The organism is Fortiea sp. LEGE XX443 (assembly GCF_015206815.1).
GTDB lineage: Bacteria > Cyanobacteriota > Cyanobacteriia > Cyanobacteriales > Nostocaceae > Nostoc_B.
This window is the reverse complement of sequence record NZ_JADEXZ010000026.1, coordinates 1-57,671: the sequence shown is the minus strand read 5'-3', so window position 1 is coordinate 57,671 and position 57,671 is coordinate 1. Positions and strand designations below refer to the sequence as shown.

Annotated in this window: 47 protein-coding genes and 3 pseudogenes (1 of these 50 running past the window's edge); 29 read left to right on the top strand and 21 right to left on the bottom strand. The window is 40.8% G+C overall.

Going from position 1 to position 57,671, the window contains the following annotated elements:
* Positions 1-261 carry the end of a metallophosphoesterase gene (locus IQ259_RS12325; RefSeq protein WP_193885039.1) on the top strand. The gene continues 1,311 nt to the left of window position 1, outside the view, so only the last 261 of its 1,572 coding nucleotides appear in the window; the start codon falls outside the window, past its left edge; its stop codon occupies positions 259-261.
* Between the two features lie 40 nt (positions 262-301).
* Here the strand turns inward: IQ259_RS12325 and IQ259_RS12320 are convergent, their stop codons facing one another.
* On the bottom strand, positions 302-922 hold the full coding sequence (locus IQ259_RS12320) for a class I SAM-dependent methyltransferase (RefSeq protein ID WP_193885066.1): 621 nt from the start codon (positions 920-922) through the stop codon (positions 302-304).
* A 209-nt stretch (positions 923-1,131) separates the two neighbouring features.
* Between IQ259_RS12320 and IQ259_RS12315 the strand changes: the two genes are divergently transcribed.
* The 10 genes and pseudogenes from IQ259_RS12315 to IQ259_RS12270 all read left to right on the top strand — a co-directional run bounded on the left by IQ259_RS12315 (position 1,132) and on the right by IQ259_RS12270 (position 9,504).
* Positions 1,132-1,419 carry a Mo-dependent nitrogenase C-terminal domain-containing protein gene (locus IQ259_RS12315; protein ID WP_193885037.1) on the top strand — a complete coding sequence of 96 codons (288 nt, stop codon included), beginning with the start codon at positions 1,132-1,134 and terminating at the stop codon, positions 1,417-1,419.
* A 165-nt stretch (positions 1,420-1,584) separates the two neighbouring features.
* The gene (locus IQ259_RS12310; protein ID WP_193885035.1) at positions 1,585-2,259 is read left to right on the top strand and encodes a response regulator transcription factor; all 675 of its coding nucleotides are present in this window, start codon (positions 1,585-1,587) and stop codon (positions 2,257-2,259) included.
* Positions 2,260-2,449: 190 nt separating this feature from the next.
* Positions 2,450-2,650 (top strand): hypothetical protein, encoded by a 201-nt coding sequence (locus tag IQ259_RS12305; RefSeq protein ID WP_193885065.1) that lies wholly within the window; start codon positions 2,450-2,452, stop codon positions 2,648-2,650.
* Positions 2,651-2,869: 219 nt separating this feature from the next.
* Positions 2,870-4,102: a GNAT family N-acetyltransferase gene (locus tag IQ259_RS12300; RefSeq protein WP_193885033.1), complete on the top strand. Its 1,233-nt coding sequence runs from the start codon at positions 2,870-2,872 to the stop codon at positions 4,100-4,102.
* A 240-nt stretch (positions 4,103-4,342) separates the two neighbouring features.
* Positions 4,343-4,810, top strand: a complete 468-nt coding sequence (gene ruvX / locus IQ259_RS12295) for a Holliday junction resolvase RuvX (protein WP_193885031.1) — start codon at positions 4,343-4,345, stop codon at positions 4,808-4,810.
* Positions 4,811-4,941: 131 nt separating this feature from the next.
* Complete coding sequence (locus IQ259_RS12290) at positions 4,942-5,514, top strand: DUF3727 domain-containing protein (RefSeq protein WP_193885029.1); 573 nt, start codon at positions 4,942-4,944, stop codon at positions 5,512-5,514.
* 470 nt (positions 5,515-5,984) lie between these two features.
* Entirely contained in the window at positions 5,985-6,524 is a 540-nt protein-coding gene (locus IQ259_RS12285) for a YqeG family HAD IIIA-type phosphatase (RefSeq protein ID WP_193885028.1), read from the top strand.
* 425 nt (positions 6,525-6,949) lie between these two features.
* A complete protein-coding gene (gene proB, locus IQ259_RS12280) occupies positions 6,950-8,059 on the top strand; it encodes a glutamate 5-kinase (RefSeq protein WP_193885026.1) in 1,110 nt (369 codons plus the stop codon).
* 158 nt (positions 8,060-8,217) lie between these two features.
* A complete protein-coding gene (locus tag IQ259_RS12275; RefSeq protein WP_193885024.1) occupies positions 8,218-8,421 on the top strand; it encodes a hypothetical protein in 204 nt (67 codons plus the stop codon).
* Between the two features lie 30 nt (positions 8,422-8,451).
* Positions 8,452-9,504, top strand: a pseudogene (locus IQ259_RS12270) (YhcG family protein).
* Positions 9,505-9,598: 94 nt separating this feature from the next.
* On the opposite strand, the gene IQ259_RS12265 reads toward IQ259_RS12270, so the two are convergent.
* Positions 9,599-11,254 carry an ABC transporter ATP-binding protein gene (locus IQ259_RS12265; protein WP_193885022.1) on the bottom strand — a complete coding sequence of 552 codons (1,656 nt, stop codon included), beginning with the start codon at positions 11,252-11,254 and terminating at the stop codon, positions 9,599-9,601.
* A gap of 366 nt (positions 11,255-11,620) precedes the next feature.
* On the opposite strand from IQ259_RS12265, the gene IQ259_RS12260 reads away from it, so the two are divergent.
* On the top strand, positions 11,621-12,946 hold the full coding sequence (locus tag IQ259_RS12260; RefSeq protein WP_193885020.1) for a beta-propeller fold lactonase family protein: 1,326 nt from the start codon (positions 11,621-11,623) through the stop codon (positions 12,944-12,946).
* Positions 12,947-13,025: 79 nt separating this feature from the next.
* Here the strand turns inward: IQ259_RS12260 and IQ259_RS12255 are convergent, their stop codons facing one another.
* The 3 genes and pseudogenes from IQ259_RS12255 to IQ259_RS27760 all read right to left on the bottom strand — a co-directional run.
* On the bottom strand, positions 13,026-13,838 hold the full coding sequence (locus IQ259_RS12255) for a cation diffusion facilitator family transporter (protein ID WP_193885018.1): 813 nt from the start codon (positions 13,836-13,838) through the stop codon (positions 13,026-13,028).
* A 252-nt stretch (positions 13,839-14,090) separates the two neighbouring features.
* A complete protein-coding gene (locus IQ259_RS27155) occupies positions 14,091-14,309 on the bottom strand; it encodes a hypothetical protein (protein WP_228014503.1) in 219 nt (72 codons plus the stop codon).
* 13 nt (positions 14,310-14,322) lie between these two features.
* A pseudogene (locus tag IQ259_RS27760) lies at positions 14,323-14,514 on the bottom strand (DUF3011 domain-containing protein); the annotation flags it as partial.
* A gap of 618 nt (positions 14,515-15,132) precedes the next feature.
* Between IQ259_RS27760 and IQ259_RS12245 the strand changes: the two are divergent.
* The 3 genes from IQ259_RS12245 (at position 15,133) to IQ259_RS12235 (ending at position 17,976) form a co-directional block, all read left to right on the top strand.
* Positions 15,133-16,500: a cysteine desulfurase-like protein gene (locus IQ259_RS12245; RefSeq protein WP_193885014.1), complete on the top strand. Its 1,368-nt coding sequence runs from the start codon at positions 15,133-15,135 to the stop codon at positions 16,498-16,500.
* 107 nt (positions 16,501-16,607) lie between these two features.
* Complete coding sequence (locus IQ259_RS12240) at positions 16,608-17,534, top strand: peptidoglycan-binding protein (RefSeq protein WP_193885012.1); 927 nt, start codon at positions 16,608-16,610, stop codon at positions 17,532-17,534.
* A gap of 88 nt (positions 17,535-17,622) precedes the next feature.
* Positions 17,623-17,976 (top strand): phage holin family protein, encoded by a 354-nt coding sequence (locus tag IQ259_RS12235; RefSeq protein WP_193885005.1) that lies wholly within the window; start codon positions 17,623-17,625, stop codon positions 17,974-17,976.
* Here IQ259_RS12235 and IQ259_RS12230 read toward each other — a convergent pair.
* Complete coding sequence (locus IQ259_RS12230; protein WP_255525348.1) at positions 17,960-18,334, bottom strand: cobalamin biosynthesis protein; 375 nt, start codon at positions 18,332-18,334, stop codon at positions 17,960-17,962. The two genes, IQ259_RS12235 and IQ259_RS12230, sit on opposite strands and share 17 nt — an antisense overlap.
* 1,093 nt (positions 18,335-19,427) lie before the next feature.
* Between IQ259_RS12230 and IQ259_RS12225 the strand changes: the two genes are divergently transcribed.
* From IQ259_RS12225 to IQ259_RS12195, 7 genes are all read left to right on the top strand, one after another.
* Complete coding sequence (locus IQ259_RS12225) at positions 19,428-21,215, top strand: SLC13 family permease (RefSeq protein WP_228014497.1); 1,788 nt, start codon at positions 19,428-19,430, stop codon at positions 21,213-21,215.
* Between the two features lie 135 nt (positions 21,216-21,350).
* Entirely contained in the window at positions 21,351-22,514 is a 1,164-nt protein-coding gene (sat, locus tag IQ259_RS12220) for a sulfate adenylyltransferase (protein ID WP_193885001.1), read from the top strand.
* 303 nt (positions 22,515-22,817) lie between these two features.
* Complete coding sequence (locus IQ259_RS12215) at positions 22,818-23,576, top strand: phosphoadenylyl-sulfate reductase (RefSeq protein WP_193884999.1); 759 nt, start codon at positions 22,818-22,820, stop codon at positions 23,574-23,576.
* A gap of 70 nt (positions 23,577-23,646) precedes the next feature.
* Complete coding sequence (locus IQ259_RS12210; RefSeq protein ID WP_193884997.1) at positions 23,647-23,982, top strand: hypothetical protein; 336 nt, start codon at positions 23,647-23,649, stop codon at positions 23,980-23,982.
* Between the two features lie 70 nt (positions 23,983-24,052).
* Complete coding sequence (locus IQ259_RS12205; RefSeq protein ID WP_193885061.1) at positions 24,053-25,060, top strand: YeiH family protein; 1,008 nt, start codon at positions 24,053-24,055, stop codon at positions 25,058-25,060.
* A 622-nt stretch (positions 25,061-25,682) separates the two neighbouring features.
* Positions 25,683-27,275 carry a heme peroxidase family protein gene (locus IQ259_RS12200; RefSeq protein WP_193884995.1) on the top strand — a complete coding sequence of 531 codons (1,593 nt, stop codon included), beginning with the start codon at positions 25,683-25,685 and terminating at the stop codon, positions 27,273-27,275.
* Between the two features lie 978 nt (positions 27,276-28,253).
* Entirely contained in the window at positions 28,254-29,783 is a 1,530-nt protein-coding gene (locus IQ259_RS12195) for a peroxidase family protein (RefSeq protein WP_370568020.1), read from the top strand.
* A 305-nt stretch (positions 29,784-30,088) separates the two neighbouring features.
* Here IQ259_RS12195 and IQ259_RS12190 read toward each other — a convergent pair whose 3' ends face one another.
* Positions 30,089-30,466 carry a cupin domain-containing protein gene (locus tag IQ259_RS12190; RefSeq protein WP_193884993.1) on the bottom strand — a complete coding sequence of 126 codons (378 nt, stop codon included), beginning with the start codon at positions 30,464-30,466 and terminating at the stop codon, positions 30,089-30,091.
* A gap of 306 nt (positions 30,467-30,772) precedes the next feature.
* On the opposite strand from IQ259_RS12190, the gene IQ259_RS12185 reads away from it, so the two are divergent.
* Entirely contained in the window at positions 30,773-31,243 is a 471-nt protein-coding gene (locus tag IQ259_RS12185; RefSeq protein ID WP_193884991.1) for a DUF302 domain-containing protein, read from the top strand.
* Here the strand turns inward: IQ259_RS12185 and IQ259_RS12180 are convergent.
* Positions 31,240-33,027, bottom strand: a complete 1,788-nt coding sequence (locus tag IQ259_RS12180) for a tetratricopeptide repeat protein (RefSeq protein ID WP_193884989.1) — start codon at positions 33,025-33,027, stop codon at positions 31,240-31,242. The two genes, IQ259_RS12185 and IQ259_RS12180, sit on opposite strands and share 4 nt — an antisense overlap.
* Positions 33,028-33,296: 269 nt before the next feature.
* Between IQ259_RS12180 and IQ259_RS12175 the strand changes: the two genes are divergently transcribed.
* On the top strand, positions 33,297-38,243 hold the full coding sequence (locus tag IQ259_RS12175; protein ID WP_193884987.1) for a CHAT domain-containing protein: 4,947 nt from the start codon (positions 33,297-33,299) through the stop codon (positions 38,241-38,243).
* Between the two features lie 223 nt (positions 38,244-38,466).
* On the top strand, positions 38,467-42,000 hold the full coding sequence (locus IQ259_RS12170) for a CHAT domain-containing protein (RefSeq protein ID WP_193884986.1): 3,534 nt from the start codon (positions 38,467-38,469) through the stop codon (positions 41,998-42,000).
* A 183-nt stretch (positions 42,001-42,183) separates the two neighbouring features.
* Here IQ259_RS12170 and obgE read toward each other — a convergent pair whose 3' ends face one another.
* The 4 genes from obgE to IQ259_RS12150 all read right to left on the bottom strand — a co-directional run bounded on the left by obgE (position 42,184) and on the right by IQ259_RS12150 (position 45,794).
* Positions 42,184-43,212, bottom strand: a complete 1,029-nt coding sequence (obgE, locus tag IQ259_RS12165) for a GTPase ObgE (RefSeq protein ID WP_193884984.1) — start codon at positions 43,210-43,212, stop codon at positions 42,184-42,186.
* Between the two features lie 114 nt (positions 43,213-43,326).
* Positions 43,327-43,998 (bottom strand): Mo-dependent nitrogenase C-terminal domain-containing protein, encoded by a 672-nt coding sequence (locus IQ259_RS12160; RefSeq protein WP_193884982.1) that lies wholly within the window; start codon positions 43,996-43,998, stop codon positions 43,327-43,329.
* A 231-nt stretch (positions 43,999-44,229) separates the two neighbouring features.
* Positions 44,230-44,769: a GAF domain-containing protein gene (locus IQ259_RS12155; protein ID WP_193884981.1), complete on the bottom strand. Its 540-nt coding sequence runs from the start codon at positions 44,767-44,769 to the stop codon at positions 44,230-44,232.
* 341 nt (positions 44,770-45,110) lie between these two features.
* Positions 45,111-45,794, bottom strand: coding sequence for a uracil-DNA glycosylase family protein (locus tag IQ259_RS12150; protein WP_193884980.1), 684 nt, complete (start codon positions 45,792-45,794; stop codon positions 45,111-45,113).
* Positions 45,795-45,941: 147 nt separating this feature from the next.
* Here IQ259_RS12150 and IQ259_RS12145 point away from each other — a divergent pair, with 147 nt between their 5' ends.
* Complete coding sequence (locus IQ259_RS12145; RefSeq protein ID WP_193884979.1) at positions 45,942-46,664, top strand: phosphoribosyltransferase; 723 nt, start codon at positions 45,942-45,944, stop codon at positions 46,662-46,664.
* A gap of 81 nt (positions 46,665-46,745) precedes the next feature.
* On the opposite strand, the gene IQ259_RS12140 is transcribed toward IQ259_RS12145, so the two are convergent.
* A complete protein-coding gene (locus tag IQ259_RS12140) occupies positions 46,746-47,825 on the bottom strand; it encodes a tetratricopeptide repeat protein (protein WP_193884978.1) in 1,080 nt (359 codons plus the stop codon).
* 166 nt (positions 47,826-47,991) lie between these two features.
* Between IQ259_RS12140 and IQ259_RS12135 the strand changes: the two genes are divergently transcribed.
* Positions 47,992-48,660, top strand: coding sequence for a class I SAM-dependent methyltransferase (locus IQ259_RS12135; protein WP_193885058.1), 669 nt, complete (start codon positions 47,992-47,994; stop codon positions 48,658-48,660).
* 34 nt (positions 48,661-48,694) lie between these two features.
* On the opposite strand, the gene IQ259_RS12130 is transcribed toward IQ259_RS12135, so the two are convergent.
* The 3 genes from IQ259_RS12130 to phnD all read right to left on the bottom strand — a co-directional run bounded on the left by IQ259_RS12130 (position 48,695) and on the right by phnD (position 52,104).
* Positions 48,695-48,997, bottom strand: coding sequence for a hypothetical protein (locus IQ259_RS12130; protein WP_193884977.1), 303 nt, complete (start codon positions 48,995-48,997; stop codon positions 48,695-48,697).
* A 342-nt stretch (positions 48,998-49,339) separates the two neighbouring features.
* The gene (locus IQ259_RS12125; protein WP_193884976.1) at positions 49,340-51,199 is read right to left on the bottom strand and encodes a sensor histidine kinase; all 1,860 of its coding nucleotides are present in this window, start codon (positions 51,197-51,199) and stop codon (positions 49,340-49,342) included.
* A gap of 23 nt (positions 51,200-51,222) precedes the next feature.
* Positions 51,223-52,104 (bottom strand): phosphate/phosphite/phosphonate ABC transporter substrate-binding protein, encoded by an 882-nt coding sequence (gene phnD / locus IQ259_RS12120; RefSeq protein ID WP_193884974.1) that lies wholly within the window; start codon positions 52,102-52,104, stop codon positions 51,223-51,225.
* A gap of 515 nt (positions 52,105-52,619) precedes the next feature.
* On the opposite strand from phnD, the gene IQ259_RS12115 reads away from it, so the two are divergent.
* The gene (locus tag IQ259_RS12115; RefSeq protein WP_193884973.1) at positions 52,620-52,994 is read left to right on the top strand and encodes a DUF4870 domain-containing protein; all 375 of its coding nucleotides are present in this window, start codon (positions 52,620-52,622) and stop codon (positions 52,992-52,994) included.
* Between the two features lie 246 nt (positions 52,995-53,240).
* Here the strand turns inward: IQ259_RS12115 and IQ259_RS12110 are convergent, their stop codons facing one another.
* Positions 53,241-54,848: a 2-isopropylmalate synthase gene (locus IQ259_RS12110; RefSeq protein ID WP_193884972.1), complete on the bottom strand. Its 1,608-nt coding sequence runs from the start codon at positions 54,846-54,848 to the stop codon at positions 53,241-53,243.
* An 87-nt stretch (positions 54,849-54,935) separates the two neighbouring features.
* Between IQ259_RS12110 and IQ259_RS12105 the strand changes: the two genes are divergently transcribed.
* A complete protein-coding gene (locus IQ259_RS12105; RefSeq protein WP_193884971.1) occupies positions 54,936-55,610 on the top strand; it encodes a GntR family transcriptional regulator in 675 nt (224 codons plus the stop codon).
* A gap of 410 nt (positions 55,611-56,020) precedes the next feature.
* Here the strand turns inward: IQ259_RS12105 and IQ259_RS12100 are convergent, their stop codons facing one another.
* From IQ259_RS12100 to IQ259_RS12085, 4 genes and pseudogenes are all read right to left on the bottom strand, one after another.
* The gene (locus IQ259_RS12100; RefSeq protein ID WP_193884970.1) at positions 56,021-56,221 is read right to left on the bottom strand and encodes a hypothetical protein; all 201 of its coding nucleotides are present in this window, start codon (positions 56,219-56,221) and stop codon (positions 56,021-56,023) included.
* A 174-nt stretch (positions 56,222-56,395) separates the two neighbouring features.
* Entirely contained in the window at positions 56,396-56,875 is a 480-nt protein-coding gene (locus IQ259_RS12095) for a DUF29 domain-containing protein (protein WP_193884969.1), read from the bottom strand.
* 37 nt (positions 56,876-56,912) lie between these two features.
* Positions 56,913-57,119 carry a hypothetical protein gene (locus IQ259_RS12090; RefSeq protein ID WP_228014496.1) on the bottom strand — a complete coding sequence of 69 codons (207 nt, stop codon included), beginning with the start codon at positions 57,117-57,119 and terminating at the stop codon, positions 56,913-56,915.
* A gap of 356 nt (positions 57,120-57,475) precedes the next feature.
* Positions 57,476-57,671: pseudogene (locus tag IQ259_RS12085) on the bottom strand (IS630 family transposase); the annotation flags it as partial.

Here is a 57,671-nt window from a genome sequence, read left to right as displayed (position 1 = left end):
CGTCCTCGCCGTCAGCGCCAAGAAGGAACGGAATTGATGGAGACTTTCACCGAACTTCCCGACAGTCCGACTCGCAATGTTGCAGATTCTCTGCTATACATCGGCAGGCACGGTTACGGTTATCAAACACGCTTACCTTATTCTTGTGTACGAGTTGATGTCTTGGATGGTCGTCCGCCTAAATTTATTGTCAGACCTTTAGTAGCAGAACGGGTAGAACAAAAGTGGTATAAACAAGAGTTAGAACCATTTATGTTGTGAATGGGGAGTTTGACTATCCAATTAAAAGCCGAAGATGCTGTTAAAGCAAGGTTGGTTTAGTAAAAATTGTGAGCAAGACAGGCCCTAATAAATAATGATGACTTACACACAAAAGACCAGATGAGGAACCTAACATTTCCCGTTGTTTGGGGCTGTAAAACCTGATACCCAGTGGAGAAATTGGTAGTTTTTCAGATTCTGTCTCTTTATTAAAGGTAAAATCGACTAGATAAAAGCATCCCCCAGGAGTAAGCACCCGCGCTACTTCACTCAGCACTTGTTGAGGTTCTAAATAATGTAAAAAGCTGATAGTGCTGAAAACAGCATCAAACTGAGCTTCGCCAAAGGGTAGAGACTCTGCTTTGCCCTCAATATAAATTAAACGTGGATGGTGATGGTTACTCAATCTAGCCACACGCAACATATTTGGCGATAAATCTAAACCTGTACCACGCAGATGAGGAAATTTCGTTGCTAGGCGTTCTAGCAAACGTCCAGTACCACAACCTAAATCTAGTACGTTGACTCGCTCTGGTAAATCAACGTACTCTAATAACCGTTGATGGATAGCTCGATAAAATACGGAAGGAAAAATCCAATCGTAGCTTGATGCCCAGTTGTTAAAGAGGCGCTTTTTGTTAGCGAAAAAGTTATCAGTCATTTGTGTTCCCACTTGCACAGCGGCGATATCTAGCCTAGCGTGCAGTACGGTAAGTGTGGAAACCAAAGGAATGATTCCGAAATCTAGAAACTAGAATTTGTATTTAAATATGTTCCTACAGAGAAAATATTATCTATGACTGTAGCAGCCACGAGCGATCGCTGCATCAAGTCAGAAAAGCAAACCCAAAATTATTTAGGTGAAAAACTATGGCATCCATAACTCTAGTTCATTTACACAAAGACCTCTTACACCCAGTTCGTGAGTGGTTGGAAAGCAGAGAAATTCATAACATCCAATTAGCTCATTTTTTGTGTAGAGTTATACCATCTCAATGTCCTTTTGAACGAGATGTGACTTTGTTTGGTCATAAACTGTTTCACATACCAGCGATGTGTAAACTCAATCCTCTTTACGAGCAATTAGTAAGTCTGCGTTTTCGAGCGCTGTGTTATCTTGCTGATGAATGTGATGAAGATGTAAATGTTTATTGCTAAACTTTGGAAGTCTCTGACAGCAGCTATCGGTAATTACAGACTTATGCTTGTTATCTGCTTCAATCTATACTAAGCTATTTTAGAATTAATTAGATATGTATCTAACGAGTTCTGAGTCTGTGTCAATTACTGCTTTACCTTGCTGAAATCATTAACATCATCAATATGACGCACATCTTACTAGTAGAAGATGAGGTCAAACTGGCGCGATTTATCGAATTGGAACTGAATTACGAAGGTTATCAAGTCAGTGTCGCCTACGATGGATTAACTGCGCTTACGGCTGCACGGGAGTTACATCCAGATTTAGTTATTTTAGATTGGATGCTACCTGGGTTATCAGGTTTAGAAATTTGCCGCCGCCTACGGAGTACTGGTGATAAAGTACCAGTAATATTATTAACTGCTAAAGATGAAGTTAGCGATCGCGTTGCCGGGTTGGATGCTGGTGCTGATGACTATGTAGTTAAACCTTTTAGCGTCGAAGAACTATTAGCCAGAGTCCGCGCCCATCTACGCCGCAATCAGGAAGCAGACGCGGCAGACATATTAGAATTTGAAGACCTCAGCTTAAATCGCCGCACTAGAGAAGTCTATCGAGGCGAGAGATTAATTGAATTAACTGCCAAAGAATTTGATTTACTCGATTATTTACTTTCCCATCCACGACAGGTAATTACACGCGATCGCATTTTAGAAGAAGTTTGGGGTTACGACTTCATGGGCGATTCCAACATTATCGAAGTTTATGTCCGCTACCTGCGCCTAAAACTCGAAATCAATCACGAAAAACGCCTAATTCAAACTGTGCGGGGTGTCGGCTATGTCCTGCGGGAGTGAATGAATTGTGAAGCATGAAGTGACACCCTGACACGCGATCTCAACCTGTCCTCTGTTACCTGTCACCTCTAGCCTCTAACCTCATTGCAAACAACCGTTAAACTTCATTGCAAAATAACAAGGTAATCCAAGCAACATGATAAGTTTTGATGATGTGAAGCAACGGCACTATAAGGAGAACACAGTGGCAATGGAATCACATTTACTAAAGGGCAAAGCTGTACAAAACGAAGATTTTAGCGAATACGTTGCCCATTTACAGATGCACATGACTCTACAAGCTCGCAATCTGATTCCAACCCTGAAGCATACTGTGGAAGACAGTCGGCAGCAACTCTTGCATCAAACCCAAGCCAACTTTGAAAAGTTAATTTCTCGGCAAGGTCTGTAGGTATAGGAATTTTAACTAAAAGTCAAATAAAATAAAAGCAGGTATTGTTGGGTTAACGCCAATAGCGCACTCGTCAAACCTGCTTTTTTGCTTTTTTAAGTATCCAATCACCAAAATCAACCTTTTGAAGCAATAGCAAGCAACGGAAAGCCGTTAAAATTATTGCAGCAGTTCCACCCAAGATCAGTTAGTTAAGGCTAAATGGCGGCTTGAATCAAAATGACTTCATTACTTCCTCGAAATCTCAGCGTTGTCATCCGGCCAGTCCACTATCGGGATCTGGATGGAATTGAGCGATTAACTCAAGAGTCATTCACAGCGATGACTTCCAAGGGGGTTAATTGTGCCATCCGTCAAACGCAATCCCTGCGTCGCTGGTATGGATTACTTAAATTTTTGAGTTGGTTCCCAAATCCGCTACAATATCGTTTCTGCGCCTATGTAGCCGAGCAGGGACGGATGCTTTTGGGGATGATTCAAGTGTCACCGTTTAACCGCACCCGCAGCACCTGGCGCATTGATCGGGTGATGCTAGATCAAGCAGCAGATAAGCAAGGAATTGGCTCACAATTGTTGCGTCATTGCTTTGAGTCGATTGTAGAAGCCCGGACTTGGTTACTAGAAGTAAATATTAATGACATAGAGGGATTGGCACTCTATCGACAAAATGGATTTCAACGTTTAGCAGAAATTACATACTGGGAAATTAAACCCGAATTACTGGCGGAATTGGCGCAAGCAGAGCCAGATTTACCTAATTTGCTACCAGTGAGTAACGCAGATGCTCAGTTACTTTATCAACTCGATACAGCATCTATGCCGCCTTTGGTGCGCCAGGTATTTGACCGTAACACCCGCGATTTTAAAACCAGCTTATTTGGTGCGTTGAGCGATGCAGTCAAGCAGTGGATAACTAAAACTGAAGTCGTAAGTGGCTATGTGTTTGAACCTCAACGCAAAGCCGCAATTGGCTATTTTCAAGTTCAACTTGAGCGCCAAGGAGAATCTCCCCATGTGGCTACGCTGACTGTTCACCCTGCTTATACTTGGCTGTATCCAGAGTTGCTTTCGCAACTAGCACGCATAGCTCAAGACTTCCCTCAACAAGGCTTGCGACTGGCTTCGTTAGACTACCAGCCAGAACGAGAAGAATATTTAGAGCGGATTGGTGCAGAACGCATCGAACATACACTAATTATGTCCCGCTCAGTGTGGCACAAGCTCCGAGAATCAAAATTTGTCTCCCTAGAAGGCATTCAGTGGACTGATGTACTTCAAGGTTTGCAACCAGCACGCAAACCAATACCAGGTGGTATGTCATGGGTAAAAACTGGACAACAGCCATCCTCTGATATACCAGTACCAACGAAATCAGAACCTCTGTCTTTTAATAACTGTAATATTGAAGCACCTGCTCAAAATGACTCAGTAGATTCACAGCAAGAGCAATAGGTTAAAGGCTGAAGTATGAAAAGTAGAATTTCATACTAGCCTGCGGTAAGCCCTTCTCTGCGTTCGCGTAGCGTGTCGTCAGACAGAGGCTACGCCAACGGGTTCAGCAGTTGCTACCCTACGGGAACGCTTTCAGCGAACAAGTCGGGGAACCCGCCCAACGCACTGCTGACGCTCCTACGTCACTACACGCGTCTACATACTTCATACTTCTGAGGAGGCACAAAGCCAAAAGCGATAATGACCACAAAGCAGTATGTTTTAGCACTAGGATTAGATATCGGACGCAAGCGCATTGGTGTAGCAGGATGCGATCGCACTGGTTTAATTGCTACTGGAATTACTACAATTGAGCGCTCATCTTTTGAGCGCGATGTCGAGCAATTCCAAAATATAGTCAATGAGCGTCAGGTAGAAATTCTAGTAATTGGGTTGCCGTATTCGATGGATGGCTCTTTGGGATTCCAGGCTCGTCAGGTGCAAAAATTTGCGACCAGACTAGCTAAGGCTCTCAAACTTCCAATCGAATATGTGGATGAGCGCTTAACTTCTTTTCAAGCAGAGCAGCTGATCATATCAGAAAACCGGTCACCATCTCGCAACAAAGGTTTAATTGACCGCAAGGCAGCGGCTTTAATCTTACAACAATGGCTAGATGCTAGACGAGGTTCCGCAGTTGGGCTGCTGTCGAGCATTGATAGCTTTTGACATGATATTCTGAAAGCAATTACTTAGCAGTTGTGTTTTAGCATGAAACTATTTGCTTGACATCATTGGTCATTCAACAGTAAAGCAATTTTCACAGTTGCGGGTCATAGATAAAGTTTAACTAATCGGCTATGTTTTCCCCTCCATTTTCTGAAGACAACGATCGCGATCGTACAGTTTCTATCACCTTGACTGATGACACAGGGCGAACCCTCGAATGTTATATAGAACATTCGCTCTCTGTAGATGAGCAAGAATACGTCTTACTTCTTCCTGTTGACTCACCCATAGAAGTTTTCGCTTGGGAAGGTGAAGACGAGGAAGAAGAAGCCGTTTTAGTAGAAGATGATGCCATCATTGACGAAATTTTTAGTACTGCCCAAGCTGTATTATCTGAGCAAAACCTCATTCTCAAAAATACCGCTTACGCTTTGACAGTAGCTGGTGAATTACCAGCTGTAGAAGAGTCGGAACTTTTCACATTAGAAATCGAAGACGACGAAGCAGATTTAGAACCAGAGCAATTACAGCTACTTGCCAGCTTCTATCACCAAGACCAAGAGTATGCAATTTATACTCCTCTCGATCCTCTGCTATTTTTTGCCAGGATTACAAAAGATGGTCAACCTGAATTACTCTCTCCAGAGGAATTCCGCCAAGTGCAACCACTCTTAGAAGAACAACTTTTTAACGAAGTGGAATAAAATATTAGAAATTCAAAATTGAAAATAAAAATGTGACATTTTTATATTTTTAATTGCGAATTTTTTCTCACAGAGTTCAGAAGTAAAATAAACATTCAGAAGGACTTTATACGACTGGTGTACTAGTAAAGTTAATGAATAATTGGATTGAAAACCCCCACTAAATTCTATATTTAGTGGTTTTCCATTATTTAAATGTCTAAATGCTCACCAAAAAATGCTGTTTAAGAGGGAGCAATCCCATGCTGAGTAACATTCATAATCAACATTACTTGTATAGCAGTCGTAAATCATTCGTGAAAAAAAAGATCCTCGACTTCTTTAAGAAGTCGGGGATCTGAGCCAGGGCCATTTACACAAATAAACTGGAAATTATCTTCTAAGCATTGACTGTTAGATTTTAATTCGTGAGTATTAAAGAAACGCCTTTTATCCAGAGCGTTTCTCATTGTAATTCTTAAATATTGTCTATGACCTGGAACAATCTATTACAGCCTGACTTGATTTTAGAAGGTTCAGTATTGGAATTGACTAAAGAAATTATTCAACAATATGATCTGAAGGGACTGGTGTTAGATGTAGATGAAACCTTAGTTCCTTTTACAGTGGGCACTACTTCGCCAGAACTCAGACAATGGGTAAAAGAAATCCGCATCAATGTTGATTTGTGGTTGGTGAGTAATAACTTAAGTGAATCCCGAATTGGTAGGATTGCTCGTTCTCTAGACTTACCTTACTACTTGGGTGCAGCCAAGCCCTCACGACGGAAAATTAGAGCCGCACTTCATGCAATGGATTTACCAGCGTCACAAGTTGGAATGGTGGGCGATCGCTTATTTACTGATGTCTTAGCAGGTAATCGTCTGGGAATGTTTACAATTCTCGTAGAACCGATTATCCATCCTGAAGCTGCCCTGCGTTCCCACCCGATCAGAAATTTTGAAGTTTGGTTTTCGGAAATCTTGGGAGCTTCTATTACTCCTAAGCAAACAAAAATTCACAAAAATTAGCAAATCGTCAGGAAAGTAAATCTAAAGAAATAATTAAAAATTAATATGCAACACAAAAAACCTGTAATTATAAGTATTAATAACATGGGGTCAGCCAAAAAAGACCCTAGCAAATAGCAAATAAACATAAACTGGTAGAGCGTCACCTTCACCTATAGAAGGATTGGCGCTTTACTTTTGGCTAAAAAAAGATGAAGGATAAAGTGAAGAGTGCTGAGTTGAAAAACTGCCCACAATTGGGCGTGGCTTGTACCAAGTACATCAGTGCTGAGTAATTTTTTTATTACTCAGCATTCGGTACTGAGTAAGGTGAAAAATTGTTCATTACATACCCCATTATTTGATGGCTGAAGTAATTTCATACTAGCCTGTGGCAAGCCGCTAAAAGCGTCTACATACTTCATACTTCATACTTCAGTTGACCAATGACCAAAACGATTGTTGTCAAAATTGGCACTTCTAGCCTTACCCAAGCAGAAACAGGGCAACTAGCACTTTCTACCATTGCGGCCTTAACAGAAACACTCTGCCATTTAAGGCAGCAAGGTAATCGAGTAATTTTGGTATCTTCTGGTGCTGTGGGGGTGGGGTGTGCGAGATTGGGCTTAACCGAACGCCCTAAAGCGATCGCACTGAAACAGGCAGTAGCCGCAGTTGGTCAAGGCAGGTTAATGCGTATATATGACGATTTATTTACCACCTTGCAACAGCCCATTGCCCAAGTTTTGTTGACTCGCAGCGACTTAGTACAGCGTAGTCGTTACCTCAACGTTTACAACACCTTTAAAGAACTGCTGGGACTAGGGGTAATTCCTGTAGTTAACGAAAATGACACAGTTGCAGTAGATGAACTGAAATTTGGTGATAATGACACCCTTTCGGCATTGGTGGCTAGTTTAGTCGAAGCAGATTGGCTGTTTTTGCTCACCGATGTAGACAGGCTATACTCAGCCGATCCCCGTTCTGTACCCGATGCTCAACCGATTTCCTTGGTGAATAATATTAAAGAATTGGCGCAATTGCAAATTCAAACAGGCGGTCAAGGCTCACAATGGGGTACTGGTGGGATGGTAACAAAAATATCAGCCGCCAGAATTGCGATCGCAGCTGGAGTGCGGACTGTGATTACTCAAGGGCGATATCCTTGGAATCTCGAAAAAATTATCCAAGGGGAACCTTTAGGGACTCACTTTCAACCGCAACCGGAACCCACATCAGCTAGGAAACGCTGGATAGCCTATGGACTTGTACCATCTGGAAAATTATATTTAGATCCAGGAGCGATCGCCGCGATATCGCAAGCCGGGAAATCATTATTAGCAGCGGGTGTCAAAGTCATAGAAGGAGAATTTGACACCCAAGAAGCTGTGCAGCTGTGCGACACTGACGGCAACGAAATCGCCAGAGGGCTAGTAAACTATAGCAGCGATGATCTGCAAAAGATATGCGGCCGTCAATCTCGTGAAATTCCTGAGATTTTAGGCTATGTCGGTGCAGACACCGTAGTGCATCGAGATAATTTAGTGTTGACTTAAAGAGAGATAGACAGATGGTACAGACAATCGCTGCGGAAAAAATAACGCTCTACGATTTGGAGCAAAAGTTTAAATTGCAACCATATAGAAGACGAATTATTTTTCTCTGAAGAGCATCATTTTCACTAAAGGTAGGTATACCACAAGTATTGTCGTATATGCTGACGGCTCCTAATGGCGATCACCCTCATTACAGGTTAGTTACTAATGGTACTGATTTTATATTTTTGAAACTGCTTTACCAGGAAGTACCTTATTATGGGCGATTGCGTCAATTCATTTTAGGGCAAGATCATGATTTAGAAAGAGTGTTGCAAATCTTAAAACGATTAGCCAAGATTGTTGGACAAGAGAGTTGGTAATAATTCAAGAGCATTTATGTGGGTTGGGATATGGCAGATAAGTTATCACCAATGGATGGCTATGATGACTTTTTACGCGAGTTAAAAGAACGTATACGTAGCACCCAAATAAAAGTAACTCTGTCGATTAATCGTGAGTTAGTATTACTTTATTGGTACATCGGGCGCAAAATTATCATCAGACAACAGCAGCAGGGATGGGGTGCAAAAGTTATTGAACGTCTCGCCAGAGATTTAAAAATTGCTTTTCCAGATATGAAAGGATTCTCAGCACGAAATCTTAAATATATGCGAGCTTTTGCTGAGGCTTATCAAGATGAACAATTAGTGCAGCAGCTTGTTGCACTAATTCCTTGGGGGCATAATGTCCGTATTTTAGATGCTGTCAAAGATCCTTCAGCCAAGCTATGGTACATACAAAAAACTCTAGAAAATGGCTGGAGTCGAAATATTTTAACTTTACAAATTGACAATAGACTTTTTGAGCGTCAAGGAAAAGCTGTCAATAACTTCAATGTCATATTACCTTCTCCTCAATCAGAAATTGCTAGAGAAACTTTAAAAGACCCTTATATTTTTGATTTTTTAAGTTTAGGAGAAGCAGCACAAGAACGAGAAATAGAAAAAGAACTTGTTAAACATATTACTCAATTTCTTCTAGAATTAGGTGTAGGATTTGCTTTTGTTGGTCAACAATAGAATTTGAAAGTAGGAGACGAAGATTTTTATATAGACTTGCTTTTTTATCATGTAAAATTACACTGTTTTGTAGTAATTGAACTAAAAACAGGTAAATTTAAACCTGAATATGCAGGAAAAATTAATTTTTATCTTTCTGCTGTAGATGACTTGCTCCAATCTTCTGTAGATAGTCCTTCAATTGGTTTAATTTTATGTGCGAGTAAAGACAATATCATTGCTGAATATGCGCTACGTGATGTCAATAAACCAATTGGTATTGCTGAATGGCAAACTAAACTTACTAAATCATTACCCCAAGAGTTACAAACAAAGTTACCAACTATTGAGCAACTAGAGGCAGAACTAGAGAATTTATCCTTAGAAATAGAGAGTGAAGAATGATTTAATTTGGAATTGTATTGCACATTTTTAAGCAATTATCTGAAATTATTTTACAACACAGTTTTCCCAAAACTTGATCACTTTAATTATTTTCTTAAGCGCGTGCCAAAAGGGGAGCAGCAGCTAGTAGTGTTTTAGTATATGGGTGTTGAGGATGGGCAAAAATTTGTTTTGTCAGTCCGAGTTCGACAATTTTACCGCCATTCATGACAGCAATGCGATCGCACAAAAATCTTGCTAACCACAAATCATGAGTAATAAATAGATAGGTTAATTCAAATTCTGCCTTTAATTGCAACATCAAATCCAACACTTGCGACTGTACGCTGGCATCTAACATACTCACAGGTTCATCGCAAATCAACAGTTTGGGACGAGTAATTAAAGCACGAGCGATCGCTACCCGTTGTTGTTGTCCTCCAGACAAATCTGATGGATAACGTTGATAATAAACTTCTGGCGGCGTTAAACCGACTTTTTGCAACATCCACAATACTTCTTCTTTTGCCTTAGCAGCGTCAGCAAGATTGTGAATTAATAAAGGATCTCCTATACTTTGTCCTACCGTCATCGCCGGATTAAGACAAGCATGGGGGTCTTGAAAAATCATTTGCATCTGTCGTCGGGAAGAGCGAATTTCTTGGCGCGATAACTTAGTTAAATCCTTACCTAAAAATTCCACCTTGCCCGATGTCGGATGAATTAGCTGTAAGATAGTCCGCGATAGTGTGCTTTTACCACAGCCCGATTCACCAACTAAACCGAGAATTTCTCCTTGATAAAGTTCGAGGTTAATACCATCTACTGCTTTGATTGTTTGACTTTCAGCTTTAAACAGTCTTTCAATAAAGTTAGGCTCTATGGTGTAGTGTTGCTTGAGTTCTGTAACACGCAAGATAGGTGATTCGGAAATATTTTTCTCATTGCCTAATCCCCAGTCTTCCGTTACTTCATCCACAGTTTGAATGTGCAAAGCGGCTTGCAGAAGCGATCGCGTATATTCATGTTGAGGGTTGCCAAATACCGATGCAGTCGCCCCCATTTCTACCATCTTGCCCTTGTACATTACGCCGATGCGATCGCAATATTCTGCCACCATTGCCAAATCGTGAGAAATTAGCAGTAGTGCCATATTTTCTTCAGCACATAGACGCGTTAATTCTTGTAAAATTTGTGCTGAAACAGTGACATCTAAACTAGTGGTAGGTTCATCAGCCACAATTAACTTGGGGTTGAGGAGTAAAGCTAAGGCGATCGCTACCCGTTGCCGCATCCCACCGCTAAACTCATGAGGGTACTGATTCCATCGACTTGCAGGGATTTTTACCTTTTCCAAAGTCGCCAAAGCTTTTGCTTTCGCTTCCTTGGCTGATAATTCTGGTGAGTGTGCTTGAAGTGTTTCGATACAGTGTTTACCAATCGTCATCAACGGATCGAGACGCGTCATTGGGTCTTGGAAAATGAGTGCTACCGCCTCCCCTCGAAATTTACGTAACAAAAATACGGGTAAATCAAATACAAATTCTCCCTGAAAAATTACTTGCCCCTGAATCCGGGTAGACGGAGGTAACAACCGCATCACCGCCCTTCCCAAAGTAGATTTACCACAACCAGACTCGCCTACCAGTCCCATCCTTTCGCCAGGTTGCAATGTCAAAGATACATCATCAACTGCCCAACTGAGTTCTTCCTCACCACGCTGAGGATAGGCGACTCGCAAATTTTCTATACAAAATAAAGCTTCATTCATAGTTATCTAGCTTGAATAATTTCAAATTTTAGCTAGTTTATCAAATTCCCTAATGTTCTGAGTCTTTGATGGTTACAGACATAAGCCATAACTCGCTTTCTATAATAGGCAATTCAGCAACGCCAAATTCAGTATGATCCGAAAATAAAAAATTTAGGACTGAGCAATTTGCATAAATTCTCGGATAAACTCCGATATCTCTACAGAAAGCTTTGTCGCAATTGCTTGACATGATATAAAGAAAAATTATGTCTACAAACAAGCCAAATTTAAATCACTTGCAATGCAAGACAAGACATAAATTCTGAAATTTTGTTCATAAAGCTGGCAATTGCGACCAATTCTGTTATTTATCAGGATAGATTCATGGATATTATCTCTAAAACTAGCAAAGCTCATCGTCAGCGTCGCAAAATCTTGCTTGCAATGACTGGTTTGACCGCGGTTCTTTTGACTGGTGGATTAGCAGTTAAAGGTGCTGATGCCCAATGGTATAAGAGTGGTAATGGCCAATCGTATAATCAAACCGGTTTTGTTTACACTCAAAGTAATATTCCCACTCCAAATGGAAACTCTATTCTTGGGTTCAGACGCGATGCTTCTGGTGAGCTAACACCGTTACCCACTCCATCTTTTCCTACGGGAGGCGCAGGTATTCCTAATGCTCCCATCATCGGGGCTGGCCCTTTTGCTCTTACCTCCTTTGCATCCGATCAAGAAGTGATCGTTAACCCGGAACAGACGTTGCTTTTTACTGTCAATTCAGGATCGAACACGATCGCTGTCTTTGACATCCATAAAGATGGTAGTCTTTCTCCTGTGGAAGGGTCTCCATTTCCTAGTGGTGGAGTGCAGCCAGTTAGTCTAGGTCTAGCAGGTGATATTCTGACTGTAGTTAATCAAAACTTATTACCCCAAATCCCAGCCCCAGAAGCCAGCAATTCCCTACCGAACTACACTACTTTCCGCGTGACTCCAAAGGGCAAACTAATTCCTATTCCAAATTCTACCGTTTCAGTTCCCAACGGTTCTCTGCCAACCCAAGCACTCATCTCTCCAAACAAACGTTTGCTATTTGGTGTGGATGGCGGGACTGGCTTACTGCGCTCTTTTCAAATTCTTCCCAACGGTCGCCTGCAACAAAGCCCGACCTCACCACAACCCCTACCTGCACCAGCATTCCCGCCAAATCCACTAGGTCTGACATTAGGACTTCAAGCTCATCCCCAAAAGCCAATCTTATATGTTGGTTTCACTCTCAGCCAGCAATTGGGAGTCTACTCCTACGATCAAGATGGAAATCTGACATTCCTTAAAGCCGTACCTAATTCAGGCCTATTCATCTGCTGGATTGTGATTAACCGGGCTGCAACCCGTCTCTATACAAGTAACCCTGGTGACAACAGTGTGGCTGTCTATGATATTGCACAAGACCCAAGCACGCCAGTAGAAATTCAGAGGGTTGTACTCAAAGGCCCGATTGGTGGTGGTAGCGCTCAACTAACGTTAGATTCTACAGAATCGTTTCTGCATGTTGTCTCTCAACCAATTACGAATCCTCCATCTGGGAATAATGGCATATCTGTACTGAAAGTCAACCAATATGACGGTACTTTAACAGAAGTACCCTCCTCTCCCCAGTTAATACCGTCAGTTAATAACAGCTTTCCTCAAGGAATTGTTGCTAATTAAGATATAGGTTTTTGAAGTTTTAGGGTGAGCGTTTGAGAAATCTATTGCTCACCCCAAAATAGTTATTTTAGAAAGGAAATCACCGAATCAGATCCTCTAAGGATGGAAACAAAATTTTCTCTGCGTGGTTGCGATCGCCACATACTTCTGCTGGTAAACTACACATACAAGCAGCATTGGTAATATCAGTGATTTGACCACGCAAGCATTTAACACTCTGAATTACTAAATAAGCAGCAAAAACAGCTATCAGCGCTGCTACTAATAAACTGATGACTCCATCAGCCCATGTCCAATTTAACCAAATAACTGCGATCGCAGCTAACACTGCACCAACTGAACTGGCTACATCAGCCACAATATGGAGAAAAGCCCCTCTGATATTCAGATCGTGGTGACTACACCCATGTAGATAAAAAGCATTAAAGCTGTTGACTCCTAGGCCAATTAAGGCAGTCGCCAACATTGGTAAACCCAGAATCTCTACATCAGGAGATTGCAACCTCACAAAAGCTTCTTTAACAATCCAGCCAGCAATACAAGCTAGACTGATACCGTTAATTAAGGCTGCCAAAACATCTAATCGATAGCGCCCCAATACATTGTGCTTGGATATGGATTGAGATAGCCAGGATGCAACTAGTGCTAGACCCAAAGCTGCTACATCTGAAAGAATGTGTTCAGCATCTGCTAGTAGGGACAGACTGTGGCTCCAAATTCCTGCACTTAATTCCACACAGAAAAAGACACTGAGTAAAACTAAGGCAGTCCACAAAGCCTGAAATTTTTGCTTTACCTGGCTTGATTGCATCGAATCTGACCTGATATACTTATCTGAATTCAACTCCAATGATAAGTCATCACTCAGATCCTCCCCCACTGAAAGCGCCATTCTTAGATACCTGAATACCTGTACATTCCCTCATTTAATGTACCAGCCTCAAGGTTAACGATTGAGTAAATCAGGTTTAATTATAGGTGAAAACCAGTAAAAACCCGGATAAGAGTGATTATTGTTTTAAAAATGCGTGGCGATCGCCTAAATAAAGCTTTAGGTAATATCAACAGACTTTCTAGGTCGATCACCATACGCAAAAAATTAGCACAGCATTTTACGTAGCTTAACTTTGGTGTTTCTTAGCTCTTACTGGCTAGTACACCACGACATAAATAAACTACCCAGTTTCCTATCTGTAATACCTGTCGTTTCTGTTATATCTGTCATATCTATCGTTTCTGTCATACCTATCGTTTCTGCCATATCTATCGTTTCTGTCATACCTATCATTTCTGCCATATCTATCGTTTCCGTCATATCTGCCATTTCTGTTATCACCAACTGAAAACTCAGCACGACAACCATTTCTCACCCAGATACTATTTCTCCTGTAACCCCAATTTCCTCTACAACTAGCGTTAGACAATTGCCTAACAAACCTGACCCTACCTCTAGTAGGTGTTGAACAAATATTTCTCTGATTATTCTGGCTTGAACAGGTGAGTATTTCCTGAGCAGAAGCGGGAGTAGCAACGCTCAAAATTGTACCAATGCTGACGCTGGCAGCCATGAAGGTAGCTGCAATTATGGGAAAACGCATAACCATATCAAATATTAGACTACTTCAAAAATTTTCAACAAGAACTACATTAATTATAGCGAATTCCATTAATAACGTGGTGTGCAACTTTCTCTCAAACCTAACCCCCAACCCCTTCCCTACAAGGGAAGGGGAGCAAAATTCAAAGCCTCTCTCCCTGTGGGGGAGAGGTTTGGAGAGGGGTTTTCAAAATAAGTCGCACATCGCGTATTAATAGGCAATTTTTAAATCAAATTAAAAGCAAATATTCTTTGCATTCTAAACAGCATAAGCTTTGGCTGGGAAGTATTAACACTATATATATCTAAGAATTAAATATTATTAACTACATTTAACTAGAGATACTTTTCACTGAATTAATAGTTATCTTGAACCTGACAGCAAAGTATATTTTTCTGGCTGAGATATTTTAGCTTTATCGAAGTTAGCAGAGATATTATAAAGGGTATTCAAAAAAAGAGCAGGTGAATTTGATTGAGATTTATGTATAATTAGTTGCCCTGAATCTTTCATTAAAATACCAAATTTAATATTTTGCTGTGGCTTAACGCTTCTGTAGGTAAAACAATATCAACCTAGGAGTCTGCTATGGAACCCCTTGACTTGAAATGGATACGTAGCCAGTTTCCAGCACTAACACAAAAAATCAACGGTCAACCTGCAATTTTCTTGGATGGCCCTGGTGGTACTCAAGTACCGGGGGCTGTACTTGATGCTATGAATGACTATCTGGTGAGGTCAAATGCCAATGCTCATGGGGCTTTTGTCACAAGTGCGCGTACAGATGATACGATTACCTCTGCCCGTGCTGCGATCGCTGATTTTCTGGGATGTGATAGTGATGAGGTGGTGTTTGGTGCGAATATGACCACCCTCACCTTTGCTTTGAGTCGGGCGATTGGTCGAGAACTGCAACCAGGTGATGAAATTATAGTGACGCGACTAGATCATTATGCAAATGTTTCTCCTTGGTATGCCCTGGAAGAACAAGGTGCAACTATCCGCGTTGTCGATGTCAATGTTGATGATTGTACTTTAGACATGGGGGAACTGGAACGGCTCATTAACCCACGAACGCGGTTAGTCGCCGTCTGTTATGCTTCCAATGCTGTAGGTACAATTAATGATATTGCAGCGATCGCCCGTTTGGCTCATAGTGTTGGTGCTTGGGTATTTGTCGATGCAGTCCACTATACACCCCACGCACCTATCAATGTCCACGGTTTGGATTGTGACTTTCTGGCTTGTTCTGCTTACAAATTCTTTGCCCCCCACGTTGGCATTTTGTATGGTAAAAGAGAGCATCTAGAACGTTTAACACCCTATAAGGTAAGACCTGCACCAGATGATGTTCCGTCACGTTGGGAAACAGGTACGCTCAATCATGAGGGTTTAGCCGGGTTAGTAGCGGCAATTAACTATTTAACCAAACTAGGTTGTCATATTTCACCCTCAATTGACAACGAACTAGTTGCAGCCTTAATCGAAGCAGACAAAGAAGGGTTACAAACATTCAGTTGTCCCCGCTTTCTCAAATCATCAGAGCAACCAAGCATCACCTCTGCCTATCACAGCCGTCGTGCGGCTTTAGTTGCAGCCATGTCCGCCATCCAGCAATACGAAAGAGAACTTAGCCATAAGTTAATCTCTGGATTGTTGGTAATTCCTGGATTGAAATGTTATGGCATCACCGAGCCGACTCGCTTTGCTTGGCGAACACCGACAATAGGCGTTAGGGTGGCTGGAAAAACGCCTGAAAGTATTGCGAAAAAATTAGGAGATCGTGGTATTTTTACCTGGCATGGTCATTTTTATGCGATCGGTTTAATCGAGAGGTTAGGTCTAGAAGCGAATGGCGGCTTACTGCGAATTGGATTAGCACACTACAACACCGTCGAAGAAATTCATCAGTTGTTGCATGTGTTACATGAAATAGCAGTACTTCCTGATGATTAATTTTGCGGCGCTGCATTGGTAGCTTTATTGACATTATGCTGTACTAGCTTTTTTCTCGACTCAAGCGGCTGTAATATTAGCAACAGAAGATTCTGGGAGTAAATTCCATGATAAGCGGCCTAACAGCATGTATCTTGAAGTACTTAGATTCACCGCCAGAGTTTCGCTTTTTGAACGCTAATAAGTTGTATTGGTTACTGCTGTTATCTTCCACACCTTTGCTCATTGGTTCCTCAGCTGTTGTCTCAATTGCAGCAACGCCAAAAATTGCTCAAGCAGTGCCAAGTGCTACAATCAATCGTCCGACTTTGAAAGTTGGCTCTCAAGGGGAACGTGTATCAGAGTTGCAAGCATCACTCAAGCTTTTGGGCTTTTACACAGGAGCAGTTGATGGAGTTTATAACGAGAATACAGCTAATGCTGTTTCTCGCTTTAAGCAAGCAGTTGGCTTAAATCCTGACGGGGTGGTTGATGCAGCTACTTGGCAAAAACTGTTCCCCAAAGAATCAGCATCTACACCAAATACGGCTGCATCTTTGGCTCCAACGGCGCTAAATACAGCCAGTACAGTTGTGGGTAAACCGGAACCAAGACCGGCTAATCCCAGAATTGGGACAACCCAAGTACCAACTCTCGCAACTAATTCAAAACCAACTAACAGCAGAACCCCAACAACTCAAACTGCAACTCTTGCACCAAAACCAAGACCGGTTAACCGCAAAACTCCCACAACTCGACCAAAAACCCCTGTACGTTCGCCGTCAACTATCAGTTTTCGTCAAGTTCCTGGTATTCAGTACACCTCTGAAGGATATCCAATTTTGCGCCCAGGGATGAGTGGTACGGATGTAGTCACATTGCAAAAACAACTCCAAAAGTTCGGTTTTTTGAAAAGTAGTGCAGATGGTGATTTTGGCCCAACTACCGAAGCAGCAGTTAAAGCATTGCAAAGGCGCTATGGTTTAGAAGAGGATGGTGTAGCTGGTGGCGCTACCTGGGAAATTCTCTTGCGGCGATCGCCTGGGCAACGATAGGCTAATACGAAGTTATACCTAATCTTAGTAGAGGCGTGTAGATCGCGTCTCTACTCGATTCATGTTATTGAATTACTCCCTGTTGCATATGACACACTTTTTATTAACTTGGTTGGCTACTGCGGTAGCTTTACTCGTTACCTCTAGAATTGTTGATGGTTTCATTGTCAATAACTTTGTTGCGGCTTTAGTGGCCGTGGTAGTTATCGGGTTAGTCAATGCTTTTGTCAGACCAATTTTGCGGCTTTTAGCATTTCCGATTACCTTACTTACTTTTGGTTTATTTACATTCGTGATTAATGCTTTATCTCTTTGGTTAGCCAGTGCTATCACTCCGGGTACTGGTTTTGAGATTAGAGGATTTTTACCCGCTTTATTGGGATCAATTGTCTTATCAATTGTGTCAAGTGTGATTAATTATTTTCTCAGAGTTGTTGATTAGTCGGAAAAATTTCTTCAGCTACAGCTATTGTTACCGTTCCTGGTTGTCCCGATAAGCGGAAAATCTGTTTAGCAACTAATAACTTAGTATCCAGTCCTTGATTTTTAACAGCGGCCAAAATAGCCGCCGCCTCTGCAACACTAGGTGTTCCTGTTGCTTTGGTGATGATTTCCTCCGGGTTGGGGACTGCGACGGTAGAGAGATGTTCTGCTGAAAATGTTTTTAAACGCCAGTTGCGGAGGTAACAAAGTTCTACTAAAGCAGTATCCGAAGCTTTAGTGTTAATGGTAGCAAGACCTGCGATCGCGCTTTCTTCGAGTAAATTTTTTTTAAATATTTCCTGAATAGCTATTGTCATCAACTGCTGCGAACTACCTCGTTTAAAGCCAATTCCTACCCACAAATTTTGTGTGTAGTTGGAATTTTTTTTCGTTTGATTTAGCAGTTGATTTAGCCAGCGATCCCCGATTACCTGAGCTTTGCTGATTGTCGTTAGTTGCGATACCTGAAAATTGATCGATAGAATACTGTTCCCAGGAATTAAACACTATATATTGAGCATATCTAGCACAGTAGGAAGCACCAAGGGAGAAGTTCGGCAAAAATAGTAGGTTATTTCCTAATTTTTTGCTTCATTGTTATCTTTGAAGCACAAACTTTTCGCCTGTGCTTTACCTTGGTGTTTCAATTTCTTTTCTCTCCGTCGCAGTAGGCGAAAAATAGCTGCGATGGGGTTTTGCTTGTTTATTTAATTACGCGTTAGGTGCAGTTTTTATATTTTTAGCTTAATTAAGTAAATATCGTGTATTTAAAATTTTGTCAAGCTATTGTTTGATTTTTGTCATCAACTTCCATAGATTGTCTATGATAAAGTAGACATCTTGCAAAAGACATTAAATAAGTTTCAAATTTAGTCAAAAAAAGTTCATAATTATATAGACTAGATAGCGAAAAGAATAAGCTCTAAATTAGACACAAAGCAAATATTGTCAGGGTTAAAGAAAAGTTAATCAGGATTTCTCCTTAATTATTACTTAGATTTTTTTAAGGTTTCTCTCAGATTTAGATGCGAACCTGTTTAATAGGTTTAAGTAAAATAACGTTTGTTTAAGCTGTTGGGCAGGTTAACAAGCATCTAAGCTTCAGACGCTGTGACATTCGTTCAAGCCGTTGGGCAGGTTAACGAATGTGAGTAAGTTTGTTTTTCAGCCAGATGTTTTAGGTTGTCTCAACTGTCTAGCAATCTAGATTGATGCAGATGCCCTCACCGCAGTTTATTAGCTGCAAGATTCTGTCTGGCGAAGCAGCTAATTCCAGGGTTTAAAGTTATTGACTGACAGTACCTCAAGCGTCATTGCAGCGCCGATCAACTGGTATTACGTTTTGGAGGTTGAACTGTGCTGTTTGATTCATTATTTCTAAATGGATCTAGCCAACTCGTGCAAATAATCTTGACTCTAGGCATTACAGCTACAGTTTTGATTTTTTGTGTGGGTGAATGGCTACCCTTAGATGTTGTTGCGATCGCGGCATCTGCTACGTTGATGTTGCTAGGGTTAGTCACCCCAGAAGAAGGTATTTCCGGCTTCGGAAACTCTGCCACCATTACTGTGATGGCAATGTTCATTCTCAGTGCAGGAATTGCCCGCACTGGTGCGATTCAATCTGTCAATCAATTTTTTATCAGATGGGGTGGTAAGCATCCCAGCCGTCAAATTTTGGCTTTAGGGGTGATCGTCGGCCCGGTGACGGCGTTTATTAATAATACTGCTGTTGTCGCCGTTTTTATTCCCGTAATTGAAGATTGGTGTAAGCAACGAGGCATATCAGTGTCTAAACTGCTGATCCCCTTGTCTTACGCTACGATTTTGGGCGGCATGATTACGGTGATTGGCACGTCCACCAACATTCTCGCCAGTGGCATATCAAAACGCTTGGGCTATGGAGAGTTTGGCCTGTTTCAGTTTACTCAAATTGGGCTGATTACCTTCGTCGTTGGTTTAGTTTACCTGGCGGTTGCAGCTCCCTCCCTATTGCCCAGCCGAATCAAGCCTAGCCGCGATTTGGTGCAGGATGACTACGGACTGAAAACCTACATTAGTGAGATTGTGATTACCCCTACTAGTGGCTTGGTAGGGCAATTGCTTTCTGACAGTTGTTTAAAACGCAGTGCCAAATGTCCCTACCAGCGCTTCGATGTAGATGTACTGGAACTGATTCGGAATGGGGTTCACTTCTCTCATCCCCTCGATCACAAGGTGTTACAGCCTAGAGATATTTTACTGGTGCGAGCAAGTCGCAAAGATTTATTAGAAGTCAAAGCAGAAAAGGGGATTGAGATTCACCCTGAAATCCAATTTGGCCAGATAAATCTTGGCTCTCAGGGAGAGGGACTAGCGGAAGCCTTAGTTCTAGCCAACTCAGAACTGATTGGTTCTACTTTAAAAGACATTCAGTTTCGACAGCGTTACAACGCCATTGTCCTGGCAATTCGTCAGGGAGAGAAACTGGTTCGTGAGCGGATCAGTAATATTCCCTTGCGCTTTGGAGATGTGCTGTTGCTTCAAGGCCCTAAACCGAGTTTGGCAGGGCTACAAGCTCATCCAGATTTACTAATCATCAATCAACAAGAAATTAACAATTATCGCCGCGATAAAGCTGGGATAGCGATCGCTATTGGTTTGGGGGTTGTGGGTTTGGCAGCTCTCAACCTAGTGCCGATTTTAGTCAGTTCTCTGGTTGGAGCCATCTTGATGGTAATTACGGGTTGTCTTAAACCCGGTGAACTATACAGTGCAGTGCGTTGGGACATTATCTTTCTACTTGCTGGGTTAATTCCCCTGGGTATTGCAATGGAGAAATCAGGTGCAACCCAATGGTTATCTGGCGGTTTGGTTTCTGTTGGTGAGGGGCTTCCTGGTTATTTGGTACTCACGATTTTCTTTGTCGTCACTTCCATCATTACCGAAATTCTCTCTAACAATGCGTCGGTGGTGTTGCTGATTCCCATTGCGGCACAGGTGGCTGAACAACTGGGCTTGAATCCCCTGGCCTTTATCTTTGCTGTGACCTTTGCGGCCTCTAATAGCTTCATGACCCCCATTGGCTACCAAACCAACACTATGGTTTACGGGCCTGGTGGCTATAAATTTATGGATTTTGTGCGGATTGGTCTACCCCTCAACATTTTGATGGCGATCATCACACCCCCTTTGATTATCCGGATCTATGGCTTGTAAGTAGTCGGACACAATTAAATTCATGGGTGGAAATAGGAGACAGGTTACAGTCAAAAATTTGTGTAATTAATTCTGTCTAATTACTTAAGACTATGTTGAAATTTGGATTTTAGATTTCACCCAAGGAGAATTTCGATGGTTAGAACATTAATTGATCCCCACGGCGGCAAGCTGGTGGAGTGTCACTTACATGAACAAGAACGCCAAGCTGTTCAACTTCTGCCTCGTTTGACCCTCTCTGAACGCAACCTTGCGGATCTAGAGTGCATTATGACTGGCGTTTATAGCCCACTGGAGGGCTTTGTCAGTGAACAGGACTATCACACAATTGTGAGTGACATGCGCCTGAGTAATGGATTAGCCTGGAGTATCCCGGTGACGTTACAGGTTCAAGAAGGAGAGGCTAAACAATACAAGCTCGATAGTGACATTGCCTTAGTGCATCCTAATGGTGATCTCCTGGCGGTGATGACAATTACCAGCAAGTACCAGCCAGATCAGCAGCGAGAAGCTCAACAGGTTTACAAAACCACTACCGAAGATCATCCTGGTGTGAAAGCATTGTTAGCCGAAGGGGTAGTTTATCTGGGCGGAGCAATTCAGCAGATTAATCCAATTCCCTACCAAGATTTTCGGGATTTCCGGCTAACACCCAAGATAACTCGCCAAATTTTCCAGGAGCGTCAATGGCGAGCGATCGCAGCATTTCAAACCCGCAACCCCATCCATCGCGCCCATGAGTACATCACAAAAATTGCTTTGGAGATGGTGGATGGGTTGTTTATTAACCCGTTAGTTGGAGCAACCAAATCTGATGACATCCCCGCTAATGTGCGGATGCAGTGCTATCAGGTATTGCTAGACAGGTATTATCCTAAAAATCGGGTATTGTTGGGAGTTTTCCCCGCGGCAATGCGTTATGCTGGCCCACGAGAAGCCATTATGCACGCGATCGCCCGTCAAAACTATGGCTGCACACACTTCATCGTCGGGCGAGATCATGCCGGAGTCGGGGATTACTACGGCACTTATGATGCTCAACATATCTTTGATCAATTCACGTCAAAAGAACTGCAAATCACACCGCTAAAATTTGAACACGCCTTTTACTGCACTCGCAGTCAGACAATGGCGACAGACAAAACTAGTCCCAGCACTCCAGCAGAACGGATTCACCTTTCCGGAACGAAAGTGCGCCAGATGTTGCGAAATGGTCAAATTCCCCCACCTGAGTTCACCCGTCCCGAAGTTGCTGAAATATTAGTCGCCTCAATGCGTGAAGCTGTGGCCAGTATCTAAAAACCAATCTCATTTGGATTGTTTTGAATATTTTATCAATCCATCCGTGGCATTCTTTTTTCAAATTTGTATAACTCTAAGTAGAAAGGTGCAAATAAACCGAACTATGTAACGGAAAGTAAAGTAGCTTGAAAACCTCTTCCCTTCTGCCCTTCGGGTTCAGCAGTTGCTCATGGGGGAAACCCCCAAGACCGCACTGCTTCACCTTCTGCCCTCTGCCTCCTGCCTTGTCATGACGACAATTTTTAACACCGACCTACTTAGGTTCAATTCCACTACTCAGATTTCAACTGGAGATCAATCATGGTTCAACTCACCGACAAATCTTCGAGCCACACCGAAATTGCTACCTGGGAAGCCGAACTTGCTAACCAATCTCCCCAAGAAATTCTCCGCCATGCGCTGAAGCAATTTGACAATATTGCGGTTTCCTTTAGCGGTGCTGAAGATGTTGTTCTCATCGACATGGCTTGCCAGATTAAAAAAGATGTGAGAGTCTTTACCCTCGATACTGGGCGACTTCATCCTGAGACATATCAATTTATTGACCGCGTTCGTCAGCACTACAACATTAAGCTAGACATTGTTTTTCCCGATTCGGCTCAGGTAGAAGCTTTGGTGAATGATAAAGGCTTATTTAGCTTTTATCAAGATGGTCACAAAGAGTGCTGTGGCATTCGCAAGGTTCGGCCTTTACGTCGCCATCTCTCGACTTTAGAGGCTTGGATTACTGGACAGCGGCAAGATCAAAATCCCTCTACCCGTGCCAGTGTTCCTATCGTGCAAGTAGATACTGCTTTCTCCTCAGAAGAGCGCCAACTAATTAAATTCAACCCCCTGGCAAACTGGACTTCAGCCGAAGTTTGGCAATACATCCACACTTACGAAGTCCCATACAACGCTTTACATGAAAAAGGTTTTGTCAGCATTGGCTGTGAACCCTGTACCCGTCCCATTTTGCCTCATCAACAAGAGCGAGAAGGTCGCTGGTGGTGGGAAATCGCCGTTGATAAAGAGTGCGGTCTTCATGCTACTAATCTGGCTGCCAACGCTCATCAGTAATTAGTAAGACTGTATATACCCCTACACATAGCCCTTCAGATATTGGTCAATAATGCAATAGGTAAATAACATGACTATCACATTAGTCAAAAAACTTAAGTTAGACGGACAAGTGTGCGCTAAATCGGCCAGGGTACTTGCCAATTTGGAAGAGCGAGGATTACTCAGTCAAATCCATCAAGTGATTACAGCAGATGAACGAGACACCTCCAGTCAAGGCTATGCTCTAGCTGCTCAGTATCATGTCGATGCTGCCCCCTTTTTCATTGTCACAGGGGATGATGGAAAGACTCAAGTTTACCTTGCGTATCACCATTTTTTGAAGGATATCTTCAATCAAGAAGTTACAGAAGCAGATGAAGTTGCTGAAATCATGTCTCAAAATCCCGATTTGGATTTCATCTAAACCAGTTTTCAGTTCAGTTTTTTAACCCGTCAACCTACTCCATATGAAGTCCATCAACCTCAAGGAATCTATGCGATCAATTCGGGCTGGCGGCATACCTCATTTAGTGCCAGGACTACTGTTAACTTTTGGATTAGCCCTTTTAGCTACTAGCTTGCAAAGGCTTCCTGGTGTCAATATTCTCAGTCCGCTGATTCTTGCCGTTCTGCTGGGTGTGTTGGTGAGAAACACTGTTGGCACACCCGCCATTTGCCGCCCTGGAATCATTTTTTCCCTCAAGCGTATCCTGCGGCTGGCGATTATTTTACTGGGTTTGCAACTGAATTTTGCTCAAGTGCTGGCCATTGGCCCCATCGGACTGGCAATCATCATCATGACCCTCGTGAGTACGTTTATCTTTACTTGCTGGTTAGGAAGCTACCTGGGCGTAGAGCGTAAACTGACTCAGTTGATTGCTGCGGGAACTTCAATTTGTGGAGCATCAGCAGTTGTCGCTACAAGTGGTGTAGTTAAGAGTTCTGATGAAGATGTTTCCTATGCTGTGGCGATCGTCACAGTATTTGGTACGCTGTCTATGCTGCTGTATCCTTTCTTGGATATGAGTCTACAGCTAACATCCTCAGCATTTGGATTGTGGTGTGGTACATCTATCCACGAAGTCGCCCAGGTGGTAGCCGCTGCATTTCAGATGGGGGAAACTACCGGCGAGATTGCTACTATTTCTAAGCTATCACGGGTGATGTTTCTTGTGCCGATGCTTTTAGGGCTAGGTGTTCTGTCTATGTCTGGCCGCAAACAATCTGGGGCAATGCAACTGAGTAAATTGCCCATTCCCTGGTTTGTGTTCGGTTTTTTAGCATTGATTGCACTCAATAGCTTTTCGCTGTTTCCAATGGCGATTAAAGACTTGATTATTCAAGGGAACAGGTTTTTACTCACCATTGCTCTAGCCGCGATGGGGTTGGAAACTAGTCTGCTCAAAATCAGAGAAACAGGGCTGAAACCTCTCTATTTAGGAGCTGCTTCTTGGCTATTTATCTCATGCCTGAGTTTAGGGTTAGTAAAGTTTTTCTATTGACGATAGAGTACGATATTTTTGCATAGATGCCTGAGCGGCTTGCCGGAGATATCGCTTTTAGATTAGTAACGCCCAAAATTAATAATTCCTATAAGTTTATTTTATTTATGGGCTTAAGACTGGAATTAATTAACTCAAAATTAAGATTAGAATGTCGAATCTTCAATTCATTATTCTAATCTTAATTTTCTATTTTGAATTGAGCTAATAAAATCCTGTATAGTTTTTGTATAAGTAATTTTGACTGTTCTGTACGTTGTGGTGCAAGTTCTACGTTTTAACTAATAATCTGGTATAGCCTTATCTTTGGCTATCTCAGCAAAAGTTAGACTACCTCTGCAAAAGCGGGGGTAAAATTTTAGGCATTGCATACATAATTGCCGGATGATTTTTTTGGTTTTGTGAGATGGGTATCTTGCCCACCTTACAAGAATCATCCCTCGATTCAGTAATGCCAGTTTTTATATTGCCTTTGTTTTGTGCAGAGGTGAAATTTTGTGTTTCCTATATTTTAAAAAAAGTAAAAGCTTAGATTACCTCTTGGTTTACTGTAACTCGATAGAGCCAGCTTGATGCACCAGCAACACGACCACATACTCTGTTTTTTATTTAAGGAATCTTTGTGAAAATTGTGAACCACCAAAAAGCGAGAAGCTTGAAAGATAAAGCGCTCTTGAAAAATAAAGTACTTTCCATAATGGCGATCGCGGTTACCGCCATTTTCGTCGTCGGTGTCGTGGTAGGTGGTTTTCTCGACAGGGAAGTCCACGCACAGTCTGTTGACATGACTTTGCCGAATAGATTCGGTCGCATGTTCAATAATCTGCCACCCTTTGCCCCACCAACCAATACTGTTAGAAGCGCTCTCATAGAAATGGGCAAAGCTGGCGGTATCTTGGATGCTAAAGACAATCTAGCCGCAGGCCCCTTAGCCTTAATTGCTGATCCTGTCCTCAACCTTAACAACCCGAATAACAATACTCAAACAGCGGGTACAACGTTCATGACCCAGTTTATGGATCATGACATCACCTTTGATGCGTCGTCTCGATTGGGCAGAATCACGCCTCCAGTAACTGTGACGAATGTTCGCACAGCCAATTTTGACCTCGATACAGTCTACGGTGACGGGCCGATCGCATTCCCAAGCATATATGACCCAAAAGACCCAATCAAGCTAAGAATTGAAAGTGGCGGCTTGTTTGAGGATTTACCACGGGACGCAAACAACCAAGCGATCATCGCTGACCCACGTAACGATCAACATCTGATTCTGACGGGATTGTTAGCTGCGTTCCATCTCTTCCACAACAATGCGGTGGATTTAGTTAGATCCCAGTCGCCTAATATTTCTAACGATAATGCTTTCCGTGAAGCTCGTAGATTGACCACCTGGCACTACCAATGGACAATCCTCCATGAGTTTCTACCACTCATCATTGGGCAAGATATGGTGGACGACATCCTAACGAATGGGCGTAGATTTTACAATCCCTTACCTAACAGAGGATTCATCCCAGTTGAATTTCAAGTTGGTTATCGTTTTGGTCACAGCATGGTAAGACCTTCTTACCGAGCAAACTTGGCAGGTGATAATGGTCAGCCCTTCTTTGCTTTTATTTTCGATCCTTCTCAAGATGGACAACCTGATCCGAGTGACCTACGCAGTGGAGCGAGAGCGCCGAGGCGCTTTATTGGTTGGCAGACATTCTTCGACTTTGGAGACACTCAAATAAGACGGAACAAGTTAACCGACACAAAAATCTCTAGCGCACTGTTTAATTTGCCACTCCAGACTATTCCTGAAGGTACTCCTCCTACTTCACTTATCCAGCGCAACTTGCTGCGACACATAACTTGGCAACTACCGTCCGGTCAAGACATTGCCCGCAGGATGGGTGTACCTGTGCTGAGTCGGAACGAATTGGCTGAACTTCGGAGTATTTACCCGACCTTCGACACCTCCACACCACTCTGGTACTACATCCTCAAAGAAGCTGAACTGAAAGAAGGAGGCTTGCATCTAGGACAAGTGGGAGGTCGCATTGTTGGTGAGGTGATTATCGGTCTGCTACAAGTTGACTCAACATCTTACCTGAAGGCTAATCCTGCTTGGGTACCAACAATACCCACCAGAACTGGTAGACCTGAAGACTTCCGCATGGTTGATTTTCTGACTTTTGCTGGTGTAGATCCCATTAGCCGTGGTCAATAAGAAAAGTAAGATAGCAGGTGACAGGTGACAGGTTACAGAGTTAAAAATCTTTTGTTCATGTCCTCATCACCTTGGCTGTTGCTATAGATATGGGAACAAACAACAATTAATCTACTATGTAACGGCTTAATGGGATTTTGCCAAAATAGACGTTGCACAGTACAAAAATGATTTGACGGAATTTATCCCATATTTATATATGACTCCTAGGAGGGGTAAGCTTACCCCTCCTTTTTTTATGCCAAACTCAGGTTATTTTAGGTTAGTTTAGCAATGGCTAAGTTTGGAGTTTTATTCATGAGGCTAAGATAGATGATTCGATGGTGACGGTTTCTTATTTTAACAAAGGGTATTGTGAATGGTTTACTTTGTGTTCTGGTGTCATCGGCAGATAAATACACTTGTCTGAATTATTTTGGCTGATTTTTACCTTCTTTGTAAAAAAACTAGGACGCATACCCAGCAAGGATATCTAAAGACGAATGTGCGAAAAATAATTCATTTCATTAATTAGTAATACCTAAAATTCATAATTTCTATAAGCTCATTCACGTGATGATAACTTGAATTAATTAAGCCTAAATTAAGATTAGAATAATAGATTTAAAATTAAATATTCTAATCTTAATTTTAAATTTTGAATTGAGATAATAAAAGATACTGTATAGTTTTTGTGGAAGTAATTTGAACTTTCCTGTAGGTTTTGTTGCAAGTTCTAAGTTTTAACTAATAGTCTGGTACAGGCTTATATTTAGCTATCTTGGCAAAAATTAGATTGCCTCTGTTTTTTTGCGGAGGTAAAAATTAGATTGCCTCTATTTTTTTGCAGAGGTATTTACATATTTGAACTGCTAGAGCCAGCTTGATGCACCTGCAACACAACTACATACTTTGTTTTTTATTTAAAGTATCTTCGTGAAAATTATGCACCAACAAAAAGCGAGAAGCTTGAAAAATAAAGCGCTCTTGAAAAATAAAGTGCTTTCCATAATGGCGATCGCGGTTACCGCCATTTTCGTCGTCGGTGTCTTTGTAGGTGGTTTTCTTGACAGAGAAGTGCAAGCACAGTCTGTTGATATTACTCTGCCGGGTAGATTCGGTCGCATGTTTAATAATCTGCCAGCTTTCGCCTTACCAACAGATACTGTTAGAGGCGCTCTCATAGAAATGGGCAAAGCTGGCGGTATCTTGGATGCTAAGGACAATCTAGCCGCAGGGCCGTTAGCCTTGATCGTTGATCCTGTCCTCAACCTGAATAACCCGAATAACAATACCCAAACAGCGGGTACAACGTTCATGACCCAGTTTATGGATCATGACATCACCTTTGATGCGTCGTCTCGCTTGGGTCTGGTAACACCCCCAGTAACTGTGCCGAATGTTCGCACAGCCAATTTTGACCTCGATACAGTCTACGGTGACGGGCCGATCGCCTTACCAAACGTATATGACCCAACAGACCCAATCAAGCTAAGAATTGAAAGTGGTGGCTTGTTTGAGGATCTGGCGCGTGATGCAAACAATCAAGCAATCATCGCTGATCCACGTAACGATCAACATCTGATTCTGACGGGATTGTTAGCGGCGTTCCATCTCTTCCACAACAATGCGGTGGATTTAGTTAGATCCCAGTCGCCTAATATTTCTAACGATAATGCTTTCCGTGAAGCTCGCAAATTGACCACCTGGCACTACCAATGGACAATCCTCCATGAGTTTCTACCACTCATCATTGGGCAAGATATGGTGGACGACATCCTAACGAATGGGCGCAGATTTTACAATCCCTTACCGGATAAAGGTTTTATCCCAGTTGAATTCCAAGTTGGTTATCGTTTTGGTCACACTATGGTAAGACCTTCCTACCGAGCAAACTTGGCAGGTGATAATGGTCAGCCCTTCTTTGCATTCATTTTCGATCCTTCTCAAGATGGACAACCTGATCCGAGTGACCTACGCAGTGGAGCAAGAGCGCCACGACGCTTCATTGGCTGGCAGACATTCTTCGACTTCGGAGACACTGAAGTCAGACGGAACAAGTTAACCGACACAAAAATCTCTAGCGCACTGTTTAACTTGCCGCTCCAGACTATCCCTGAAGCAGAGCCTCCCACTTCACTTATCCAGCGCAACTTACTGCGACACCTGACTTGGCTACTACCGTCTGGTCAAGCGATCGCCCGCGAAATGGGTGTACCTGTGTTGAGTAGAAACGAATTGGCTGAACTTCGGAGTATTCACCCAACTTTCGATGTTTCCACACCACTTTGGTATTACATGCTCAAAGAAGCTGAATTGAAAGAAGGCGGCTTACATCTGGGCAAAATGGGTGGTCGTCTTGTTGGTGAGGTGATTATCGGTCTGCTACAAGTTGACTCAACATCTTACCTGAAGGCTAATCCTGCTTGGGTACCAACCTTACCCACCAGAACTGGTAGACCTGAAGACTTCCGCATGGTTGATTTCCTGACTTTTGCTGGTGTAGATCCCATTAGCCGTGGTCAATAAGAAAAGTAAGACAGCAGGTTACAGGTTACAGGTTACAGGTGACAGGTTACAGAGTTAAAAATCTTTTGTTCATGTCCTCATCACCTTGGCTGTTGCTATAGATATGGGAACAAACAACAATTAATTTACTATGTAACGGCTTAATGGGATTTTGCCAACATTGGCGTTGCATAGTACAAAAATGATTTGACTGAATTTATCCCGTATTTATATATGAATCCTAGGAGGGGTTAAGTTTACTTAACCCCTCCTTTCCTGATTTGAAACTCAGGTTAGTTTAGCAATGGCTAAGTTTGGAGTTTTATTCATGAGACTAAGATAGACGATTCGATGGTGACGGGTTCGTACCCTGCATCGTAAGGTGTCACCACGGAAATAAACACCAAGGGTTCATCGCCATGATTAAAAACACCGTGAACATATTGGACTGGTGCCACAACTACATCGCCTGCTGTGATTGTTTTGCGAGTACCGGCTGTATCTAAATAATATTCGCCACTGCCGGATAAGATTGTCCAGGTATCCTGTCCGTTGGGATGGATGTGGGCTGCAATTTCTTGTCCGGGTTTGACGTACCAGGCAACAACAACTGCATCCGATGAATCCGTCACGATTGAACGAATTGGTTCACCGTCTGTGGGTTGAAAAAAGTCAGAACTTTTGAAAATTCTTTCTATACTCATCTTAAGACCCATACATAGTTGAACAATATCTCAAACACACTACATCAAAACCATACTTCTTACAATTGATTGAGACTACAAAAACCAACTTTTTATGCCCAATGGCTTGGAATATTTATTGTCAGGTCGAGGTAAAATCAGTGCATCCGTTACACGATTTTAATGAAGGCAATACAAGTTTTGGCTAATACATATCAATAACTTCTCACTATGCTGGAATTTCAAGCTCTTAGATACTTATTAGACTGTCAGGTTTATTAAATAAAGTAAAGCGTTGCTTGGTAAATTTTTATGAGAAAATTATTCATGAAAGTACTAACATTTCTGTTCATTGGATTGCTGACAGTTTTCCTAAGTTTTTTGCCTACCCCTAGTAGTGCTGAACCTACAGGTTTGGTGAGCATGAAAAGTGCTTTTAGTGTTGAACAAACAACCAAACGACTAGAAGGCTTGCTCAAGAAGCGCAATTTAAATTTATTTGCCCAAGTTGATCATACTGCTGGCGCAAAATCTGTTGGGCTAAAACTCCGGCCTACTCGCTTGTTAATATTTGGTAATCCTCGCTCTGGAACACCGTTGATGCAGTGTGGACAAAGTGTGGCGATTGACTTGCCGATGAAAGCCCTAGTCTGGGAGGATGAAGCTGGGCAAGTTTGGGTTGGCTATAACTCTCCTAACTATCTGAAAACCCGTCACAGATTGAAAGGCTGTGATCAAGTACTTGAAAAAACCAGCCAAGCTCTAAATTCTTTAGCAAAAGCTGCTACTCAGCCTTAACGCATTTGACTGCTATCTGGTACTGCTGGTAACTTAGGTTTTTGTTGTTCTTGTTGTGCTTGTAGCCGTTGTTGAGCAATAGTTTGATTAGCTAGTGCTAATGAGTTTTTGGGATCAATTTGTAAAGTATTGGCAAAAGTAGCTACTGCTTCTTGTAACTTACCCAATCTCAATAAAGCAACTCCTTTACCAGCTAAAATATTGGCATCAGTAGGAGCAAGATTACTAGCTTGGTTGTAAGCCTTAATAGCTTCATCATATCTGGCTAAATTAAATAGCACTACGCCTCGGTTATACCATCCTTGCGATAAATTGGGATTGATAGCGATCGCTCTATCCACAGAAACTAAGGCTTCTTGATTTCTCGATAAATGCCAAAGTACAACACTACGGTTAGCCCAAATATTTGCTAATAGTGATTTATCGGTAAATTTGCCAATATTTTCTAATGATTTATTATAAGCTGCAAGTGCTTCAGAATAACGTTCTAATGTTTTCAAAATTCTACCTTTATTAAACCAAGCTTGAGCATATTTAGGATTAATTTGGGTGGCGCGATCGCTACTTGTAATTGCATCAGAATATCTGCCTAAATACCACTGAGTAGCTGCACGATTATTCCAAGCTTCGGCATAGTTAGGGTTAAGTGCGATCGCTCTTTCTATTGAGGCTAATCCTTCTTCGTAGTTTCCTAATCCAGCTAAGGCAATTCCTCTCTCTTCCCAAGCCAAGGCTGGACTTGCATCACCCCAACGATTATCGCCTTGTAGTGCTTGTTCTGCGGCTGTTTGTGCTTCTTTAAATTTACCCAATTTGTTCAAGCTGGCACTTTGACTTGCTAAAGCCAAAGCATAATTAGGACTCAGTTTGAGGGCAAATTCATAGGAAACAGCAGATTGTTCTGGTTTACCAATTTCAGCTAACAATCTACCATGTTCTAGCCAAATATCTGCATCTTTGGGATTCATCGCCACTGCTTGATCAAATGAGGCGATCGCTTCTTCTAGTTGGCCATTTTTTTTCTGTGCCAAGCCTTTAGTGTACCAAGCGGCCGCTGGTGTCGCATCACCCCAATTATTATTAGTTTTAATTGCTGAGTCGCAGGCGGCGATCGCTCCGCTGAATCTGCTTAAATTGGCTAATGCTTGACAATTACCGACTAATGCTAAAGAATTCTCAGGATCAATTGCTAAGGCGCGATTAAATGAGGCGATCGCTTCTTCTAATTGTCCTAATTTGCTTTGTGCTAAACCGCGATTGTACCACGCCACTACTGCCATCGCATTGCCCCAGTTGCCATCAGAACGCAGGGCTAAATCACAAGCCGCGATCGCTCCGGCATATTTGCCCAAACTTAATAATGCTTGACATCTTTGAGCTAAAGCTAAAGAATATTGTGGCTGGAGACGTAAGGTGCGATCGGCTGACACCAAAGCTTCACTATACTTTGCTTGGTTGAGTAAAACATCTGTGCGTGTTACCCAAATTTCTGGGTCTTCTGGCTTGATGGCGATTCCTTGATTACAAGCGGCGATCGCTTCTTCATATTTCTTTTCTTCTCCCAACAGTTTACAGAAATTTACCCAGTAGTCAAAATCTTTAATTTCTAACTTTTCTTGAGCAAATAAAGTTTTCGGGACTAACGAATTTGCTAATAAAAAAACTGCTGTTAGTCCCCAGACAATCATGCTTGATTTGACTTGTTTATTGAAGATGACTATTTTTAACCAGCTATTAACAGCTAACTTTAGTTTCGGCTTGGCTTTGGTATGAAAATATCTCATATTTTTTTAAATTTTGTCAAGAATATTTAATGTTAAATACAACTATAAGTTCAGCACTCGTCAACTTTAGCAAAATCATCTAAAATTACTTATTTTTGCAAACATTCGCAAAAATTAACTTTTTGAGTCACCGTCGTAGTTACTTCCGGTAAGCCAAAAAAATCTAAACTTTGATCGTGCATAAAATCTCATGACTTAATGTATAGTCTATTGATACAAGGATAACTAAAGCTTTAGAATCCCTTAAATTTTAAAAAAATCTAATTTTTATGCTGCCAGTAATTTCATTAATCATCACAGTTTACAATCGAGAAAATTACCTCAAATCTGCCATAGAAAGTGTTTTGTCTCAAACGCGGCAAGACTTTGAACTGCTGATTTGGGATGATGGTTCCACAGATAATTCCCTAGAAATTGCCCGTGAGTATGAACAGCGCGATCGCCGCGTGCGGGTAATAGCAGGTCAAGATAATATAGGACAAGCGAGAGTTTTAAAAGCGGCGATCGCTCAAACTCGTGGTAAATATATCGGTTGGGTAGATAGTGATGATTTGCTGGCATCAACAGCACTAGCAGAAACAGCAGCAGTATTGGATGCTAAACCCAATATTGGTTGGGTTTACACCGACTATTTAGATATTGACGAGAACGGTACAATCCTCAGCTACGGCTACCGCTGTCTTGTACCCTACAGCCGAGAAGAACTGTTAAATAGGTTCATGACATTTCAGTTTCGGCTAATTCGCCGACAAGTGTTTGAATTAGCAGGTGGTATTGATGAGTCACTTGTAACCGCAGAAGATTACGATTTATGTCTGCGGCTTTCAGAAGTCGCAGAAGTAGAGCATGTATACAAGCCGCTATACCACTATCGCACCCATCCAGAAACAATATCGCGGCAACGACGACAAGAGCAAATTCAGAAATCGCAGTTAGCAATTATCAAGGCACAACGACGCAGACAGCAGAGCAAACAAACTTTACAAAATAAAGCCCTGATTCCTGGCAGCAAAATAAATTTCCCTGCTATTTCCAGAGCCAAGAAACAAACTTTTCCGAAATCTAGATGTAGCAATCTAATATCCCGCGTCAAAACATTAGCCGCCAGCAACATAGCATTGCTGTTATGCCTAATACCCATAGTAGCCAAAGCTCAACAAACCATCACCCCTGCCAGCGATAGTACAACAGTTATCAACACTCAAGGTAACAACATCAATATCAGTGGCGGTAGTTTGAGTAGTGATCAAGCCAACCTCTTCCACAGCTTCAGCAAATTTGGACTCGATGCAAATCAAACAGCCAACTTCTTATCGCAACCATCAATACAAAACATCTTAGGCAGAGTCACAGGTGGCGAAGCATCCTTAATCAACGGCTTAATTAGAGTCAGTGGCGGTAATTCCAACTTATATTTAATCAACCCGGCAGGCATTATATTTGGACAAAATGCCAGTTTAAATGTCCCAGGCTCATTTACAGCCACTACGGCTAATCGTCTGGGTTTTGGCAATGATAACTGGTTAAATGCCGTTGGGACAAACGACTACAGTCAACTTATTGGCACACCCAGTAGTTTTGCCTTTGATGGGAGTGTAGCCAGTGCCATATTCAATCAAGGTAATTTGGCTGTGCCATCTGGGAGTAATTTGAGTTTATTTGCCGGTACAGTTGTCAGTACAGGGAATTTGTCTGCACCTGGTGGTAACGTGACGATTGCTACTGTGCCTGGTAGTAGCATACTGCGTTTAAGTATGCCGGGGAATCCTTTGAGTTTGGAAATTCAACCGCCTAATTCTACTAGTAATAATTTGGGATCGAATTCTTTACCAGCGTTGTTGACTGGTGGTGGTGCAGGGAATGTTTCTGGTGTGGTGGTGAATAACAATGGTGAGGTGCAGTTAGTTGGTTCTGGCTTGGCTGTTAACAATGGTGATGTTGTAGTGACTAACACCACAGCTAAAAACGTTACCCTCGCCGCTAATAACAACTTGATATTACCAGAAAGTCAACTTTCTGCCACTGGTAATTTAAATTTACTTGCCAACAATACAGTCACAGTTCGTGATAGCGTCGCTAAAGATTTCTCTGCTGTTGCAGGTAATAACCTCACCATTCGAGGTAATCAAGGTATTGATATTTTTGCTATTAATCATTTAAATAAAACACCATTTGTAAGTGGCGGTGATTTAACTTTAATTAGTGATGGGAATATTTCTTTAGATGCTCACTTTAGTAGTGGTGGTAACTTTTCAATTCTCAATTCTCAAGGACAAGCTGGTGATTTTAGAAGTTTAGTTGACCCAATTATTAGTTCTACTCAAGATGTCACTTTTGGTGATTACACAGGGCCATCCTTAAAAGTAGAATCTCTTGGTAGTATCACCACTGGCAATATCACAATTAACAATAGAGATATCACACTAGAGAATTTTTGTAGCCTGAATACTTGTACGCCAGATCAGCAAACATTAGCTGATGGAGCATCTTTAATTTTAAGGGCAGGCGTGACTAGCTTGCAAGAAATAGGCATTCCTAGTGACCCTCTACCAATAACTTTCAGTCAAACAGGAGGCCCATCTTCACCTGCAAATGTCATTACAGGCAATATATCTATAATTCCCTTAACTGGTCAATATGGCGCTCCAGTAGCAAGTAATGGGCCTGTAATTATCAGCGCCACAGGTGATATTATTACTCAAAATATTGAGACTTCTAATGATTTTTCTGGTAACAGTGGACAAGTCCAATTAACAGCAGGAGGTAACGTCAGTACGAATAGTATTAATACTTCCATTGTTAATAGTTCTGGCGACAGTGGACAAGTCCAAATAATAGCAGGAGGCAACATCAGCGCTAATAGTATCAACGCATCAGTTTTTGGTGATAGTAGCGGTGATGCCGCTCCAGTGCAATTAAATGCTGGAGGTAGCATAACTGCAAATAATATCAATACCTTTAGTGACTTCGGATCTAGCGGTCAAGTACAGTTAAATGCTGGAGGTAGTATCACTACAAATAATATTGATAGTTCTAGTACTGGAACGTCTGGCGCAGTTAATTTAACATCAGGAGGCAGCATTACCACAGGTACTATCGACACATCAGCCACAACTTTTGGAGAGAACGCAATAGCAGGTGCAGTTACACTCAACGCTACTAGTACTGTATTTGGTAGTGATATTACCTTTAGTACTATTAACACTCAAGCTGATGCTAACAGCATAGACGGTGAAATATTGGTAGCTCAAGGTGGTAATGTTAGTGTTTTGGCAAATGGTGTGGTTAGAGGGACAGGATTAATCAGCGTAGATATTGGCGATGGTGGACAGCTAATTACCAACAATACAATCTTTACCGGAGGAGATACTCAATCAGGTACAGTCACAATACAACATGATGGTGGGCCGAATAACGCAGATTTCGTTGTTGGGAACGCTAGTACCAATGGTACATTAGGAGCAATTAATACTGGCACCACATCTATCACGCCTACTAACTCTTTTCCTGTCCTACCAAATGGCGGTACTGCCTCTGGTACTCCTGCCGGAATTACGATTAATTCTATTAATACTCCACCCACTTTAACCCTTACAAATTCACTTCTTTCAACTAGCCAAGATCAATCCATAACCTTCACGTTTGGGTCTTTGAATCCTACTGCAAGTGATGTTAATAATGACGTTATCACTTTCATTTTTAATGCAATTTCATCCGGGACTTTGACATTCCAAGACGGTACGCCAGTCACCCCAGGAAGTTTACTAAATGCCGATACAGTTTTAGTATATACACCACAATCAGGAGCTAGTGGTCAAATTCCAGCTTTCACTGTTAGTTCCAGTGATGTTGTTTCGCAGTCAGCACCGCAACAGGTAAATGTTAACATCAACATCGTTACCAATGAGGTTGATCCTGGTGAAATCATTGAAGACCCCGTGTTTCCCAAAGAACTACCAGATGACAGAGATACTATTCAAGGAGATCCCGTTCCTGAAGACAAGTTTACTGGTAAGATTAGCAATTACTTGGGAGAAGGCAAACCCCTCATTAAGGGTATTGCCGAAGCGCGTGAAATTCTGAACAACATTGAAGAAGCCACAGGTGCTAAACCGGCTCTAATTTACGTTTCTTTCGTACCTGCAACTATCAAACCAACGGCTCAACTACCTATCCTTGCTCAAGATAACGACCTTTTAGAATTGGTAGTAGTGACAGCTAAAGGTGAGCCAATTCGTCAAGTAACTAATATAACGCGATCGCAAGTTCTCACAACCAGCCGCCAATTAAGCAGTCTAGTGACAGACCCAGCACTGCGACGCACCTTCATTAATCCTGCTAAACAACTATACAGTTGGCTAATTGCACCCCTTGAATCTGAACTGCAAGCACGAGAAATTAATAACCTAGTTTTTCTCATGGATACGGGATTGCGATCTATGCCCGTAGCAGCACTTTATGATGGTAAACAATATCTAGTTGAACGCTATAGTGTCGGTTTAATGCCTAGTCTCAGCTTGACTGATACTAAATATGCTGACATTAAAAAAGCTAAAGTTTTAGGAATGGGTGCATCTGAATTCACAAATCAAGACCCACTACCAGCAGTCCCCACAGAATTAAATATCATCACTCAGAAGATTTGGCAGGGTGTATCATTGTTAAATAAAGACTTCACTTTGGCAAATCTCAAAGGAAAACGCCAAGAAACACCCTACGGGATTGTTCACCTCGCCACCCACGGCGAATTTAGAAAAGGTGCGCCCGGTAACTCCTACATTCAATTGTGGGATACTCAACTGAGAATGGATCAGATGCGTCAACTCGGTTGGAATAACCCACCAGTAGAACTAGTTGTGTTGAGTGCATGTCGTACAGCCTTGGGTGACGAAGACGCAGAATTAGGTTTCGCTGGATTTGCAGTCCAAGCAGGTGCTAAGTCTGCATTGGCTAGTTTATGGTATGTCTCCGATGAAGGAACTTTTGGTTTGATGACCGAATTTTACGAAAAGTTGAAAAAAGCCCCCATCAAAGCCGAAGCACTCAGACAGGCGCAAGTAGCAATGCTCAAAGGAGAAGTACGCCTAGAAAACGGTAAACTTAAAACTTCTCACGGTGATTTACCTCTACCAGAAGCTTTAGTAGAACTTGGTGATAAAAACCTAACTCATCCCTATTTCTGGTCTGCTTTTACCATGATTGGCAATCCTTGGTAGAAATTAGACTAAAGTTTATTCGTAGTATTCGTGAATCATTTGTGAACAACAAGATTCCCGACTTCTTGAAGAAGTCGGGAATCTAAGCTTCTTCATTTTCATAAATCAAATAAAATTGCTATACATAATTTTCATATTTAAAAATATTTAAAATAAGGAGTAATTAATGTATAATATAAGTTACTATAAATTGGCTTATATCAAATTTTAATTACAATTATTTATGTTGTTTATTTTTTTTTTGAATAATAAATTTAGCAAAACTAAAATCAACTTTCCTTTCCCTTCTCAAGGAAAGAAGCCAGCTTTTCAACTATTTTTATCTCCAGCCAAAACATTAGCAATAAGCAACATAGCATTGCTATTATGCCTAATACCCATAGCAGCCAAAGCCCAACAAACCATCACCCCCGCCGATGGTACAGGTACAGTTGTTGACCCTCAGGGTAATAACATCAATATCAGTGGCGGTAGTTTGAGTAGTAATCAAGCCAACCTCTTCCACAGCTTCAGCAAATTTGGACTCGATGCCAATCAAACAGCTAACTTTTTATCGCAACCATCAATACAAAATATCCTCGGTAGAGTCACAGGTGGCGAAGCATCCTTAATCAACGGCTTAATTAGAGTCAGTGGCGGTAATTCCAACTTATATTTAATCAACCCGGCAGGCATTATATTTGGACAAAATGCCAGTTTAAATGTCCCAGGCTCATTTACAGCCACCACAGCCAACCGCCTCGGCTTTGGAAATGATAACTGGTTAAATGCCGTAGGCAGCAATGACTACAGCCAACTGATTGGCGCACCCAATAGTTTCGCTTTTGATGGGAGTGTAGCCAGTGCCATATTCAATCAAGGTAATTTGGCTGTGCCATCTGGGAGTAATTTGAGTTTATTTGCCGGTACAGTTGTCAGTACAGGGAATTTGTCTGCACCTGGTGGTAACGTGACGATTGCTACTGTGCCTGGTAGTAGCATACTGCGTTTAAGTATGCCGGGGAATCCTTTGAGTTTGGAAATTCAACCGCCTAATTCTACTAGTAATAATCTGGTATCGAATTCTTTACCAGCGTTGTTAACTGGTGGTGGTGCGGGGAATGTTTCTGGTGTGATGGTGAATAATGGTGAGGTGCAGTTAGTTGGTTCTGGCTTGGCTGTTAACAATGGTGATGTTGTGAGCATCGGTAACATTGTTGCTTATGGTGCAGCTACTATTAATGCTACAGGTAATATCACAACTGGAAATATCACGACTGCTGACAGAATTAATGGTACAGCAGGTGGAGTTACGTTAACAGCAGGCGGTAATATCACAACCAACAATATTAACACTTCAGCATTCAGCCGTTTTGGCACTGCTACAGCCGGTGCAGTCAATTTAACAGCAGGTGGTAGTATTAAAACTAATAATATTGATACTTCAGCAGCATTAACATTGGGAATAGCTACATCTGGTGGAGTCACGTTAACATCTGGCAGCAATATTACTGTTGGAAGCATTAATACCACAGCTATGAGTTTTGATGCCCGAAATATCCGGCTCGTCGCTATATCCAATCTACCCGATCAAAATATTCCACTCTTTGCCCAAGGCGGTGATGTCAATATTTCAGCCAATGGAACTGTTAGGATAGTGGGAGAAATTTTTGATCGTGGTCAGCCTACAGGTAATTCTATTTTTACTAGTGCATTTAATCAGCCTGGCGCTGTAAAAATTCAGCATGACGGAGGAATAAATAACGTCCCATTTATTGTTGGCGATGCAAGCTTGAATGGTACAGCAGCAGCAATTAATGTTAGTCAGTTTCGTCCTGTTGGTTTTGATCCGATTAGCAGAATATTGTTCCTAGATAGTACAAATTCACAAATTTCTCCCACATCAGCAGTTAATACTTTTCCAGTAAAACCTCTAGGAGGAACTGCTGATGGCACTCCTAGTAGAATTTCTATTATTTCTCTTAATACACCTCCTACTTTATCAGGTAATTCAAATTTATTAAATATTCAACCAAATCAGTCTTTTACATTTAGATTTGATTCATTAAATATCAATCTGAATGATCTAAATAATGATAATCACAACATAGTTTTTGATGGGATATTGTCTGGCTCTCTTAATTTCCAAAATGGAACCTTAGTTACTCCAGGAACAATTCTGAATGCAAATACGATTTTGGTGTACACACCGCCACAAGGTTCTTTTGGTCAAATTCCAGCTTTTACTGTTAGAGTTAGTGACGGTGTTTCTGAGTCTGTATCACAACAAATCAACATCAACGTTACTCCTTCATCAGTGCCACCAATAATTACAAATAATCCTCCTGACATAGAACCAATTAATTTGCCGACTTTAGAAATAAATAATTTTTTCAATCCAGAAACAAATAATCTATTGACTGTAGACCTCAATAATTTTGTTAACTTAGAAGAAGATAAAATTGCTACCAAGGTAACAAGATCAGAAAAAAATAAATTTCTTTTAGAAACAGAAGTAGATGGAGCTATAGATAAGGCGATATCTAAAATTGATACCAGGTTTACTAACCAGTTTGTAGAATACTTAGGTATAGACAGACCTGTGATGAAAACTATTCAAGAAGTTCGTGATACCTTAGTAGATATTGAAACTGCCACAGGTGGGAAACCTGCTTTAATTTACATTTCTTTTATACCCAAAACTGTCAAGGGTAATGTTTTACTAGAGCAAAACCTCACACCACAAGACGACGATATTTTAGAGTTATTAATGTTGACAGGAAAGGGTGTGCCGATTCGGAAAGTAGTAAATGTAACGCGATCGCAACTGTTAGCAGTGAATAAAACATTTACCAACTACGTCACCAATCCAGGTTCGGGGAGAAACCACATTACTCCTAGCAAACTACTATACAATTGGCTAATTGCACCACTGAATTCTCATCTGCAAGAACGGCAAATTAATAATCTAGTTTTTATCACGGATGTGGGCTTGCGATCGATGCCCATAGCAGCAATTTATGATGGTCAACAGTATCTAATTGAAAACTACACTGTCAGTTTAATGCCTAGTTTCAGTCTAACTGATACCAAGTATGTTGACATTAAAAAAGCTGAAGTTTTGGGAATGGGTGCATCTCAATTCATGAACTTAGACCCACTACCATCTGTACCGTCAGAGTTAACTACTATCACTCAGAAGCTTTGGTTTGGTAGAGCTTTCTTAAATGAAGACTTCACTTTGAAAAATCTTACCGCCCAACGACAACAAAAAGCCTTCGGGATTGTTCACCTCGCTACCCACGGGGAATTCAAATCAGGTGTGGCCGGTAACTCTTACATTCAATTGTGGGATAGTCAACTTCAAATGAATCAGATGCGTCAACTCGGTTGGAATAACCCACCTGTGGAACTAGTGGTACTGAGTGCATGTCGTACAGCTTTGGGTGACAAAGAAGCAGAATTTGGTTTTGCTGGCTTTGCGGTGCAATCTGGTGCTAAATCTGCATTGGCGAGTTTATGGTCTGTCTCAGATGAAGGTACTTTTGGTTTAATGACCCAATTTTACGAAAAGTTGAAACAAGCTCCTGTCAAAGTTGAAGCTCTCCGACGAGCGCAAGTAGCAATGCTGAAGGGCGAAGTGCGGTTAGAAAGCGGAAAACTCAGAACTGCTCGTGGTGATGTACCTTTACCAGAAGTCTTAGTAGAACTTGGCGACAAAAAATTGACTCATCCCTTTTTCTGGTCTGCTTTTACGATGATTGGTAATCCTTGGTAAGAGAGAGTAGGCGATCGCTAATTTGTGATGGTAAAATGCACTCAAAAGCCGCACTCTTGTTATTGTTACTACATAATTCAGAATAATGAGTAATTAACCGCAGATAAACCCAGATAATTTATCTGAATGTATCTGTGATTTTATTTTAATTTAACTGCGATTCGGCACTATATCAAATGAAATTCAACTCAACACCTGCTCTGCTTCCACAGCATTAATTTGGTCGAGAATATGCCAAATTTCTTGCAACATTGGCTCTAAACCAGTGCGAGTTACAGCAGAAATCACAAAAACAGGAGCAGAAGAAAGATGATTTAATTGCGTAGATAAAGCTTCTAAATCAACTGTTTCCCTATCAACTGCGTCAATTTTATTCAATGCTAAAATTTGCGGACGTTCTGCTAAACCTCGTCCGTACGCTTGCAATTCTTGCTCAATTGTATTGTAATCTCTAATGACATCATCGCTAGTTGCATCAATTAAATGCAACAGCACCCTTGTACGCTCAATGTGGCGTAAGAAATCATGTCCCAAACCTGCACCTTCGGCTGCACCTTCAATCAATCCGGGAATATCGGCAAATACTGTACCATCACCAGTGGGTTTACGCACTACACCTAAATTTGGCACAAGGGTAGTGAAGGGGTAATCAGCAATTTTCGGTCGCGCAGCTGATAATGATGAAATTAAGGTAGATTTACCAGCATTTGGCAAACCAATAATTCCAACTTCAGCTAATAGTTTCAACTCCAGACGGAGCATTTTTCTTTCCCCTTCTAAACCAGGGAGGGCGTATTCTGGGGCGCGGTTGCGGTTACTTAAAAAATACTGATTTCCTAGCCCACCTTTACCGCCTTTGGCAATTACCAGGGTTTGTTCAGGCTCAACTAAATCGCCGATAAGTTCATCAGTTTCTGCATCATAAATTGCTGTACCACAGGGAACTTCGATGATTAAATCTTTACCGGATGCACCAGTACAGTTATTAGGGCCACCTCGACCACCATTTTGTGCCTTAAAAAGATGGTTATATTTGAAGTCTAAAAGAGTTTGGAGATTTTCTACAGCGTGAAAAATTACTGAACCACCCCATCCGCCATTTCCGCCGGAGGGGCCACCAGCTGGTACGTACTTCTCTCTGCGGAAGGCGACAATACCATCGCCACCCTTACCAGCTTCAACTTCAATTTCTACTTGATCAATAAATTTCATATTCTTACGGTGCTGAGTTGTGAGTTCTAAATTATAAATTCTTTAATCAATACTTAGCTCTTTATTCTTTACTTTTAACTCAGAACTCAATACTCAGCATTCAGAACTCAGTACTTAAATATATGGCGTGACATCCTCACCGCAATCATCTGCCAAATAGGAGAGAGCGCGAAAACGTAAACCTACAAGTTGCTCATAAAGTGGATTAATCTTACACAAAGGTGGTATGTGAACAATTTTACGTCCAAATAAAGTGACATCCCGTTCAAAGGGACATTGAGAAGGAATCATTTTACATAAGAATCTGGCAACTCTGGGGTCTTGAACATCTAGCCCATCTAGCCAATCGCGTAGAGAGTTGAGTCTTTCCTGGGGTGATAATTTGGATATACCGGGTGGAGGAACTAACTGGTCTTGAATTTCTAGGGTATGCCGGAGAGCTTGTATAATATCCTCTGGTTGTTCTAAAGCTTGGCAGAACTGATGCAGAACTTGATCTTCGCTAGAAGAATATGTACCATCAGCGATCGCTACCATGACAGCTGTACGTAAAAAATTTTCGGCGGCTGGTGTGGCTTTACCCAACACGGCGGCTAATTCTTCTGGTGTAATTACCTCTAAGGACTCCCATTGCAAGTTAGGGGCTAATTCTTCTTTGGTGAGACTGGTAATTAATTGTTGTTCATGCTCATCAAAGTCACCATCTGCCCAAGCGATTGTTAACAGTCCACGTAACCAAGCTGCAATTTGTTCGCTAGTATAGGGGGATTGAACGGCACTAGTCATAAACTCACGCCTCCAGCTTTCTTGTCAATACTAGGCTACCTTGAAGGTAGCTGATTGCACAGTTAGCTAACACGCTTTTAAGATTTTGAGTTTCAGTCTCTAGTGAGTTACGTGCAGTTTATTGATAACAGGAATTTTGAGAGTGCGATCGCTTCCAATACTTTTCGGTTAAAAATTAAACCAAAGGGAGTATGTTTATACTCGTAACTTGGCCGTAGCAGTTTGAATAACTTAACTTCCTAAAATGTTGGAGTCGGTGGCTAGAGTTTTGGCGGCTGCTTGCATTAAATCTATCTCTGCTGGTAACCAAGTACGCGGCTCGTGACATTGATGAGCTACCAGCAATCCCCACAATCCCTTGGGTACTAAAATGGGGACAACTAAGTTGGCACGCACCTGGATGCTTTGGAGAAAATCTCGGTGACAAGTTTCCAAAGGTTCTGTATCAATATCAGCGATCGCTCTGACTCTGCCAGCTAAATACAAAGCTGCATATTCATCAGTAAAACAATTCTCTTGCCCTGTGGAACCTAAAATTGAATATTTCTCTGAACTTAAGGATTCAAAAGTTACCTGTCCCTGCCACTGCCAATAAAAATAATATAATACTACGCGATCGACCTGAAGCGATTCTCTTAGTTGATTGGTTGTTTGTCTAATTAATTCATCACGCTGCATTGTTATGACAAGGCGCTCTAATACTCTTCGCAACCCCTGTTCAACAGGTTTGTTTGATCTGGGGTCAAATTCTGGGTAAGAATGAATTTGCACAGTTCTACTAAACACAAGTTAAGGCAAGTCTCTAAAAATTCTATAGCAGTTTATCAAATATTTCATTATAAAAAATTATCTTGGATGAATATTATTGATTTGATTGTTATCAAATTAAATCTTAAGTGTGTTATTTCTAATAATCTGAAAATACAAAACTTTTTATTCTAAAATTGTTGTATAACTTATAATTTCGATTTAAAAAATCAAGATTATTTTAAACTTTGTTATTTTCATCTTCAGAAGTTGATGAGATGCTAGAAGTGAAGGCGTGCATTTGAACAAGGAAACATTTTTGCCAATCACTACAAGTACTGATTGAAATTTGATTAAGTTGGTATTTATGAAATATTTTGCCTAATTTCATCATACTTGGCACGGACTGTCTGAATATCCTGCCACATCAACCATTTAGGACTGCCTTTTTCCTTAGAAGGATTACGTAATAAGTAAGAGGGGTGAAAAATTGGCATACACAAACGCCCTTGCCATTCTATCCACTGTCCGCGAATTTTGGTAATTCCGGCTTTTTCGCCAGTTAATCCTTTGACGGCTGTTGCACCTGTTAACAAAATGATTTTAGGGTCAACTAAGCGAATTTGTTCTAATAAATATGGTATGCAAGCTGCCATTTCGTTGGGAGTTGGAACCCGATTATTGGGGGGTCTGCATTTATTGATATTCCCAATGTATACATCATGCTCAGTAGTCAAGTTCACAGATTCCAATATTTTTTCTAGCAGTTGCCCAGACCTACCAACAAATGGTAAACCTGTTTCGTCTTCGCTTTGACCTGGTGCTTCTCCGATAATCATGATTGGCGCTTTGAGATTACCGCGTCCTACCACAGCATGAGTGCGAGTTTGTCCCAATTCACAACGCTGACATTGGTTGCAGTGTTGTGCCAATTCAGTCATATTGGCATAGGTTCCCGAAGAGATGGGAATTTTGGCATCTGTTGGAATCAGTTCTTTTTGGTCAAAGTTAGATTCGCCAAAGAGACTGAGTTGAATGTCGCTGCTCATGAAACTACGCTTCTTGGGATCGGCACCTGATGTTTAATTTTAGGAAAATCTCGTTATGTCTGTTTGTTGCTCAATAGTGAAATTGGCACGAGTTCCATTGTAGCAGCGAATTTAGGTCATGATAAAAATAATGCGCTCAAGAAAAGTATGTTGTACACCCCTCTTTTTGAGAATCGTACCCAGGCGGGTGAAGAGTTGGCGCGAGTGATTCATAATGTGTTGCTCAAGCAAACCATTGATTCTGGTATCAAGCCTGTACCAATTGTCTACGCTTTGCCGAGAGGGGGTATACCAGTAGCAGCACCAATCGCACGTCTTTTAGATTGTCCTTTGACGATAGTTGTAGCTAAAAAAATTAGTCATCCAGATAACCCGGAGTTGGCAATTGGTGCAGTAACTTCTTCTGGGGATGTTTTGTGGAATGAACCAAAGCTGTGTCGCTGGAAATATACCTCACCCTGGCGGGAAGCTGCACTAAATCAAGCAATTAATCAAGCTCAAGCTTTAGAAGCGTATTTTAGTTCTGCTTGTCCACCCGTAAATCCAGAAGGCGCGACTTTAATTTTAGTTGATGATGGGATTGCCACGGGGATGACTATGGCAGTAGCTGCAATGGCGATGAAAAAGCTTTCTCCAGCAGCAGTTTGGTTATGTACGCCAGTCGCACCGCCAAATTTACAGCCTTGGTTGCAGCAGTGGTGCGATCGCATAATTTTTTTAGAAACACCAGAACTATTCCGTAGCGTGAGTAATTTTTATGCAGAATTTCCCCAAGTAGAAACTGAAGAAGCGCTAGTTTATCTCCAAGAGGCGAGGGACTGGGAGGGAGATGAGGAAGCAGGGAGGAGGGAGCAGGGAGAAGAGAACTAATGACTATTTACCAATAGTTCCTAAATGGTACAAACCCCCACATTTATCTGTGGAATCAATCTAAAATCTAAAATTGTTTGACTATTGCTGGTATTGCATGGCTTTAGCGTAATCACCCAAGGCGTAGCAAGCAACTTTCAGACTTGCAAGGGCCTGTTCTTCAATCCGGCGATCTTTGATACTTCTGGCTAGGAGTAAGCGTTGTTCATAATATTTAATTGCTTTGCTATAGTCTCCCAAGGCTTCACAAGTAACGCCTAAGCTACCTAGAGATTGTTCTTCACTTCGTTTATCTTTTAATTCTCTAGCTAGTTGCAAACGCTCTTCATAATAAATAATGGCTTTGCCATAATCACTAGTAGCATAACAAGCATTGCCTAAATTTTTCAGTACCTGAATGGCACTTCGAGGGTTGTTGAGGATACGTGCCATTTTGACACACTGTTCATAGTAGGCGATCGCTTTTGGGTAATTGTCCAAAGCATACCAAGCATTACCCAAATTTTTCAGTACCTGTTCTATACCCCAGTTATCTTGGAGTTCCTGCACAAGTTTTAGGCTTTGTTCTTGATATTCAATCGCCCGTGTAAAGTTGGCTGCTGCTTTATAAACTAATCCTAGGTTATTCAAGGCTGCAACCTGACTCCGCTTGTCTTGCAACTTGCGGGTGATTTTTAAACACTCTTCTAAATATTTGATGGCTTTGTTATGGTCATTCAGGTGACGGTAAGCATTACCTAGATGGGAAAATGCCTGCATCTGCACAGATAGATCAGGTATCTCTTTTTTCAAGGCTAGACACTGCTGGGCGTAAGAAATAGTACTCTTATAATCTCCAGAAGCGTAAGTTACTACTGCTAATAACGATAGTGCTTGCTCTTGTTGTTGTATATCTCCAACTGCTTCAAACAACTCCAGAGATTTTTGCAACGACTTCAACGCCGCTATTAGTTCTCCAGCTTGCTGCTGTTGTACTGCTTCGCGCAGTAGTTGAGATGCTTTCAATAACTGAGTGTCGTTTTCTTCAGCCAGCATTTCTCCTGGCACATTTTGGTCAAATTCATGGGTAATGGTATTGCGCTTGATTGGTGTGAAGTTGGTTGCAGGTACTGGCGCAGGAGAGGTATTTTTGAAGTTATTTTTCCATTCACCGTCTGACATCGACCAATTCCTGTTAAATAGGCTAATAAATCAAGTGTTCCCAAAATCAATGTTTATCTTTCATCTAGAATGATTACTCTAGTAATGTTGATTTATAGATGTAGTCAGAGATGTTAGGACAGCATTGATTACTACTTAGCACTTTGCCATAACACTGAGGTTGATGATGAAAAGACTGTTAGAACCAGAAGTGATGGACACTTGGGAAGAAGCCATTGATTATGATGCAATGGATTTTACCGAAGTCAATACTGCTTTTGCCAAGGAAGCGATCGCTCTTTGTCTCACAGAACAATGTTTAGTATTGGATGCTGGGACTGGGACTGGCCGCATTCCTGTTTTAATTTGCCAAATGCGTCCCCAATGGCAATTTAGAGCGATTGATTTAGCCCAGAATATGCTACAAATTGCGGCACAACATATTCAGCATGGTGGTTTGCAACAGCAAATTTGCTTGGAATTGGTGGATGCGAAACAGTTACCTTATGAAGCTGAGGCATTTGATTTGGTTGTTTCCAATAGTCTGGTTCACCATTTACCCGATCCATTGCCATTTTTTCGAGAAATCAAGCGTGTCACAAAACCCAACGGTGGTATTTTTATTCGTGATTTATTGCGTCCGGTGGATGAAATGACCATGAATGCTTTAGTTGCAAACATTGGTAATGAATATAATCAGCATCAGCAAAAATTGTTTCGTGATTCTCTCCACGCCGCACTCACACTAGATGAGGTGAATCAGTTAGTTACTAGTGTGGGTTTAGTCGGGGTGAAAGTTTATCAATCAAGCGATCGCCACTGGACGGCTGAACGAAGTTGTAACTATTCAATCTGATAAATTCGGCAAGACTTATCTCTACGACAAAGATTTATCTATTCATTGGTGTTTTTGTAGTCCATACCTCTTCAAATTCTGCTCTAGTTATCCCAAATTCTTGCATATCCTCTTGCTGTAGCGGTTTATCAGATAACATTCCATAATTGTCTGAAAAATGGCTACCATCATAAAATAATACATTACCGTTTTCGTAAACTTCTATTTGTCTGACGGGATATAAATTATAACCAATCTCTAGAAAGTAAGTACTAGTACCCCAAGCATCGTAGTCGCCTCCCAGGCTTTCATCCCAGAACCATTTACAATATTTTTTGACTTTGGTTGATAAAGACATTGTTTTTTGCTCATTTTGGGACTGTTAGTTTTAACCTAGAACTACAAAAAGCTGATTTTTGTAATTCTAGGTTATGTAAACATTTATCAATAAACTTAATTTATTAGCGCTTTTCGCAATTTTTGCTTTAAAATAGCTTTCCCTTGATTAATTAACTTTCAATATCTGCAAGGGTTAGCATTAATCGCAATAAGTTTATCTTACAACAATATTTCTAATTTTTGTGTCATCGTCTGAGCGCAGCATATCGCGTACTTCCATTAAAATTATGTCTAGCTCCACAACCCCAGTACTAGGCAATGAAAAATTTTATACAAATTTTGTACATAAGTACATTACATGCTAGTTTAGTTGTGTTTTTATTGGTAAGGCGATCGCAAACTCTGTACCTTCTCCAACTTCTGATATCACTTCTATTTTACCTTGATGTTTTTCAACTATCTGATAACAAATACTCAAACCCAAGCCAGTTCCTTTACCTACTGGTTTAGTTGTGAAAAAAGGGTCAAAAAGTTTATGCTTAATAGCTAACGGAATTCCATGACCATTATCTTTGATGCTAACCTTGATGCAATTATTATTTATTTTTAATGTATCTATTATAATTTGTTTTTTTGTATTACTATCTTTCTCTGTCAAAGCATCTATAGCATTACTTAAAATATTCATAAATACCTGATTAAGCTGTGCTGGATAGCATTCAATTAAAGGTAGATCATGATAATTTTTAATAATATTTATTTCTGACTTTATTTTGTGATTTAAAATTAATAAAGTATTATCAATGCCTTCATGAATATCTACCTCTTTCATATCAGCTTCGTCTAAGCGGGAAAAGTTACGTAAAGATAATACAATCTCACGAATTCGTTGCGCTCCCATTTTCATGGATGAAAGTAAATTAGATAAATCTTGACTAATAAATGTTAAATCAATATCTTCAATTTTTTCTGCAATGATACAGCTTGGCTCTGGATATTGTTGTTGATACAAATCTACTAATTGCAATAAATCTTTAATATATTCATCAGCACATTGAATATTACCATAAATAAAATTAACAGGGTTATTAATCTCGTGAGCTATACCTGCTACCATCTGCCCTAGAGAAGACATTTTTTCTGTTTGAATTAATTGCCCTTGAGTTTCTTTTAAATCTTGCAGTATTTTTTGTAGTTCCTGAGTACGTTCTTCTACTCGTTGTTCTAAAGTTTGACGAGCTAATTCTAGTTCTTGGGTGCGTTCTTCTACCCGTTGCTCTAAAGTTTGGCGAGCTAATTCTAGTTCCTGAGTATAATCTCCTACCCATTCTACTAATTGGTTTAAAGAACTAGCTAATGTCCCGACTTCATCTTTACTTGTGACATGCGCTCTGAGTTGAAAATTTGATTCTTGGGTAATCTTCCTTGCAACGCTAGTAACTACTTGTAAAGGGTGAGCAATTAAATTGCTGGTATATAGCGCGAGTATTGCAGCGATCGCAACTGATACTAGCATACTTCCTACAATAACTTTCACTCGCAATTTTTGAGCATTATAAAAGCTAGTATTTGCGTACTGTTTTTGAAGTTCAGCATGTCCTATCAGCCGAGTTAACTCGTCTGATAGTTGTTCAAATTGCACGGGAATATTAGTTGTTTTTTCTATATTTAGAAAATTTAATATTTTTTGTTGCTGATTTTTATTCTTTTGTAATAATGAGCTTTTTTGCTCAATCTGTTGCCAAAAATCTTTTACAATCTTTGTATATATCTCTGTGCTTTTTTCATAACTATGCAATAAATTATGTAAATCTCCGTGATTTAATAATAAATCATTTTGATAAATATTTATAAAATTGTCTAGTTCCGCTATTTTCTGCTTTACTTGGGAGATTTCATCTAAAAATCTATTTTTTTCAAATTCTAGCCAAATTGAATTATCTAATACGGTAACTAATCTTTGAGGATGTAGTCTGACGCTAGTTACCGTATTTTCTAAATCTTTTAATAGTGCTTGCTGCTGATAAGCAAGAATTAGCTGTTTATGGGCATAAGTTTCGTAATGGTATGCTAACAGTAAACCACTTGTTGCACCTATAAAAGTAATCCCAACTGCTACAGTGTAGCCATAACTAATTTTTTGAGCAATGCTCCAGTGATTACTTAATTTAAATAGCCAGATTAAAACTTTTTTAAAACCATTTTTTTTAGCAGCGCTCATTTATTTAAGAATTTGAATACTATCTAAAGAAAACTTCCTTCTCCCATTTTTTGATAAACTTCACGAATCATGTTGTAGTCAGTATCATTTGCTGCTGTCAAACTTGCTCCTTGAAATTTTTTGTCAGCCACTACAATACTTTGAATTAGTTTATCCTGATTTGCAAGCATCCGCGATCGCATATCTGCTACAAAGTCAGATGTAAGTTGGTTACTACCAACAAACACATCATTAGGTAGTAGCGAACCCTTAACTATTACAGAAAAATCTTTCCCTGACAATTTTTCCTTAGCCAGTTCATTGTTGTATGTATCAGATGCCGTCACCCACGCATCTACCTCACCTTTGTTTAAGGCTTGTAGTCCTTTATTCCCCAACATGACAATTTTGACATCTTTTTTTGGGTCTAACCCACCATCTATAAGTAGTTTTGTTGGGCCAATATGACCAGAAGTTGAGCCAATGCTTCGCATAGCAATTGTTTTGTCTTGTAATTGAGCTAATGATTTAACTTTGCTATCTGCACGGACAACAATAATTGAATGGTAGTTAGGACGCTTGACACCGATTATGGGAATAGATTTAGCTCTCGCATTTAAAATTAAGTATTCTGAAGGGCCTGCAAAAGCAATATCTAGCTTACCTGATACTAATGCTGATGCAGCAGCTGTCCGGTTTTCAACTAAAAAAAACTCAATTTTTACACCTAATACTTCTTCTAATGTCTTTCGTAATTCTCCATAATCTTCTTCTAATTCTTTAAGATTATTGACATCTGTGACTGTGAATTTGAGATTTTTTGGAGCAGCTATTGATATCTCCGAATTTTGTTTACTCGAATTACATGCTGTTATAAAACCAGATAAAAATAGGAGCGAATAACTAAGCAGTTTTCGGCGTTTCATAATTATTATTACTTGTGAAATTTTAATATTTGCGAACAATAAATAATCAAAATAAAAGAAACAAAAGATTTAAAAAAGTGGTAGATGACTTAACTTAACTAAGTAAGAATACAATAATGAAGATAATCCCTGATAAATGCAGATGTCTCATTCCTGAATAGTGAATCACCCAATTTCTTGAGTAATACAACCACTTATATTATTTAGAAACTATATTAATAGCTTCTGTAAGATTACTGAATTTATTTATAAAAAATCTAATTATTAAATAAATATCTTTATATTTAATGCAGAAATGTTGATGCGTTGTCAATGTTAACCCAAGGTTATCATCTGTTTATAAAATAAATTGCTATAATTTTTTGGCTTAATTAAAACTCTAGCGAAAGGATAAACATACTTATCTCAGCGGTTAGGATTGCTATAAAATTTACCGAGTACGGTAAACTGCCATACAATACTTAACAACTATCCTTTAAAATTAAGACTAGAAAGTAAATTGAGGAGCCGCCAGGATGCAAACTTCATACGATTCTGATAAGCGCAAACTGCTATCATCTCTGTGTCATGGGGCAATTTTCTTTAGTACAGCATTTTTTTCGATTGGCGTACCCATTGTTATTAACATCATCTCAGATGACCCTGTTGTTAAAAGTAACGCCAAAGAATCGATAAATTTTCACTTCAATGTTTGGTTTTGGGCAACTTTAATTGGAGTACCAATTGCAGTTTTATCTTGGCTCACTTTTGGTATTGGTGGACTTTTGTTCTTTCCTGTTGTGGCTTTTGGCTTTTTGTTACACTGGGGACTGACAATTTGGGCGCTGCTACACTGCTTCAGCAATCCTGATGAACCGTTCCGTTATCCGTTTATTTTCCGGGTGTTCTAATCGTTATGCGTTTAATAAAGTTGGTAAAGGGATGAGTGAATCATCCCTTTTTTATGCTTTGCAATTGAATAGTCAGTCGATGCGATCGCATTGCAAGACGATACAATCGCAATGCAGGCAATACGATCGCATTGCCAGACGATACAATCAAATTGCAGACTGATACAATCGCATTGCAGGACGATACAATCAAATTGCAGACTGATACAATCACATTGTCAGTCTTACAATTAATATTCTCGATTCCTACACCCTCACCTGAGCCGGGATTCTTTGAGTTTGCAAATAACGATAAAGACGATTTAAAGCATTGAGATGAGCGTAAGCCGCGGCTACTACAATATCAGTGTCAGATGCTTGCCCAGAAAATATCTTATCTTGATGTGCCAAGCGAATTGTTACTGTTCCCAAGGCATCAATTCCACCAGTTACTGATTGCACAGAAAACTCAATTAGTTGATTGGGAATTTGTACTAAGCGATTCATCGCTTGATAAACTGCATCTACTGGCCCTGTACCTACACTTGCATCGGTGAGGATTTTGCCATCAGGAGTCACAACTGTAATAGTTGCTGTTGGACATGTGCAGTCACCGCAAACCACTTGGATGTGTTCGAGTTGAAAGCCGCTTTCTACCTGATTTTGAGTTTCATCCCGAACGATCACTTCTAAATCCCAATCCGATATTTCTTTTTTCTTGTCTGCAACTTCTTTAAATCGGTTGAAGGCTTTGTTTAAGTCTGCGTCACTCAATTCAAATCCTAATTCCTTCAACCTTGTACGAAACGCATTTCGTCCAGAGTGCTTGCCTAAAACAATACGATTTTCTGGCAAACCAATCGATGCAGCCTCCATGATTTCGTAGGTTTGGCGATGCTTGATGATGCCATCTTGATGAATACCAGATTCATGGGCGAAAGCGTTAGCTCCTACAATGGCTTTATTGGGTTGAATCAGCATCCCGGTTAATTGAGAAACCAAAGAAGAAGTTTTGTAAATCTCCTGAGTTTTGATGTTGGTGAGTGGTGCATCAGCATTAACAGGACGGCCAAAGTAAGAATTGAAATAATGTTTGCGTACCTGCAAAGCCATGACAATTTCTTCTAGTGCAGCATTCCCGGCGCGTTCTCCGATGCCGTTAATTGTACACTCCACTTGACGCACACCATTTTCGATCGCGGCTAAAGCGTTAGCTGTTGCCAAACCCAAATCATTTTGGGTATGAATGGAAAGAATTACTCTGTCAATATTTGGTACGTTTTCCCGAATTCCCTGAATCAGAATTCCTATGTCTTTAGGTGTACAGTAACCCACTGTATCAGGAATATTGATTGTGGTTGCACCGGCGGCGATCGCACCCTCTAACACCTGATATAAAAACTCTGGTTCAGTGCGGCTGGCATCCATTGGTGAGAATTCTACATCATCTACAAAAGATTTCGCATAGGTGACCATTTCTTGTGCGATCGCCAATACTTCGCTGCGGGTTTTTTTTAACTGATATTGCAGGTGAATATCAGAGGTGGAAATCATTGTGTGAATTCGCGGATGTGCTGCTGGTTTTAAAGCTTCGGCGGCGGCTTGAATATCTTGACGAATGGCTCTAGCTAAACTGCAAATGATTGGCCCGTCTGGTGTCCCGACTTGTTCGGCAATGGTTTTGACGGCTTGAAAATCTCCCGGACTAGCAATGGCAAAACCAGCTTCTATGACATCTACACCAAGGAGTTTCAGTTGATGAGCGATCGCTAATTTCTCTTCTACGTTCAGGGTTGCACCAGGGGATTGTTCGCCATCCCGCAAGGTGGTGTCGAAGATGATAACTCTGTCTGTTGCTTGAGATGCAATGCTCATAACTGTCTCCCGTTTGGTTAAGGGAATTTTTATTTGTAGCTTTGGATATTGTATACAATCTTTTGGATTTTGTATACAATATAAAATATGAACTTAAATGATTTAGCAGCCAATGTGCTGCAACAACAACGCAGCACCCCCGATTTAATTGCCGATGCCTTACGGGAAGCAATTTTGCGCGGCATTTTTCAAGAAGGACAATCTCTCAGACAAGATGAAATCGCCACGCAATTTGGAGTGAGTCGCATTCCTGTACGGGAAGCCTTGCGACAATTGGAAGCGGAAGGTTTGGTGACACTGCATCTAAACCGTGGTGCGATGGTATCAGTGCTGACAGCCACTGAAGCGCAAGAAATTTGTGAAATTCGCAGTGCTTTGGAAGTGAAAGCGATGCAGTTAGCAATCCCTAAATTAAGCACAGCAGATTTAGAAAAAGCTGCGGTAATTCTCGAAACAACCGATCAAGCCACCGATGCAGGTTTGTTAGCGCAACTGAACTGGGAATTTCACGCCGCACTTTACACCAGCGCTGAACGTCCGCGACTATTGATGATGGTGAAAAACCTGCATGTAAATTGCGATCGCTATGTGCGTGTGCAGATGGCACAAATGGATTACCAAGAACGTTCTCAAAAAGAACACTATCAACTGTTAGATGCTTGCAAAAAGCAAGACACAAAAACTGCTGTGCGATTATTAAAACGCCACATCGATACCGCAGGCGAACAGTTAGTTAATTACTTGCTGCAAAAATCTCAATAGCGCAAAAATTATTGCTACATGAATTTAATTTGTGCTGATTTAGTTGAAAAAGTAGCGTTGCTGAATTTAGGGATGAAATAATGAACCGCAAAGTACGCAAAGTACGCATTCTCTACGAGAGGCTTCCGCCAACGCGCAGCGTCTCGTAGAGAAGAAGAGGTTTTGAGAGATAAATATCAGAAAATCATCCCGCATTTATGCAACACCGAAAAAGTTATGCAGTATCCCCGCAACTATGCAGATATTAATTTGCTGCAACTCCAACAAAAATTGTAAGATAGCAACAAATCTTTGCACTAAACATTAAGGCTATTTTTTGGAACACTGCACAACAAAGTTTCTTTTAAATACTATCAGCAGAACTAAATTAACAATGAGAACCAAGTTTATTTTTGAATCCAGGGTGTAATTTATCTGAGTAGCCTGGTTACTCTAACATCATATTCAGTGCCTTTGGGATGTTCACTTCTGGCCTGAACCCGTGCCATACCATCTGCTTTTTCTTTTGACTCAGCGCTAATCTCGTATCGTGACGTTCCGCATTGATAGGTATTGTTGGTTTGATCGGCATATTCCTTAATATCAACCAACACCTCAAAAGTGTGAACCATTGGAACCTCCTGGTGCAAATTGCACACGGTGGAAATTAATATCAAGTATATAAACTTAAAGAATTTCAATTAGACAAGCAATACAATTATTTATCTAACATATCAAATTTTAAAGAATCTTGTTAGTTATTTATCTGCTTCCGTAAAATCTTTGGTATAAACAAGCGATCACTACTATTCCATTAAATCATCGCTTGCAGATTCGCCGGGATAAAAGCTTTCAGCGAAAATTTCCGCCAATGAATACGAAGATTTCTGAGGAAAAGTTGAGAGTGGTAGATTCGTTTCTCCTGATGCTAAATCCTTGGCGTTTTCGTAAGTTTCCTGAAGTGCTGCCTCCAAGTAAGGCTGTAAACTAGGATTTTCGCCTAATAATTTAAGTATTTCACGCCGTTGAATGCGAATTGTAGCTAACCAGCTACGACTACGTTTAGTAGGTTGATATTCCCATTTCAACAAATGTCCAGTTAATACACTGAGACGATTTCGTAATTCTTGACGTTCTTTTCTTCCCAACGATTCAATTTCCTCGATTAAATTAGACAAGTCAAGTTGATACCATTGTTGATGACGGAGTAAGTGAGCTTGTTGCTGAGTCCAAGCATAAAAATCAGTTTCATAGAGATTTGTTTGTTTGCTTGGTGGTGTCTGCATAGTTAAAATCTAATAAAATTAAGAGCGATTTGATTAACTACTGCTGGAGTTGTGCTTGCAACATCTTACGGAAAGCACGTTTAGTTTGAGTTTCTCCCTGAGTTTTGCATTGTGCTAAAAACTCGTAAACCATTGATTTAGTTAATATGGAAAATGTCGCGCTAGTTGCTGATGCTTGATATTCACCTTGATATAAGAGATAAATAGTTAATTTTGTACCATTATAGCGCCAAAATTCAGGCACTTTCATTTCCTGATATAGTTGTGTTTTATTAACATCCGTATGAGTTATATCCTAGAGCGGCAAAACTAACTATAATCGAAAACCATAACTAATTATGAAAAATGGTAGACGCTCAATTTACCGTTTTACCATTTTTCTTTTTCTAAGTTAATATTTCGGACAAGTATAGAGGTTTTTGGAATCGTTGGGGAAGCTGAAGCGGTCTTATTTGACTGATTTAGAGGAGAAGGTGTTGATTGTTTTGGAGTCTGAAATCCTAGTTTAAATCTTTTATTTCATCAAATTTATTCTCGATTACTAAATAGCAAGTAATTATTCTCAGAATGAGAATTGCTGTATAGTTTTGATGTATAGGACTAGTATTTGATTTCTGAAAAAGCTCCGTACATCTGGAGAGAGAGAAAATCAAAGGTAGTGTTTCGGAGAAACCACTCAAACATCCACTTTAAATGAGAGAATGTTGGAATTAAAGCGCAAAAACGTCTAACCCAGGTTTTTGCTTGTAACCAAATATCTTCTATAGGATTTTGGGATGGGCAGTTAGGAGCAAAG

Excerpts from the sequence above, each read along its gene's own strand:
- sat (WP_193885001.1), top strand. The coding sequence starts at position 21,351 with ATGGTTAGAACATTAATTGATCCCCACGGCGGCAAGCTGGTGGAGTGT.
- IQ259_RS12245 (WP_193885014.1), top strand. The coding sequence starts at position 15,133 with ATGGAACCCCTTGACTTGAAATGGATACGTAGCCAGTTTCCAGCACTA.
- IQ259_RS12240 (WP_193885012.1), top strand. The coding sequence starts at position 16,608 with ATGATAAGCGGCCTAACAGCATGTATCTTGAAGTACTTAGATTCACCG.
- IQ259_RS12150 (WP_193884980.1), bottom strand. The coding sequence starts at position 45,794 with ATGAGCAGCGACATTCAACTCAGTCTCTTTGGCGAATCTAACTTTGAC.
- IQ259_RS12205 (WP_193885061.1), top strand. The coding sequence starts at position 24,053 with ATGCGATCAATTCGGGCTGGCGGCATACCTCATTTAGTGCCAGGACTA.
- obgE (WP_193884984.1), bottom strand. The coding sequence starts at position 43,212 with ATGAAATTTATTGATCAAGTAGAAATTGAAGTTGAAGCTGGTAAGGGT.
- IQ259_RS12135 (WP_193885058.1), top strand. The coding sequence starts at position 47,992 with ATGAAAAGACTGTTAGAACCAGAAGTGATGGACACTTGGGAAGAAGCC.
- IQ259_RS12190 (WP_193884993.1), bottom strand. The coding sequence starts at position 30,466 with ATGAGTATAGAAAGAATTTTCAAAAGTTCTGACTTTTTTCAACCCACA.
- IQ259_RS12210 (WP_193884997.1), top strand. The coding sequence starts at position 23,647 with ATGACTATCACATTAGTCAAAAAACTTAAGTTAGACGGACAAGTGTGC.
- IQ259_RS12130 (WP_193884977.1), bottom strand. The coding sequence starts at position 48,997 with ATGTCTTTATCAACCAAAGTCAAAAAATATTGTAAATGGTTCTGGGAT.
- ruvX (WP_193885031.1), top strand. The coding sequence starts at position 4,343 with ATGACCACAAAGCAGTATGTTTTAGCACTAGGATTAGATATCGGACGC.
- IQ259_RS12110 (WP_193884972.1), bottom strand. The coding sequence starts at position 54,848 with ATGAGCATTGCATCTCAAGCAACAGACAGAGTTATCATCTTCGACACC.
- IQ259_RS12160 (WP_193884982.1), bottom strand. The coding sequence starts at position 43,998 with ATGACTAGTGCCGTTCAATCCCCCTATACTAGCGAACAAATTGCAGCT.
- IQ259_RS12285 (WP_193885028.1), top strand. The coding sequence starts at position 5,985 with ATGACCTGGAACAATCTATTACAGCCTGACTTGATTTTAGAAGGTTCA.
- IQ259_RS12235 (WP_193885005.1), top strand. The coding sequence starts at position 17,623 with ATGACACACTTTTTATTAACTTGGTTGGCTACTGCGGTAGCTTTACTC.
- IQ259_RS12145 (WP_193884979.1), top strand. The coding sequence starts at position 45,942 with ATGTTGTACACCCCTCTTTTTGAGAATCGTACCCAGGCGGGTGAAGAG.
- IQ259_RS12115 (WP_193884973.1), top strand. The coding sequence starts at position 52,620 with ATGCAAACTTCATACGATTCTGATAAGCGCAAACTGCTATCATCTCTG.
- IQ259_RS12290 (WP_193885029.1), top strand. The coding sequence starts at position 4,942 with ATGTTTTCCCCTCCATTTTCTGAAGACAACGATCGCGATCGTACAGTT.
- IQ259_RS12300 (WP_193885033.1), top strand. The coding sequence starts at position 2,870 with ATGACTTCATTACTTCCTCGAAATCTCAGCGTTGTCATCCGGCCAGTC.
- IQ259_RS27155 (WP_228014503.1), bottom strand. The coding sequence starts at position 14,309 with ATGGTTGTCGTGCTGAGTTTTCAGTTGGTGATAACAGAAATGGCAGAT.
- IQ259_RS12140 (WP_193884978.1), bottom strand. The coding sequence starts at position 47,825 with ATGTCAGACGGTGAATGGAAAAATAACTTCAAAAATACCTCTCCTGCG.
- IQ259_RS12320 (WP_193885066.1), bottom strand. The coding sequence starts at position 922 with ATGACTGATAACTTTTTCGCTAACAAAAAGCGCCTCTTTAACAACTGG.
- IQ259_RS12305 (WP_193885065.1), top strand. The coding sequence starts at position 2,450 with ATGGAATCACATTTACTAAAGGGCAAAGCTGTACAAAACGAAGATTTT.
- IQ259_RS12185 (WP_193884991.1), top strand. The coding sequence starts at position 30,773 with ATGAAAGTACTAACATTTCTGTTCATTGGATTGCTGACAGTTTTCCTA.
- IQ259_RS12170 (WP_193884986.1), top strand. The coding sequence starts at position 38,467 with ATGTTGTTTATTTTTTTTTTGAATAATAAATTTAGCAAAACTAAAATC.
- IQ259_RS12105 (WP_193884971.1), top strand. The coding sequence starts at position 54,936 with ATGAACTTAAATGATTTAGCAGCCAATGTGCTGCAACAACAACGCAGC.
- IQ259_RS12215 (WP_193884999.1), top strand. The coding sequence starts at position 22,818 with ATGGTTCAACTCACCGACAAATCTTCGAGCCACACCGAAATTGCTACC.
- IQ259_RS12175 (WP_193884987.1), top strand. The coding sequence starts at position 33,297 with ATGCTGCCAGTAATTTCATTAATCATCACAGTTTACAATCGAGAAAAT.
- IQ259_RS12265 (WP_193885022.1), bottom strand. The coding sequence starts at position 11,254 with ATGAATGAAGCTTTATTTTGTATAGAAAATTTGCGAGTCGCCTATCCT.
- IQ259_RS12275 (WP_193885024.1), top strand. The coding sequence starts at position 8,218 with ATGCTGACGGCTCCTAATGGCGATCACCCTCATTACAGGTTAGTTACT.
- IQ259_RS12315 (WP_193885037.1), top strand. The coding sequence starts at position 1,132 with ATGGCATCCATAACTCTAGTTCATTTACACAAAGACCTCTTACACCCA.
- IQ259_RS12125 (WP_193884976.1), bottom strand. The coding sequence starts at position 51,199 with ATGAGCGCTGCTAAAAAAAATGGTTTTAAAAAAGTTTTAATCTGGCTA.
- phnD (WP_193884974.1), bottom strand. The coding sequence starts at position 52,104 with ATGAAACGCCGAAAACTGCTTAGTTATTCGCTCCTATTTTTATCTGGT.
- IQ259_RS12180 (WP_193884989.1), bottom strand. The coding sequence starts at position 33,027 with ATGAGATATTTTCATACCAAAGCCAAGCCGAAACTAAAGTTAGCTGTT.
- IQ259_RS12255 (WP_193885018.1), bottom strand. The coding sequence starts at position 13,838 with ATGGCGCTTTCAGTGGGGGAGGATCTGAGTGATGACTTATCATTGGAG.
- proB (WP_193885026.1), top strand. The coding sequence starts at position 6,950 with ATGACCAAAACGATTGTTGTCAAAATTGGCACTTCTAGCCTTACCCAA.
- IQ259_RS12260 (WP_193885020.1), top strand. The coding sequence starts at position 11,621 with ATGGATATTATCTCTAAAACTAGCAAAGCTCATCGTCAGCGTCGCAAA.
- IQ259_RS12100 (WP_193884970.1), bottom strand. The coding sequence starts at position 56,221 with ATGGTTCACACTTTTGAGGTGTTGGTTGATATTAAGGAATATGCCGAT.
- IQ259_RS12230 (WP_255525348.1), bottom strand. The coding sequence starts at position 18,334 with ATGACAATAGCTATTCAGGAAATATTTAAAAAAAATTTACTCGAAGAA.
- IQ259_RS12310 (WP_193885035.1), top strand. The coding sequence starts at position 1,585 with ATGACGCACATCTTACTAGTAGAAGATGAGGTCAAACTGGCGCGATTT.
- IQ259_RS12095 (WP_193884969.1), bottom strand. The coding sequence starts at position 56,875 with ATGCAGACACCACCAAGCAAACAAACAAATCTCTATGAAACTGATTTT.